This is a genomic window from Cellulomonas sp. ATA003 (assembly GCF_031582905.1).
In the GTDB taxonomy this organism is placed as follows: domain Bacteria; phylum Actinomycetota; class Actinomycetes; order Actinomycetales; family Cellulomonadaceae; genus Pengzhenrongella.
In genome coordinates, this window is record NZ_CP133990.1 from 515,619 (window position 1) to 570,891 (window position 55,273).

The following is a 55,273-nucleotide window of genomic DNA, read 5'->3' on the forward strand; positions in this document are numbered from 1 at the left end:
AGGTGGAGGACTTCATGCGGTCGCGCGACGCCGTCCCGGACGGCCAGCACCCTCACGAGCAGGTCGACCGGAACGGTGACCCCGACGACGTGCCGGCGTCGGCCGGCAGAGCAGAGGCACAGGGATGAGCGCAGTGGACCGGACGTCGCAGACGGGGAGCGCCGGCGGAGAGTTCGACGGGATCCGGGCGGTCGTCACCGGCGGCGCCGCCGGCATCGGTGCCGCCATCGTGACCGCGCTGCTGCGGCGCGGGGCAGCCGTGGTGTCCCTGGACCGGACGACGGACGGGGTGCCCGAGGGAGCCCTCGGCGTCGTCGGCGACCTCCGCGACGACGCCGCCGTGCGAGCAGCCGTCGCCCAGGCGGCCGACCACCTGGGCGGGATCGACGTGCTGGTCAACAACGCCGGCATCGGGGCGCGCGGCACCGTGGAGGAGAGCACGGACGAGGACTGGCTCCGCGTCCTGGACGTCAACGTCCTGGGGATCGCGCGGGCCACGCGTGCCGCCCTGCCGCACCTGCGCGCCTCCGCCCACGCCGCCGTCGTCAACACGTGCTCGATCGCCGCGTGGGCCGGCCTGCCCGACCGCGCCGTCTACGCGACGTCCAAGGGCGCCGTCCAGGCGCTGACGCTGGCCATGGCCGCCGACCACGTCGGGGACGGGATCCGGGTCAACTGCGTCAACCCGGGGACCGTCGACACGCAGATGGCGCGCGGCCACATCGCGTCCGCCGCGGATCCGGCCGCCGAGCTGGCGGCGATGGAGGCGCGGCAGGCGACCGGCCGGATGGTCACCCCCGACGAGGTGGCGCACGCCGTGTGCTACCTCGCCAGCCCGCTGGCGACCTCCACCACCGGCACGGCGCTCGCCGTCGACGGCGGCATGCACGGGCTGCGCCTGCGCGGTGCCGCCGCCTCCCAGCGCGGCTGAGGCCGCGGTACGCGCCACCACCTCGCCGGCCCGCGCCCGGCCACGTCCCAACCACACCTCTCGGAGGAGAACCCGTGCGACTCATGCGACTCGGCGCCGCCGGAGCCGAGGTGCCCGCCGTCCAGGACGGGAGCACCGTGCTCGACCTGCGCCCCGTCACCGCCGACCTCGACCCCGCGTTCTTCGCCGGCGGCGGGATCGCGGCGGTGCGCGCGGCGCTCGACGCCGGCGCGCTGCCCGAGCTCACCGGCGCGCGGTCGCTCCGGCGCGGGGCGCCGGTCGCTCGTCCCGCCGCAGTGATCTGCGTCGGGCAGAACTACGCGGCTCACGCGGCGGAGTCGGGGGCGGAGCCGCCCACCACCCCGATCATCTTCCACAAGCACCCGGGCACCGTCGTCGGGCCGGACGACGACGTGCTGGTGCCGCCGGGCGCCACCACCGTGGACTGGGAGGTCGAGCTCGCCGTCGTGATCGGCGCGCGCGCACGCTACCTGCCGGACCGTGGGTCGGCGGTCGCGCACATCGCCGGCTACACCGTCTCCAACGACGTCAGCGAGCGCACGTACCAGCTCGAGGAGTCGGGCGGGCAGTGGTCGAAGGGCAAGTCGTGCGAGACCTTCAACCCGCTCGGGCCGTCCCTCGTCACCGCCGACGAGGTGGACCCGGCGGGTCTCCGGCTGCGGTCCTGGGTCAACGGCGAGCCGCGCCAGGACTCCTCCACCGCGGACATGATCTTCGACGTCCCGTACCTCGTCTGGCACCTGTCCCAGTACCTCGTGCTCGAGCCGGGGGACGTCGTCAACACCGGCACCCCGCAGGGCGTGGCCCTGTCCGGACGGTTCCCGTACCTCCGGGCGGGCGACGTGATGGAGATCGAGATCGAGGGCCTGGGCCGCCAGCGGCAGACCCTGCGGGACGCCGTGGTTTGACCGAGAGGCCGACGGGCCGACGGGCCCCAAGGCGGCCGGCGCACCGACGCACGACCCCCGACCGACGACGACCACACCCGTGGCACCCGGCAGAGGACACACCGCACATGGCAGACCCCGCCCGCTCCCACGACGCCGCGACCCCTGGCTCGGCGACGACCCTGCGGTACACCTCGCCCCCGGAAGGGTGGGTGGAGGCGCTGCCGATCGGCAACGGACACCTGGGCGCCATGGTGTTCGCCGGGACCGCCCGCGACCGGCTGCAGATCAACGACGACACCTGCTGGTCCGGGTCCCCTCGGCTCGCCCCTGTACGCGGTGCCGACCTGCCGACGGGGAGGGCCCGGAGGTGCTGCGCGCGGCCCGGGCCGCCCTCGCGGACGGCGACGTGCGGGAGGCCGAGCGTCAGGTCATGCGGCTCCAAGGCGGGTACGTCGAGTCCTACCAGCCGCTCGTGGACCTGTGGCTGACCGTGCCCGACGGCGCGGCGGGCTCCGGCCCGGCGACCGACTACCGGCGCTGGCTCGACCTCGGTGAGGGCACCGCCGGGCACACGTGGAGCACCGGCTCGGGGACCGTCGAGCAGGAGGTGTTCGTCAGCCGCCCCGCCGGCGTGCTCGTGCTGCACCGCACCGGTACCGCCCCGATGGACGTCGACGTCGCGGTGACCTCGGTGCACACCCTGACGGGCGTCGAGCAGGACTCCGCGCCGGACGGCGCCGACTGGTCGGCCGCCGTCCGGATGCCGGCGACCGTGCTCCCCGACTACGTCCCCACGACCGGGACCGGCGTGACCCCGAGCCCGGGCCCCGGGGACGGCGTCACGTGCGCCGTCGGCGTGCGGGTCCGCACCGACGGCCGGTCCGCCCCCGTGCCCGGCGGCGTCGAGGTCCGCGGCGCGACCTGGATCACCGTCCTGCTGACCTCCGAGAGCGACTACGCCGACGCGGTCACCCCGCTCCACGGCGACCTCGCCCGGCTGCGTGCCGTCGCGCACGAGCGGCTGACCGCGGCCGCCGACGCCGGCGTGCCCGCGCTGCGCGAGCAGCACGTCGCCGACCACGGTGCGCTGTTCGGCCGCGTGGCGCTGCGACTGGGGCCCGTCGACGGGCCGCCCCAGCGGTCCCTGCCCACGGCCGACCGGCTCGCCCGCAACGCCGAGACCCATGACGACCTGGACCTGGCCGCCCTCGCGTTCCAGTACGGCCGGTACCTGACGATCGCCGGGTCACGCCCGGGGACCCTCCCGCTGAACCTGCAGGGCATCTGGAACGAGTCCCCGCGACCGCCGTGGAGCTCGAACTACACCATCAACATCAACACCGAGATGAACTACTGGCCCACGCTGAGCACGAACCTCGCGGAGTGCCAGGAGCCGCTGACCCGCTGGCTCGAGCAGCTCGCCGCGGCCGGTCGCGCGACCGCCCGCGAGCTCTACGACCAGCCCGGGTGGACCGCGCACCACAACTCCGACGCATGGGCGTTCGCCGAGCCGGTCGGGCAGGGCGGGGACAACCCGGGGTGGTCGTTCTGGCCGTGGGGTGGCGTCTGGCTGACCCGTCACCTGGTCGAGCACCACGACTTCCTGGGCGACGACGCGGCGCTGCTCCGGGCATGGCCGGTCATCGCCGGTGCGGTGGACTTCGTGCTCGGGTGGTTGGTCGAGCTGCCGGACGGGACGCTGGGGACGTGCCCGGCCACGAGCCCGGAGAACTCCTACCTCGCCCCCGACGGCCGCCCGGCCGCGGCGACGACGTCGACGACGTCGGACCTCGCGATGGCGCGGGACCTGCTGGAGAGCGCACGCCGGGTGTCGGCGGTCGTGCTGACCGGGGACCCCGCGGCCGAGCGTCAGCACGCCGAGCTGGTCGCCCGGATCGACGCGGTGCTGGAGCGGCTCCCCACCGAGCGCGTGACGGCGGACGGCCGCATCGCCGAGTGGCACCTCGCCGACCTGGTCGAGGCCGAGCCCGAGCACCGGCACCAGTCGCACCTGTACGGCGTGCACCCGGGCGGCCGGATCGACCCCGACCAGGACCCGGCGCTGGCCGCGGCGGCCCGCGCGAGCCTCGACGCCCGGGGTCCGGAGTCGACCGGGTGGTCGCTCGCCTGGCGGCTGAACCTGCGTGCACGGCTGCGCGACCGCCGGGGCGCCGAGCTCATGGTCGAGAACTTCCTGCGCCCGGTGCCGGCCGAGGCCGACCACGCGGTGTCCGTCCGTGGGGGCGGCGTCTACCGCAGCCTGCTGTGCGCGCACCCGCCGTTCCAGATCGACGGGAACTTCGGGTTCACGGCGGGGGTGGCCGAGCTCCTGGTGCAGAGCCACCGGTTCGCGGAGGGCGCCCCGGGGCGCCGGGAGATCCATCTCCTGCCGTGCCTGCCGCCGTCATGGCGGGACGGCGCCGTCCGCGGGCTGCGCGCCCGGGGCGGGCTCGTCGTGGACGTGGAGTGGTCGGGCGGCGCCCTCGACCGGGCGGTCCTCACGGCGGACCGCGACACGACGGCCGTCGTCCGCCTCGGCGACGCCACGGCGACGATGCGCCTGACCGCCGGCCTGCCCGTCGAGGCCCCGCTGCGTGGGGTGGTGTGACCGTGGCGAGGAGGTCCGTCGCAGCCGACCAGCCACACCGGGAGGACCGTCCGCAGGACGTCGTGGACGCCCACCACCACCTGTGGGTGCGGGCGCGACACCCCCAGACGTGGATGGACCCGACGAGCATGGCGGCGATCGACGACGACTTCACCGAGGCGGACTACGCCGACCTCGCCCGGTCGGCGGGTGTGACGGCGTCCGTCGTCGTGCAGTCGGTGCACGCCCCCAGCGAGACGCCCGAGCTGCTGGCCGTCGCCGGTACGAGCGATGTCGTCCGCGGCGTCGTGGGCTGGGTCGACCTCGAGTCGCCCGACGTGGCGGAGCGGCTCGCGGCGCTGCGGGCGGCGCCGGGCGGTGACCGGCTGGTCGGCATCCGGCACCTGGTCCAGTCCGAGCCGGATCCCGACTTCCTGGCGCGGCCGTCGGTCCGTCGAGGGGTCGCCGCCGTGGGTGACGCCGGGCTCGTCTACGACCTGCTCGTCAGCGACGGCCAGCTCGGGGCGGCGGCCGACCTCGTGGGCGCGCTGCCCGGGACCACCTTCGTCCTCGACCACCTCGCCAAACCGGATCTCGTGCACGGCGACCTGACCCGGTGGGCCGAGGACCTCCACCGTCTCGCCGCGCACCCGAACGTCGCCGCGAAGGTCTCGGGGCTGGTCACCGAGGCGGACTGGTCCCGATGGACCGTCGCCGACCTCCGCCCGGCGGTGGACCGTGCGTTCGACGCGTTCGGGCCCGACCGCGTCATGTTCGGCTCCGACTGGCCGGTCCTCAACCTCGCGGGGGACTACGGGCGATGGCTGGACGCGGCGGCGGCCCTGCTCCCCGCGGCCTGGGGCACCGACGAGCGCGCCGCGTTCTGGGGTGGCAACGCCCGGCGGACCTACCGCCTCGGGGGCCTCAGCGACCGCCCGTGAGGACGCGGTGACGCTGCTGGACCCCGGCGGGACCGTAGGGATAGTCGTCGGCGCGAGGAGCGCTCGCGCTCGACAGCGCCTCGAGCTCGGCCGCGGTCAGCTCGAGGTCGGCCGCCGCGAGGTTGTCGGTCAGCTGCTCGGTGGTGCGGGCACCGAGGATCACCGAGGTGACCCCGGGCTGGGCTCCGAGCCAGGCGAGTGCGACCTGGGGGGCGGAGACCCCGTGCGCGTCCGCCACCGCGCCGACGGCGTCGAGGACCTGCCAGGTGCGCTCGTCGGCGTTGCGCGCGGCCCACGCCTCCATGCCCCGGGTCGGGTTCTCCCCGAGGCGGGTGGCGCCGGTCGGGTCGACGTCGCGCTGGTACTTGCCGCTCAGCCACCCACCGGCCAGCGGTGACCACGGCAGCAGCCCGAGGCCGGCGTCCAGCGCTGCGGGCACGACCTCGTGCTCGATGTCCCGCACGAGCAGGTTGTACTGGGGCTGCAGGGTCACCGGCGCGGTCCAGCCGTGCGCGCGTGCGACGTGCACCGCCTTGGTCAGCTGCCAGCCCAGGTAGTTCGAGAAGCCGTAGTACGAGATCTTGCCGGCGGCGACGGCGTCGTCCAGGAAGCGCAGCGTCTCCTCGACCGGGGTGAGTGCATCCCAGGCGTGCACCTGGTAGAGGTCCACGTGGTCCTCCCCAGCCGGCGCAGCGACGCGTCGAGCGCATCACGCAGGTGCCGGCGGGACAGCCCCAGGTCGTTGGGGCCCTGTCCCATGGGGAACCTGCCCTTGGTGGCGACGACCATCTGCGCCGCGTCGGTCGGGTGCTGGGCCAGCCAGCGGCCGATGATCTCCTCCGACACGCCCGCGCTGTACACGTCCGCGGTGTCCAGGAAGGTGCCGCCGGACTCGACGAAGGTCTCCATGATCCGTCCGGAGGTCTCCTCGTCCGCCTCGGCGCCGAACGTCATGGTGCCCAGGCACTGGGTGGAGACGACGGCGCCGCTGCGCCCGAGAGTGCGGTACTGCACGGTGAGGCCCTTCGACGACGGGTGACCGGGACTCGGGTGTCCCGCGGCCGCGACGTCCCGACGGGCGTCGTACACCCACCTTGACCCGCCGGTCCGGGCGGCGCGAGCCCAGCACCTATCGCGTCGCACCATGACCGTGCGCCCACCTAGACTCCGTGCGCCGCCTCGAGCGGCACAGGTACCGCCTCGAGCGGCACGGCTCACCGTGGGGACCACCGCCGGTGCGCGCCCGGGCGGTCATGGCGCGGCCACGCGCGCGTGCCCCGGGTCGGGCGTTCCATCGACCACGCAGAAGGGCATCATGTGAGCGGCCGCACGGACGCAGACGTCGAACGCGGCGACGGGCGTCGACCTGTCGCCATCCCGCCCGCGCAGGTCGACCGCCCCGCCGTCGACGTCGACCCGTCGGCCCACCGGCTCTCGCGCCAGCACCGCAGCGTCATCCTCGTGCTGATGGTCGCCGCGTTCACCGTGATCCTCAACGAGACCGTGATGAGCGTCGCGCTGCCGGTGCTGCAGGTGGACCTCGGGGTCGCGCTGAGCGTGGCCCAGTGGCTGACGACCGCGTACATGCTGACCATGGCGGTCGTCATCCCGCTCACGGGGTTCCTCATCCAGCGCGTGCCGACCCGATCGCTCTTCATCCTGGCGATGAGCGTGTTCAGCGCGGGGACCCTGGCGGCGGCGCTGGCCCCCGGTTTCGGCATGCTGCTCGCGGCCCGCATCGTCCAGGCGTCCGGCACGGCGATCATGATGCCGCTGCTGATGACGACGGTGATGACCCTCGTCCCGGTGGCGCGACGCGGCCTGATGATGGGCAACATCTCGATCGTCATCTCGGTCGCGCCGGCCCTGGGGCCGACCCTCTCAGGGTTCATCCTCGGCCAGTTCGGCTGGCGCGCGATCTTCCTCGTCGTCCTGCCGATCGCGCTCCTCACGCTCGCGCTGGGTGCGAGGTGGCTCGTCCCCGTCGCGGACACCACGCGTGCTCGGGTGGATCTGATGTCCGTCCCGTTCGCCGCGCTCGGGTTCGGCGGACTCGTCTACGGGATGGCGAGCATCGGTGAGGCAGCGGAGGGCGAGGCGGCGATCCCGGTCGGCGTGCTGTTCACCGTCGGCGGTGCCTTCCTGCTCGCGTTCGTGGCGCGGCAGATCATCCTGCAGCGCAGCGACCGTGCGCTGCTCGACCTGCGCGTCTTCCGCTCGTCGGTCTTCTCGATCTCGATGGTCGCGATGCTGCTCGCGACCGCGACGATGTTCGGCGCCTTCGTCCTCATCCCGCTGTTCGTCCAGCGGGGGCTCGGGCTGGACCCGCTGCAGACGGGGCTCATCACCTTGCCGGGAGGCCTGGCGATGGGGATCGCCAGCCCGCTCGTCGGGCGGATCTACGACGCCCACGGACCGCGCGCGCTGCTCCTCACGGGCGCGCTGCTGATGAGCGGCAGCCTGTGGGTCCTGTCCACCGTGAGCGCGGCCACCTCGACGGCCCTGCTGGTCGGCGCCAACGTCGCGATCATGGTGGCCCTCGCGGCGACCTTCACGCCGCTCATGACGGCCGGCCTCGGATCCCTGCCGCCGCGGCTCTACTCGCACGGCAGCGCCGTGCTCGGCACCCTCCAGCAGGTCGCCGCCGCCTCGGGGACCGCCGTCTTCGTCACCGTGGTCGCCGTCGCCGCGACGGCGGCCGGGAGCGACACCACCGAGGCGACGGGCACGATCGCCGGTGTCCGTGCCGCCTTCCGGGTCGCCGCCGTCGTCTCGCTCGTCCTGATCCCCGCGGTGCTGCTCGTACGCAAGCCGACCTCGGCCGCGCCGTCCGGTGTCCTGGCGCACTGACCTCCCCGGCCGGCCGGGGAGGATGGGCCCATGACCACTCGCCGCGCGGTGTTCCTCGACGTCGACGGCACCTACGCCGACCGCGGGGTGGCGCCGGCAGGGCACGTCGCGGCGGTGCGTGCTGCCCGGGCGAACGGGCACCTGGTGCTCCTGTGCACCGGACGGCCGCGGTGCATGCTGCCCCCACGTCTGCTGGCGGCGGGGTTCGACGGGATCGTCGCGGCCGCCGGTGGGTACGTGGAGGTCGACGGCGTCGTGCTGCTCGACACCCGGTTCCCGCCCGAGCTCGCCGAGCGAGTCGTGCGGGTGCTCGAGGCGCACGACGTCGCGTACGTCTTGGAGGCCCCGGACGTCCTGCTCGGCCCGGCCCGCGCGGAGCGGCGGCTGCGGGACCTCCTCGGTGGGCACCTGGACCCGGACGAGCCCGGGGACCTGGGTACGGCGGAGGGGCCGGAGGACGCGCTCGCGGCGCTGCGGACGGCGGACGTGCTGACCGGGGCGTCGTTCGGGAAGGTCACCGTCGTCGACTCCTCCGTCCCGGTCGAGGATCTGGCCGTCGCGATGGGACCCGGTGTCGGTGCGCTGCCCAGCTCCATCCCCGGCATGGGCGGGTCGTCAGGGAGCTGCACCTGGTCGGGGTGCACAAGGCGGCGGGCATCGACGTCGTCAGCGCCCACCTGGGTCTGGTGGCGCACGACGTGATCGCGTTCGGTGACGGGATGAACGACGTGGAGATGCTCAGGCACGCCGGGGTGGGCGTGGCCATCGAGGGTGCGGATCCGCGGGTGCTCGCCGCAGCCGACCGCACGACGGGCGGCCCGCGCCGGGAGGGCCTGGCGACGGCATTCGCCGAGCTCGGCCTGATCTGACCCCGGAACCCGCCGACCGATCCCCGCCGAATGCCCGCGGCGAGCGAGCCCGAGTCTTGACAGGCGCAGGTGGGCACCCCAGCATTCCGCGTGAGGGTTTACGACGTCGTAAACGAGTAGGTAGCGGCGTGCCCCTCATCGGGGCACGGCGTCGTGCCGGTCCCTGAGCTGGAACTGCGGACGAGAGGCAAGTCGATGACGATGACATCTCAACCGGGGGCGACCGCCCGAACACGGCGACGGAGGCGGGGGCGCAGGACGCTCGCGACCGCCGCGGCGACCGCCCTGGGAGCGGCGGGGCTGCTCGTCGCGCCGCCTGCGACGGCGGACGCGGTGAGCGTCGACCCCTGGGTGGCGGAGGTGCCGAACAACCCGATCTCCGACGTCTACCGCTTCACGGTGCCGGCGGAAGCGGTGACCGAGGCCACCGGGATCGAGGACGGACTCGTCGCCGTCCACGGCAACTTCGGCCCCGGCAAGGCGTGGACCACCCTCAACACGGGCACCAGCGGACCGAACCTGACCGCGACGATCGGCCCGCTGGAGCCGGGCCTGTACCTCTACGAGTACGCCGTGCGTCCGGCCGTGGACCAGGACGCCGTCGCCTTCCGCAACCCCGACGCACCGCAGGAGGTGACCTCGAAGCCGACCCTCAGCACCCTGTTCGTCCGCGGGCCGGGGTCCGAGTGGCTCGACGACGTGGCCGGCGGCGGTGAGCTCCAGACGCTCGGCTACGGCAAGGGAGTCAGGCGCGACCACGAGGCGCTCGTCTGGACGCCCCCGGGTACGACGCCGACCGCACGCAGCCCTACCCGGTCCTGTACCTGCTGCAGGACGAGGGTCAGAGCCCACGCGAGTGGGTCGAGCTCGGCCGGCTCGGCCAGATCTTGGACAACCTCACGCTCGACGGGGACGCCGAGCCGATGGTGGTCGTCATGGGCGACAGCGGGGTCGACGACCGTGCCCGCGTGACGAAGGACCTGGTGCCGGACGCGGAGGACGCGTTCAACATCTCCGACGAGGCGTCCGGTCGCGCGATCGCCGGGATCGGCGACGGCGCCGGCCAGGTGCTGGAGAACCTGGCGCTCAAGCCCCGCGAGTTCGGATCCGTCGGCCTGTTCTCGGGCAGCTACGACCAGGAGATCAACCGGGGCCGGGTCAAGCGCATCAACGACTCGACCGACCTCATCCGCGTGTACGCGGGCAACGTCACCGACCCCGCCTACGACGACACCGTCGCGCTGGTCGACACGCTGACGAGCGCAGGCGTGGACTTCCAGTCCGACGGCTCGGACCCGGTGACCGGCGGGACCTGGGACACGTGGCAGAAGAACCTGCACGACTTCGCGCAGCGCCTCTTCCAGGACGTCGAGGACGAGGGCCCGAGCGAGGGTCACGTGCCGTTCGTGGCGCACGAGCTGCCGCCGGCAGGGACGACGCCGACGCCGTGGATCGACGAGAACGGCGTGGTCACGTTCGAGCTCGGCCCCGAGTTCGCCGGCGCGAACAACATCACGGTCTGGGGCAACTTCGGTCCGGCCGGGAGCTGGCCGCGCACCCCGATGGTCCAGCAGGCCGACGGGTCGTGGCGGCTCTCGCTGGTGCCCGAGGGGGCTCGTACTACTACAAGTTCGTGGTGGACGGCGTCGACCACAAGGACGCCGGCAACCCGACGACCGTGTTCTCCGAGCCGACCTGGAGCACCTTCACCGTCGAGGGCGACACGCTCCGCGGCCAGTACACCGCTGCGGTGCCGGCCGACGCGCGTGGCGAGGTCAGCGTCATGTCCTACCCGAGCACGGCGGGCGAGCAGGAGCGCTCGGCGTACGTGTGGACGCCCCGGACTACGACGCCGATCGCGCCGAGGCGTACCCCGTCTTCTACCTGATGCACGGTGGCGGGCAGACGTGGACCGACTGGCTCGAGGTCGGCCACATCGACCGCATCCTCGACAACCTCCACCTGCGGGGCGAGATCGAGCCGATGGTCGTCGTCATGCCCAACGGCAACGGCGTGGACTTCCCCACGGAGATCACCACGCGCATCGCGCCGGCTGCCGAGGCGCAGTTCAACGTCAGCTCCGAGGGCGACCAGCGTGCGCTCGCCGGCCTGTCGTTCGGCTCGGGCCTCACGCTGAGCACGCTGTGGGCGCACCCCGGTGAGTTCGGCTACATCGGCGCCATGTCGGCGTTCGGGGGCGTGCCGGCCGGCGCGGACGTCGCGGCGATCAACGACGGCACGGAGCTGCTGCGGGTGTACACCGGAGACCTGCAGGACTTCACCTACGGCGCGACGATGTCGCTCCTCGCGTCCATGGAGAACGCCGGGGTGGAGCACGAGTTCGCCCCGGTCATCCCGGGCCCGCACAGCTGGGACGTCTGGCAGAAGGCGGTCATCGACTTCCTGCCGCGGCTGTTCACGCAGGGGGACGGCGCGTAGCTGCGCGACGCGTCACCATGGTGCGGCCGACGCCGGTCACCGGCGTCGGCCGCACCGCTCGGTGGTCAGACCACCTGGGCGGTCTGACCGAGGTACGCCTCGCGGATCTCCGGGTTCGCGAGCAGCTCGGCGGCCGTGCCGGACAGCCGGACGGCGCCGTTGACCAGCACGTACCCGCGGTGCGCGATCGACAGGGCCAGCTCGGCGTTCTGCTCGACCATGAACACCGCGACGCCCAGCTCGCGGTTGATGCGCTCGATCGTGTCCAGCACCTGTTCGACGACGATCGGCGCGAGGCCCATGGTCGGCTCGTCCATGCAGATGAGCTGGGGGCGCGACATGAGCGCCCGCGCGAACGCGAGCATCTGCTGCTCACCGCCGGACAGGGTGCCGGCCTGCTGGGTGCGCCGCTCCGCCAGGCGTGGGAAGAGGTCGTACTGCGTCTGCAGGTCCGCGCGCAGGGCGGCCGCCCCCGCGCGCCGGGTGAACGCCCCGACCAGGAGGTTCTCCTCGATGGTCATCTCGGGGAACACCCGCCGGGCCTCGGGCACCGAGGCGATTCCGCGCCGGACGACGTCGGCCGTGGACTCGTGCGCGGTGCTGCGACCGTCGAACACGATGTCGCCGCCCGACGGCCGGACGAGCCGCAGGATCGTCTTCATCGAGGTGGACTTGCCGGACGCGTTGCCGCCCAGCAGCGAGACGATCTCGCCCGGCTGGATGGAGTAGGACACCGACCGCAGGGCGTGGAACTGCCCGTAGTGGACGTCGACGGACCGGACGTCCAGCAGCGGCGGCACGTCGGTCGCCGGGATGACGCGGCCGGTCGCCGGCGCGGCCACGGCCCCGCCGGTCGGCGGCGTCGCCACGGCCCCGCCGGTCGCCGGCGTCGCCACGGCCCCGGCGGTCGCCGCCGCGGCACCCTGCGCCTCCACCTCCGCGACGTGGGCCCGGTGACGACGGGTGCCCAGGTACGCCTCGACGACGCGGGGGTCGCGCTGGACCTGGGCCGGGGTCCCCTCGGCGATGATGGCGCCGTCGTCCATCACGATCACGCGGTCCGACACCGTCATGACCAGGTCGAGCTTGTGCTCGACGAGCAGCATCGTCTGCCCGTGCGCCTTGAGGTCGAGCAGCTGGTGCATCACCTCGTTGGTCTCGGACGTGTTCATGCCGGCCGTCGGCTCGTCCAGCAGGAGCAGGCGGGGCTGCGACGCCAGCGCGCGCGCGATCTCCGTCCGTCGCCGGTTGGCGTAGGAGAGGGTCGCGGCGACGTGGTGACGGCGCGGGGTCAGCCGGTCGCCGAACCGGGCCAGCTGGGCACCCACGCGCTCGTCGAGGTCGCGCTCCTCGGCGCGCATCGACGGCGTGCGCACCAGCGCCTTGCCGAGCTCGGCGACCAGCGCCACCCAGCGCAGCACGGGGACGCGTCGCAGCCGGCGCAGCGGCACGGCCGCGCGCAGCAGGGTCTGGCCGACGAGCACGTTGGCCTCGACCGTGCTGTTGCCGAACACGCGCCCGTTCTGGAACGTGCGCTTCAGCCCCGCGGCGGCGACCTCGTCCGGGGTCGACCCGGCCAGGTCGCGGCCGTCGACGACGATGCGCCCGGCGTCGGGGCGCAGCTCGCCGCTGATGAGGTTGATCGTCGTCGTCTTGCCCGACCCGTTCGGGCCGATGATGCTCACCACCTCGCCGTCCCCGATCGAGAACGTCGAGTCCGACACGGCGGTGAGCGCGCCGAAGCGGCGGGTGAGGCCCTGGACCTCGAGCAGCGGCCTCATGCCACGGTCTCCTCTGCGTCGTCGGTGGGTGCCGGGGCGGCGCCCCGACGGGCACGCGCCCACCTCAGCGGTGGGCCGCCCCGGGTCCACAGGCCCTGCGGGCGGAACCGGATGAGCAGCAGCAGCACGACCCCGTAGACGATGAGCCGGGTCTCGGCCGCTGCGCGGAGCACCTCCAGCCCGCCGACCATGATGACCGCGCCGACGACCGCCCCGAACGGGCTGAGCATGGAGCCGAGTACCGCGATGATGACGAACTGGAAGGACAGGTTGGGCGAGAAGATCTGCGGGTCGATGTACCCGTACTGCGCCGACCAGTAGGCGCCGCCGATGCCGGCGATGAAGCCACCGACGCCGAACGCGAGCGACTTGTACTGCGGTGTGGCGAGGCCCGCGGCGCGCGCCGCCACCTCGTCGTCCCGGACGGCGCGCCAGGCGCGGCCGACGTGGGAGCCGAGCAGGCGGTGCACGAGGGCCAGGGCGAGCAGCAGCAGGACCAGCCCGAGCGCGTAGAGCAGCGGACCGGTGCCGAGCTCGACCCCGAGGACGCTCGGCAGAGGGATGGCGGCGATCCCGCTGCCCCCACCGGTGAGGGGCGTCCACACCAGCGCCACCGACACGATCGCGGCCCCCGTCGCGAGCGTGGCGATCGCGGGTAGTGCCCGCTCAGCCGCCAGCCGGGAGCTGCCAGGGCCGTCACGACGACGGCGGAGATGACGCCGGCGGCGAGCATGGCCGGTACGAACGACCAGCCCACCTCCTTCGTCAGCAGCGCGGCGGCGTAGGCGCCGACCGCGACCGACCCGGCCTGCCCGAGCGACAGCTGTCCGGCCGCCCCGCCGATCACGACGAGGGACAAGGCCACGAGGGCGAAGGCGATGACCTGCGTGCCGACCTGCACCGCGTAGCCGTCCACCAGCCCGGGGACAACCGGCAGGGCGGCGAGGACGGCCAGGACGACGACCTGCCATCGCGCCATCCGGATGGGCCGGCCCTGCGCGAAGAACGTGCCGGTCAGCGGCTCGCGACGGATGCTCGCGCGGCCCAGCAGCCCGGACGGGCGCACCCACAGCACGAGGAGCAGGACGCCGAAGGTGATCAGCTGGCGCACCGCGTCGCCCCACCGCGCGACGCCGAAGGCCTCCAGCACCCCGAGGAGCAGTCCGCCGACGACCGCCCCCGGCAGCGAGCCGAGCCCGCCCAGGGTGGCCGCGGCGATGCCGGCGAGGCCGATCTGGAAGCCCTGCGTCGGGGCGATCGTCGTGAAGTAGGCCGCCACGAGGACGCCGGCGAGGCCACCGAGCGCGGACGCGATGACGAAGGCCAGGGACTGCACCCGGTCGACGGGCACGCCCATCTGCGCGGCCGCCTCGCGGTCCTGGGACGTGGCGCGGATGGCGCGGCCGGTCGCCGTGCGCCCGAGGAAGAGGGCCAGCACGGTCATGAGCACCACGCCGGTCACCAGGATGATGACGTCGATGAGCCCCACGGTGAGGCCGCCGAGCTGGAACGAGACGTCCGGCAGGCCGGTGTCGAACCGGCGGGTCTGCGGGCCGAAGACCTGCTGCGTCACGTTGTCGAGGATGATCATCACGGCGATCGTGGAGAGCACCGCCGCGATGGGGGCCTTGCCGCTGAACGGCCGGACCGCCACCCGGTTGATGAGCCAGCCGAGCGCTCCGGTGACGAGCACCGCCGCGAGCGCCCCGACCGGCAGGGGCATCCCCAGGTGGCTCGTCACCAGCCAGCCGACCATGGCGCCCACGGCGAACAGCGACCCGTGCGCGAAGTTCACGACGTTCGCGACGCCGATCACGAGGGAGAGGCCGAGCGCGATCAGCGCGTAGGCGTTCCCGTTGATCAGGCCGGCGAGAAGGATGTCGAGCACGGGGCTCCGATCGTGCAGCGGTCGGTCGGTCGGTCGGTCGGTGGGGTGGGTGCGGGGCGGCGCCGCGGGGAGCCTCGCCCGCGTCGGCGCCGCGGTGCCGACGCGGGTGACGCGTCAGCTGCCGGAGGTCAGGGTGTCCGTCTCCACGAAGGCGCCGTCCTGCACCTGGAGCCAGGTGAACGTCGGGTCGTCGATCCGGCGCTCGTCGTTGTAGGAGAACGGCCCGAAGATCACCGACGGGATGTCCGTGCCCTCGCGCAGCGCGTCCCGGACGCCCTCGCGGGTGCCGTCGCTGTTCCCGTAGGCCCACGCGAGCTGCTTCAGGCCGTCGTACGCGAAGGCCGCGAACTGGTTCGGCGCGACGCCGTGCATCTCCTCGAACGCCTCGACGAACCGCTGGACCTCCGGGTCGGCGGCCGCGGGGAAGAACACCGTCGCGACGTAGGTGCCCTCGGCCGCGTCGGCGCCGAGCTCGGTGAACTCCTCGGAGTAGTTGGAGCTCACGGCCACCACCGGGACGTCGGCCAGGCCGGTGCCCTGCGCCTGCTGCACGAGCAGGGCGGTGGTGTTGTAGTACGTGAGGAACGCCAGCGTCTCGGCGCCGGAGTCCCGGGCGCTGAGCAGCTGGGGCCGGAAGTCGGTCGAGGTCTCCTCCACCGGGGTGGAGTAGACGATCTCGGTGCCGTTCGCGGCGGCCTGGTCCTCGAAGACCTCGAACGCGGCGTTGCCCCAGTCGGTGTTGAGGTGGAACACGGCCACGGAGTCACCGAGGGCGGCGACGCCGTCCTCCAGGTAGCGACCCTCGACCTCCTGGGTGATCGACGGGCTGAAGATCCAGTCGCCGGTGCTGGTGAACTCCGGGTGGGAGTTGGTGATGCCCAGCTGCAGCAGACCGCCGCGCTGGAAGATCGGGCTCGCGACCATCGACGTCGCCGAGGAGAAGTCGCCCATGACGGCGAGGACCTCGTCGTCGCTGACGAAGCGCTGAGCGATCGCGGTCGCCTGGCTGGCCTCGCCCTGGCTGTCCTGGAAGTCGATCTCGACCGCACGGTCCAGGTCGCCCGAGGCGTTGATCTCCTCCAGGGCGAGGTCGAACCCGCGCTGCCAGTCCTCGCCGTACTGCGCCTGGTCCCCCGAGAGGGGACCGGAGACGCCGAAGACGACGGGGCCGGCGTCGCCGCTGCCGCCCGCGGCGCCGTCGGTGGCGCACGAGGTGAGGGCGAGGGCGGCGGCGGCCATGACGGCGGCGGGCAGGAACCGGGTGGCTCGTCTCATCGGTCTCTTTCGCAACAGGGTGAGGCGTCGCAGCGCGGCGGGCCCCACCCGAGGTGGTGGCACGGCGGCAGGCGCGACCGAGGGGGCAGCGCGCCGTCGCAGGACGGACGAGGACCGGCATGGGCCGGGCCGCGCGCCGGAGGCCCGGCGGTCCAGTGATCACGACAACGCGGGTGGGGTGATTCATTCCCGCTCGCCCGCATCGGTGCCGGGGCGGCCCGCGGGTGGCTGGGCGCGCGGGTGGCTGGGCGCGGTGGGGCGTGGGTGGGTGGACGGCGCCCGAGCCGCGTACAAAAGGCGCATGACCTCGACCACCGCCGCGCTGTGCCTCGTCGGCGCCGGACCGCGCGGCACCTCCGTCCTCGAGCGGCTGGGCGCCCACGCGCACCGGGTGCCGGCCGGCACCCGGCTCCAGATCCACGTCGTGGACGACGCCGAGCTGGGCAGCGGGCGGGTGTGGCGCACCGACCAGAGCCGGGAGATGTGCATGAACACCCTCGCCGGCGCGGTGACCCTCTTCCTCGACGACAGCGTCGGCGCCGAGGGTCCCCCGGTGCCGGGGCCGACTCTGCTGGAGTGGGCGCTGCTCCTGCGGCACGAGCTGGACCCGACCCCCGACCACGCCGCCGCGGCGGCTGCCGTCCCGCCGGAGCGCGTCGCCACCTTCCGCGAAGGGGCCGTCCGCGAGGAGCTGGGCGCGGACGCGGCCCTGCGCGAGGAGCTCGCCGGCATCCGGCCCGAGTCCCACCCCAGCCGCGCGCTCTACGGCATGTACCTCGTCTGGTGCTGGGACCGGGCGGTGGCGCGCCTGCCCGAGGGGTGGACGCTGGTCACGCACGCCGCCCGCGCGGTCGCCGTGGACCACGTGGGCGGGCGGGAGCACGTGCGGCTGTCCGACGGTCGGACCGTCCCGTGCGACGCCGTCGTCCTGGCGCCCGGCTGGGTGGACCGGGAACCGAGCGAGGCCGACGGTCGCCTGGACGCCGCGGCCGCGGAGCACCCCGACCTGCTGCACGTGCTCCCCGAGAGCCCGATCCGCCAGGACCTGTCCGGCATCCGCCCCGGCGAGCCGGTCATCGCGCGGGGCCTGGGCATGGGGTTCTTCGACACGCTCGCGCTGCTGACCCTGGGGCGGGGCGGGACGTTCGCCGCCCGGGACGACGGCGCCAGGGACGACGGCACCCTGGTGTACCGGCCGAGCGGCCAGGAGCCCGTCGTCCACGTCACGTCCCGCCGCGGCGTGCCTTTCCGGGCCAAGTCGCTGTACGGCGGCCTCCCGCCGGCGGCGCCGCACCGGCACCTGCGGTCCGTGGACTGGGCGGCGGTCCCGCGACCCGTGGACGTCGGCCGTGACATCTGGCCCCTGGTCGTGCGGGACGCGTTCACGGACTACTACGCCACGCTCCGGCGCGTGCGCCCGGAGGCCTTCGTCACCGGTCCGGGCCGGGACGAGGATGCCGCCCTCGCCCAGGTGCTCGCCGCCGTGGACAGGCTCGGGGACGACGTCGTCGCGCTCGACGCCCGCATCGCCGAGGTCGTGCCGGACCCGGCGCAGCGGTTCGACCTGCGGGCCGCGATGCACCCGGCGGACCACCTGTTCGACAGCCCGGAGGCGTACGACGCGTGGGTCCGCCGGTACGTCGCCGACGACCTCCGGGAGGCCGCGCTCGGCGCGGACAGCCCGCTGAAGGCCGCGCTGTGGTCGGTGGGCGCGGCCCGCAAGCCGGTCGCCCGGATCGTCGCCTTCGGTGGAGCGACGGCGGAGTCGTTCGACGGCGCCCTGCGGCGGTTCATGGCCTTCGGCGGGATGGTCGGCAGCGGCCCGCCGGCGTTCCGCAGCCGGCAGCTGCTGGCGCTCGCCGACGCCGGCCTCGTGCACTTCATCGGCCCGGACGCCACGGTCGTGGTGGACGCCGCGGCCGGGTGCTACCGCGCGGCGTCGCCGTTCGTCGCGGGATCGGGGTCGAGGCGCGCGTGCTCGTCGACGCCTGGATGCACCTGCACGACGTGAGCCGGACCCGCGACGTGCTCCTCGGGCACCTCATCGAGGCCGGGCGCCTGCGGCCCGCGCTGCACCCGACCGCGGACGGGGGCTGCCGACCGAGCGCCGCGATCGACGTGGACCCGGCGACGAGCCGGCTCGTGCGCGCCGACGGCACGCTCGACCCGGCGGTCCACCTCATCGGCATCCCGCTCGAGGACCTGCGCGGCGACACGGTCATCAGCCCCATGCCGGGCGCCGACGCCACCATGCTCCGGGAGACCGACGCGGTCAGCCGCAGCGCGCTCGCGGTGCTCGCACGGCGCCGGGGAGCGTGACGACGACCTCACCTCCGGTCGGCGGGTGGCGCCGTCGTCCTCGGCGCCGCAGGATCGACCTCGGACCACGCCGGCACCGGCAGGAGCCCGGCGGAGCGAGCCCCCGACCGACCCTGCTGACCATCCCGCCGAACCCCTGCCGGCCACCGTGCCGGCGGTCCATCCGCCCGCCTCACCCCGCACCTGGAGACCCCGTGCCCACCACCGTCAAGGCCATCGCCGCGACCGCCGCCGACCAGCCGCTCGTCCCCACCACGATCGAGCGCCGCGACGTCGGACCGCACGACGTCCGGATCGACATCCGCTTCGCCGGCATCTGCCACTCCGACATCCACACCGCGCGCGCCGAGTGGGGCCCGGTGCCGTTCCCGCTCGTCGTCGGGCACGAGATCGCCGGTGTGGTCGCCGAGGTCGGCTCCGAGGTGACGGGGTTCGCGGTGGGGGACCGGGTCGGCGTCGGCTGCATGGTGAACTCGTGCCGCGAGTGCGAGCAGTGCACCCAGGGGAACGAGCAGTACTGCCTGCGCGGCAACACCGGGACCTACGCGAGCACCGACCGCGACGGCACCGTGACCCAGGGCGGGTACGCCCAGGAGGTCGTCGTCACCGAGGACTTCGTGCTGCGGATCCCGGACGGCCTCGAGCTGGACGTCGCCGCACCCTGCTGTGCGCGGGGATCACGACGTACTCCCCGCTGCGCCACTGGGGCGTCGGCCCGGGGACCACGGTCGCCGTCGTCGGCATGGGCGGGCTCGGCCACATGGCCGTCAAGATCGCGCACGCCCTGGGCGCCGAGGTCACCGTGCTCTCGCAGTCGCTGAAGAAGCAGGAGGACGGGCTGCGCCTCGGGGCCGACCACTACTACGCGACCAGCGACCCCGAGACCTTCACGGCGCTCGCCGGGTCGTTCGCGCTGGTCCTCAACACCGTCAGTGCCGCGCTCGACCTCGACGCGTACCTGTCGCTCCTCGCGGTCGACGGCACGCTGGTCAACGTGGGCGCCCCGCCCGAGCCCCAGCCGGTCCGGGCGTTCTCGCTCATCGGGGCGCGTCGGTCGTTCGCGGGCTCGACGATCGGCTCGATCGCCGAGACGCAGGAGATGCTCGACTTCTGCGCCGAGCACGGCCTGGGTGCCGAGATCGAGGTCATCGCCGCCGACGCCGTCAACGAGGCATGGGAGCGCGTCGTCGCCTCGGACGTCCGCTACCGCTTCGTCATCGACACCGCGACCCTCGCCTGAGGACGCGGCGCCACCCGCCACCCACCCCGCCAGCCGATGAGCAGCCGATGAGCAGCCGATGAGCAGCCGATGAGCAGCCGATGAGCAGGGCCACCACGCGCCCGGCGCAGTCCCGCGCGGCGTCGGACAGCGCCGGGCTCCTCACCCGGGTGGCGCCGCTCGGCCGCCGCCTGCGCACGGAGGCGGGCGGCGCCGCTCTGCTGCTGGCGGCCACGGTCGCGGCGCTCGGGTGGGCGAACTCCCCGTGGGGCGAGACCTACGACGCCTTCTGGCACACCGACCTCGCGGTGCGGGTCGGGGCGAGCGAGCTCTCGCTGGACCTGCGGCACTGGGTGAACGACGGCCTCATGACGTTCTTCTTCTTCGTCATCGGGCTGGAGGTCAAGCGCGAGCTCGTCCTCGGCGAGCTGGCCGACCGCCGCCGCGCGGCGGTGCCCGCGCTCGCGGCGCTGATCGGCCTGGTCGTGCCGGCGCTGGTGTACGTGACGTTCAACCTCGGCGACGCGGCGGTGTCGGCCTGGGGAGTGGTCATCTCCACGGACACCGCCTTCCTCCTCGGGGTGCTCGCCCTCCTCGGGTCGGCCTGCCCGCCCCAGCTGCGTGTGTTCCTCCTCGCGCTGGCGATCGCCGACGACGTCGGCGCGCTGAGCGTCATCGCGATCTTCTACACCGAGGACCTCGCGCTCGTCCCGCTCGCGGTGGCCGGCGTGGGGTTCGCGGCCATGCTCGGGCTGCGCCGCCTGCGGGTGTGGCGCGGCCCGGCGTACCTCGTCCTCGGTGTCGCCGCGTGGGTGGCGATGTACCTGTCCGGGGTCCACCCGACCCTGCTGGGCGTCGCGGTGGCCCTCGCCACGCCGGCCTACCCGCCGCGACGCGAGGAGGTGGCCGACGCCGCCCGCCGGACCCGGGCGTACCTGCAGTCGCCCAACCCCGAGTTCGCCGACGCCGCGCGGCTGTCCATCGCCCGCTCCGTCCCGGTGGGGGAGCGGCTGCAGCAGCTGTGGCGGCCCTGGACCGGCATGGTCATGGTGCCCCTGTTCGCCCTCGCGAACGCCGGGGTGCCGCTGACCGGTGAGACCCTGCGCGCCGCGGCGACCTCGCCAGTGACCCTCGGCGTCGTCGCCGGGCTCGTGGTCGGCAAGCTCGTGGGCATCCTCATCGGGACCGGGCTGGCGGTCCGGCTGCGTCTGGGTGACCTGGCGCCCGGCCTCGGTGGCCTCCAGCTCGCGGGCGGCGCCGCGCTGTCCGGCATCGGCTTCACCATCTCGCTGTTCATCGTCGACCTCGCGCTCGCGGACGAGCGCCTCGCGGACCAGGCGCGCGTCGGCGTCCTCGCGGCCTCCGTGCTGGCGACCGCCCTGGGCGTCACGCTGCTGCGCCTCGCGGCCCGACGCCGGCCGGACGAGGCCGAGCTCGTGCTCGACCCGCCGGTCGACCCCGAGCGCGACCACGTCCGTGGACCCGTCGACGCGCCGCTGACGCTCGTCGAGTACGGCGACTTCGAGTGCCCGTTCTGCGGGCAGGCCACCGGGGCGGTGGCCGAGCTGCGGGAGCGGTTCGGCGACCGGCTGCGGTACGTGTTCCGGCACGCGCCGCTCGTCGACGTCCACCCGCACGCCCAGCTGGCGGCGGAGGCGGCCGAGGCAGCGGCCGCGCAGGGCCGGTTCTGGGACATGCGCGACCGGCTGTTCGCGGCGCAGGACCGGTTGACGAGCGCGGACCTCGTGGACCACGCCGCGGCGCTGGGGCTGGACGCCGCGCGCTTCGCCCGCGACCTGGGCGCCGGCCGCTACACCCGCCGCGTCGAGCAGGACCGGGAGTCGGGCCAGGTGAGCGGGGTCCGCGGCACGCCCACCTTCTTCGTCGGGGAGCACCGGCACACCGGGCCGTTCGACGCCGACACGCTCGCCGCGGCGCTGCTCGCGGACGCGGGCCTCGGCCAGGGGCCGGCGGCGCCCCGCGCCGTCGACGTGCCCACCGGCGACGTCACGCCCGGGTCCGCGGGTGCCGGGACGGGGCGGCCGCGGATGACGCCCGCCCTGCCGGAGCTGCCCGAGGACCTTCCCGAGACCCCCGCCCGCGGCGGCGACCACCCCCGGCTGACGGACGCCCAGGTCGCGGCACTCGACCCGCACGGCACCCGGGTGCCGGTCGCCCGCGGCGACGTCCTGTACCGGGTGGGCGACGACACCTACGACCTCCACGTCGTGCTGTCGGGTGCGGTGGCGGTCGTCGGGTTCCCCGAGAACGGGGGCGAGCCGCTGGTCAGGGTGCACGGCCCACGCCGCTTCCTCGGCGAGCTCGACCTGTTCGACGACGAGCCGGTCCGGCGGACGGCCGTGGTCGTGCGCCCCGGGGAGGTGCTCCGCATCACGGCTGACCGCCTCCGGTCGCTGCTCGCGGACGACCCCGCGTTGCGCGACCTCGTCACGCGCGCCTTCCTCGTCCGGCGTGCCATCCGCTACGAGCTCGACGCCGACCTGCGCATCCTGGGGCGACGCGACTCGCCGGAGGTCCGGCGCCTCGTCGACCACGCGCTTGCGCACGGGCTGACCACCGACGTGGTGGAGATCAGCGAGACCGGCGATGCGGACGAGCTGCTGGCGCACCTGGGCGCCTCCCCGGCCGACCTCCCGCTCGTCGTGGCCCGGTCCGGCCGCGTGCTGCACGACCCCACCGAGGAGGATCTCGCGCGCGAGCTGTGAGGTGCGCCGGCGCCCGGCGACGGCGGCGGCCGGGACCGACTACCTCGCCAGCTCGCGACGGGCGGCCGCGGTGACCGCGGCGCCGACCCGGTCCAGCGAGGCCGAGCGCAGCTTCCACTGCTGCCAGGACAGCTCCACGTCGACCGCCCCGAGGGGATCGAGGTCCACCAGGTCGCCGGCCCGCTCGCCGGCCCGGCTCTGCAGGTCGGGGAGCATGCCCCACCCCATGCCGAGGCGGATCGCCGTGAGGAAGTCCGCCGTGGCGGGCACGTGGTGCACCGGCGGCTGCGCGCCCTCGGCGACCCGGCCGCGCAGGTACCGGTGCTGCAGGTCGTCCTTGCGGTCGAACACGACCACGGGCGCGCGGCCCAGCGACTCGGGCGTGGGGCCGTCGGGGAACCACCGCTGCACGAACGCCGTCGCCGCCATCGGGCGGTACCGCATCGTGCCCAGGCGGGTGACCGAGCACCCCGCGACCGGGTCCGGGGCGGTGGTGACGGCGGCGACGACGGTCCCCGAGCGCAGCAGCGCTGCGGTGTGGTGCTCGTCGTCCCGGTGCAGGTCGAAGCTCACCGACGCGGCGAGCGGGGCGAGGGCGGGCAGGACCCACGTCCCGAGCGAGTCGGCGTTGACGGCGATCGGCAGGGTCGGCACCACCGGGCCCGTCCCGCCCGTCCCGCCCGTCGGCCCGTCGCCGAGCTCGGCGAGCGTGTCGGCCGCCAGCAGGTCGACCTGGCGAGCCAGGCGGAGCACCGCGCGGCCGGACTCGGTGACCTGCACGGGCTTGCTGCGGATGAGCAGCACCCGCCCGGTGGCCACCTCGAGTGCGCGCAGCCGCTGACTGATCGCCGACGGCGTCACGTGCAGCGCGCGCGCCGCGGCCTCGAAGGTCCCCTCGGAGACGGCGGCGCTCAGCGCGCGGAGCTGGGCGAGGTCGAGGTCCATGGACAGCAACGCTAATGCCGCCGCAGAAAAGTGAACTTCACTGCGCCCGGGCAGGCCGCCTACGGTCGCCGCATGCCCCTCGACCTCGCCGCCGCCCTCTCCGGGCTCGGGCTCGGACTGTCCCTCATCGTGGCGATCGGTTCGCAGAACGCCTTCGTGCTCCGCCAGGGCCTGCGTCGCCACCGGGTCGGCGCGGTCGTGCTCGTGTGCGTGCTGTCCGACGTCGCGCTCATCGCGGCGGGCGTGGCCGGGGCCGGCGCCGTGGTGCAGAGCCGGCCGTGGCTGCTGGACGCCGTCCGCATCGCCGGCGCGGTCTTCCTCACGGGGTACGGGCTGCTGGCCGCGCGCCGCGCGCTGCGCCCGGGGACCCTCGTGCCCGACGACGCCGCGCCGTCGTCCACGGCGTCGCTCGCGGGCGCGGTGACGGCGGCGCTCGCGCTGACGTGGCTCAACCCGCACGTGTACCTGGACACGGTCGTCCTGCTCGGCTCGATCGCGCAGAGCCACGCGGGGCGGCAGTGGTGGTTCGCCGCGGGAGCCGCCCTCGGCAGCACGCTGTGGTTCGTCGCGCTCGGCTACGGCGCCGCGCTGCTGCGCCCGCTGTTCGCCCGGCCGCGCGCGTGGCAGGTGCTCGACGCGGTGATCGCGGTCGTCATGCTCGCGCTGGCGGGGTCGCTGCTCGCCGCCGCCGGGTGATCGCACGGACCGGCGCCTATGCTCCCGAGGTGACGCCCGACGAGAGCCTCCCCGCAGCGCTGCGCGGAGTCCTCGACGCCGTCGAGAACGCACCGCCGGTCGAGGCGGTCGAGGCAGCCACTCGTGGGCTGCAGGCAGCGCTCGGCGCGCTGTCGGCGTCGTTCCTCATCGCGGACCTGTCGGGTCGTGCGCTGGTCCGCCTGTCCACCGCCGACGCTCCCGGCGGCGCGCGGACCGCCGCCGACGCCGTGCGCCGCGACGCGCGCGAGGTGGCGCAGTCCCAGCCGTTCGACGGGGGCGCGGCGGGGCGGGCGCTGCAGACCCAGAGGGTCCAGGTGCTGCCGCCGGGAGACACCGCCCTGGGCGTCGCGTCCCCGGGAGGGTGGACGGTGCTCGCCCCGGTGACGGAGCGGGGCGAGTCGCTGGGGCTGCTCGAGCTCGTCCTGCCGGTCGAGCCGACCCCGGCGGTGGTCGAGGAGATCGCCCGGACCGCGCACCTCCTGGGCTTCGTCGTGGTGGCAGGCAGACGCCACACCGACTTCTACGAGTGGGCGCAGCGCACCACGCCGTACTCGCTGTCGGCGGAGATCCAGCGACGGCTCCTGCCGCCCGGCTACACCTGCGAGGCCGACGCCTTCACGCTGTCGGCCTGGTTGGAGCCGTCGGCGACCGTGGGTGGTGACACGTACGACTACAGCCTCGCGCGCGACGTGCTGCACCTGTCGATGACCGACGCCATGGGGCACGGGGTGGCCAGCGCGCTGACCGCCACGCTGTGCGTCGGCGGTCTGCGCAACGCCCGGCGCCACGGGCGGTCGCTGCTCGAGCAGGCCGCAGCGGCCAACGCGGCGCTGTGCGACCACCACGCGGAGGTGTCCGCGGAGGCCTTCTCCACCGGCTTGCTCGGCCGGCTGGACCTGACCACCGGCGTCATGGAGCTCGTCAACGCGGGCCACGTCCCGCCGTTCCTTCTGCGCGACGGCGAGGTGGTCGAGGTCGCGCTGCCGCCGGGCGTCCCCCTCGGGCTGTTCCCGGACGCCCGGTACGTGGCCACGGCGCTCACGCTGCACGCCGGGGACCGGCTCGTCCTCGTGACGGACGGGCTGCTCGAGCGCAACGCGGAGCACCTCGACCTGCCCGCGCTCATCGGTGCCACGGCGGACCTGCACCCGCGCGAGGCGACCCGGGCGCTGACCGACCGGCTCCTGGAGGCCACCGGTCAGGCGCTCGAGGACGACGCCACGCTCCTCGTCCTCGACTGGCGCGGCCACCACGGCCAGGGCCGCGACACGCGCGCCGGGGCGAACGCGTCATGACGAGGGCGGCGCCGCCGAGGACTCCCGGACGCGCAGCGACGGGCTGATCACGACGCGGTGCGCCGGGCGCCCGGGGTCGGCGAGCCGGGCGGCCAGCAGCTGCACCGCGGCGCGCCCGATCGACAGCCGCGGCGGCCGGACGGCGGTCAGGCGCGGGCTGAACAGGCCCGCGACCTCGTCGTCGTAGGCGACCACGGACAGGTCGCGGGGCACGGAGAGCCCGCGCTGCTCGCACCGCTGCACGAGCGCCATCGCCTCGGTGTCCGCGTGGACGAGCAGCCCGGTGGTGCCCGTGCTCAGGCACCGGTCCAGCACGTCGTCCAGGGCGGCGTCGAACCGCTCGGCGCGCAGGTCGGGCACGACGACGTCCACGGTGGCGGACGGCTCGTGCCCCGCCTCCGCGAGGGTCTCGAGCCAGCCGCGGCGCACGTGCGGGCCGGTCGGGCTGTGCTCGCTCAGGACGAGACCGACGCGCTCGTGACCGAGGGACGCCAGGTGCCGGACGGCCATGGCAGCGCCCAGCGCGTGGTCGGTCACGACCGACTCCATCGCGGCGTGGTGCGGGCCCACCGTCGCGGACCGCTCCACGAGCACCACCGGGACCCCCGTCGACGCCAGCCACGCCATGGTGTCGGCGGCCCGCGGCACGTCCATCCGCGGCGCGATGAGCAGCCCGTCGACGGCGGCCTGCTCGACGAGGCGCGCCAGCTGCGGGCGGTCGTCGTGGGTCTCGTAGGACGACCCGCGCAGGACCAGCCGCATGCCGTGCCCGACCGCCTCGTCCTGCGCGCCGCGCACCACGCCCGGCCAGTAGTAGTCGAGCGAGGGCACGAGCATCCCGACCGGGCGTAGCACCGGCTCCCCGTCCGGCCTCGCCGTGCCCGACGACGAGGCGGTGCCCGACGACGAGGCGGTGCCCGACGACGAGGTGACGGGCGGCGCCGGTGCGCCGGGGGCGTCGTCGGGCACGACGAGCGTGGCGCCGCCGTGCACGCGTCGCACCAGCCCCTCCTTCGCGAGCTGGGCGATGTCGCGCCGGACCGTCACCGGGGTCACCCCGAGGACGTCGGTGAGCTCCGAGACGCGCACGGTGCCCTGGCGGTGCAGGGCATCGAGGAGCTGGGCCCGTCGGGTCACCGGGAGCGGGCCCCGGGCGTCGATCGTGCTCATCGGGCCTCCTCCACGGTCGTCGTCAGGGTGCCGGTCGGCACGGCGTCGAGCCTGAGCACGAGGCGGGTGAGGCGGTCGCCCCACACCTCGGTCAGCAGCGGGTCGTCCAGCTCACGCACCTCGAGCGCGGCGCAGGTCACCGGACCGTCCCACGTCAGCACGACGGTGCCCGCACCCCCCAGAGCGTGCACCACGACCCGGTCGCCCCGCTGGTGCACCTCACCGGCGAGCAGGAGATGCACGGTCGTGGCGCCCGTGTCCGACGCCGTGCCCGTGTCCGTGGCCGTGTCCGACGCCGTGTCCGACGCCGTGTCCGACGCCGTGTGGTCGTCGAGCTCCCAGAGGTCCACGACCTGCACGGCTCCGGACACCCGGTCCAGGGTGGCGGTCCGCCACCAGTGCCGCACGTCGGGCCGCGGGTAGGCACCGGCGAGGTCGAGCCGGAGCGCGCTGCGGTGCTCGCCGGTCTCCGCGCGGGCGGCGCGGGCCGCGTACCGGCGGCCCGCGGACTGCGCGCTGCCGCGCACCGTGGGCACGCTGTGCCACGTGCTCTGCATCGGCCAGAGCCTGTACCGGTCCGCGCCGAAGGTCTGGGCCGTGTAGGTGGGCCGTCCGGCGTCGACGACGACCGGGACACCGCCGAGGGCGACCGCCACGCTGCCGACGTCGTTGTGGTTGTGGTGCTCGTCGTTGTGGCCGCCCTTGGCCGCGAGCGTCAGCCCCCGCGGGCTCCCGCCCGCCGGGCGGGCCAGGAGCACCTGGGTGGACGGCAGCCAGACGTCCCGGGGGAGGGGAGCCGGGCGTGGGGTCCGCGGCGCCCCACACCGGGTCGGTGAGCGCGCGCAGCAACCGGCCGAGCCCCTCGCGCTCGGTCGCCACCGGACCGCCGGGCACGCGGTGCGCGGCCGCGTGCCGCACGGCGTCGTCGTCCCCGGCCGTCCGCGCGGCCCGGTGCAGCGCGTGCCACGGCTGGTCCGTCGGGGGCCGGGCCTGGCCGTCGGCCACATTGAGGTACCAGGGGCCGCCCAGGTGCATGCGGTGCGGGAACGCGACGGTCGCGCGCAGCGCCGGCACCGACGACGCCTCGAGGGCCCCGCCGGTCGCGTGCGCGAGGACGTCGAGCGCCTCCAGGGCGCGGCACGCCCCGTTCCACCAGTACGCGTAGCCCTCGTCGATCGCGCCGTCGTCCGGGAGTGCGGCGACGTAGCGGTCGAGGCCCTCGACCACGAGGGCGACGACGCGCGCGCGCTCGCCCGGGTCGGCGACCAGGGCCAGCGCGGCGACCAGGACGTTGCCGTGGATCCACGGGTTCCAGTTGTGCACGTCGCCGTCGAGCCCCAGCCAGTGCCAGTCCCGGCGTCGCACGAACGGCTCGAGCACCCGGGTGCGGACCTCGTGCCGGACCCGGGCACGCAGCCCGGGGTACCGGTCGTCCAGCGGTGCGCCGAGCAGGTGGTCGACCCACGCCAGCTGGGCGGCCACCTCGCCCGCTCCGAGGTCCACGAACGGATCGGTCACGGTGGCCACCACCGCGCCGTGCCGGCGCCGGGTGTCGTCGTGCGCCGCCCAGCACCAGGTGCTCTGCTCGCACAGCACCGTGATCCCGTCGGCGACCTCGTCGAGCCAGGCCGGGTCGAGCGTGGAGGCCGCGGCCACGGCGGCCCGCGTGAGCCGCGTCTGGCGGGCCGCGACGGCGTCCTCGTACTCGAGGCGGTCGCCGTCGCGGAAGAAGCGGGCGTAGGCGTGCGCGGTCGGCTGCGGCCAGGGCGTGCCGCGCTCGGCGTCGGCGCGGGCGAGGAGGTCCAGGCGGGTCGGGCGGTCCGCGGTGCCGGAGCGCAGGTCCCACGCGGCGCGGTCGGCCGCGCGCGGGACCGGCAGGGCGTGGCCGGCCGGGGTCAGCAGGGCGGCGAGCCGGTCGACGGTGACGTCCGGCCACCGGGCGGCGAGCGGTCCGGTGAAGGCGTGGTCGGTCGTCATGTCTCCTCATCGAGTGGACGCCACGGGCTTGATCGTTTGTGATCGTAACGGCTGACATCACGATCGGGACACGTGCTTGACAGCCCGGCGGGCGGCGGAGTTGACTCACGGTCAGCCAGAAACGATCAACACGGCACCGGCGCCGCCCTCTTGAAGCGATCACAGTCGATCATCGCGGGTGGTCGGTGTCGGCACTACCCCGACGGCAGCAGTACCTCGAACGGCAGGCAGTACCTCGACGGAGCGGTCCGGCCCGGCACGCCGCCGGCCACGCGGACACACCGGTCCGGTCGGGCGGACGGACCGGGGCCCGACGGTGGGCCCGGACATCGACAAGGAGCAGAACATGAAGCGCTCGATCGTGGGTGGCCTGAGCGTCGCCGCACTCGCCGTGACGACCCTGACCGCCTGTGGCGGCGACGACGCCGACGCGGGAGCGGGCGGGGGCGGTGCCGAGGCCGCGGACGGACCCGTCACGCTCTCCCTCGCCGGGTGGAGCCTGGCGACCACCCCGGAGTTCCAGGTGCTGGCGGACGCCTTCCACGCCGAGAACCCCGACGTCACCGTCGAGCTCGCGGAGTACGACGCGACCAACTACGACACCCAGATGATCGCCGACCTCGCCGCCGGCTCCGCGCCGGACCTGTACGTGCTGAAGAACCTGCTCAACTTCCACACGTACCAGGACGGCGGGCAGCTGCTCGACGTCTCGGACGCGGCCGCGTCCCTCGACGAGAGCACCAGTGGGCTCGGGGCCTACGAGGTCGACGGCGCGACCTACGCCGTCCCCTACCGCCAGGACTCCTGGTACGTCTACTACAACAGGGACCTCTTCGACGCCGCCGGCGTCGAGGCGCCCGGCGAGTGCTGGACGTGGGACGAGTACGCCGACACGGCCACGGCGCTGACCACCGCGCTCGCGGCGTCCGGCTCCGACGCCAAGGGTGCCTACCAGCACGTCTGGCAGTCGACCGTCCAGGGCTTCGCGAACGCGCAGAGCGAGGACGTCGACATCCTCGACGGCGACTACGACCACCTCGCGCCCTACTACGAGCGCTCCCTGGAGCTGCAGGCGACCGGCGCGCAGGTCGACTACGGCTCGGCGACGACGAACAGCCTCACCTACCAGTCGCAGTTCGGGACGCAGAAGGCGGCCATGCTGCCCATGGGCAGCTGGTACGTCGCGACGCTCATCGCCCAGCAGGAGAGCGGCGACGCCGACACCTTCGCGTGGGGCCTCGCCCCGGCGCCGCAGCTCGAGTGCACGGGTGACGACCCGGTGACCTTCGGTGACCCGACCGCCATCGGGATCAACCCGGCCATCGACGACGAGAAGGCCGCGGCCGCCCAGGAGTTCCTCACCTTCATCGGCAGCGAGGCGGCGGCCACCGAGCTCGCCGCGATCGGCATCACGCCGGCCTACGCGGGTGACGCCGTGACCGAGGCGTACTTCGCCCTCGAGGGTGTGCCCACCGACGAGCTGTCGCAGTGGACGTTCGCCCACCACGACACCCGCCCGGAGAACCCGGTCTCGGAGTTCACGGCGCCCGTCCAGAGCGCCCTGAGCGACGCGCACTCGGCGATCATGTCGACGAGCTCCAGCGTCGAGGAGGCCCTCGCCGCCGCGGAGGCCCAGGCCGCGGACGCCGTCGGCTGACCCTGCGGTCGCCGACCGACGACGGGTCCGGCGTGCGGCCTCGCGCCGCGCGCCGGACCCACCTCCCAGACTGGAGACACGCATGGCCACGACCCTGGAGCAGCGACGCCCGGGCAGCCGCCTCAAGCGGCGCAACACGCTCATCGGGCTGTCCTTCATCCTGCCGAACTTCCTCGGCTTCGCGACGCTCACGCTGATCCCGGTCGTCGTCCTGTTCTACCTGTCCTTCACGGACTGGAACGCCTTCGGCGTCGCGAACTGGATCGGCGCGGAGAACTTCGCCGACATGGTCGGCGACAGCATGTTCTGGACGGCTCTGACGAACACGCTGTACTACTCGGCGCTGCACATCCCGCTGACCTTCGCCGTGTCGCTCGGGCTGGCCATGCTGCTCAACCGCAAGCTGCGCGGGGTCGCTTTCTTCCGCACCGCGGCGTTCTTCCCGTACATCACGTCGATCGTGGCGATCGCCGTGGTCTGGAACGCGCTGTTCAGCCCGGAGTTCGGACCGATCAACCAGTTCCTCACCGCGATCGGGATCGACGACCCACCGGGATGGACGACGTCGGCGGACTGGTCGATGCCCGCCGTCATCCTGGTGAGCGTCTGGCGGGAGATGGGCTACTACATGATCCTCTTCCTGGCCGGCCTGCAGACCATCCCGCCGGAGCTGTACGAGGCCGCGCGCGTGGACGGCGCCAACGCGGTGCAGCGCTTCTGGAACGTGACCCTGCCGTGCCTGCGACCGACGACGTTCTTCGTCACGGTCATGCTCACCATCGGCAGCTTCAAGGTCTTCGACATCATCCTCGTGATGACCAACGGCGGTCCCGGCACCTCGACCCTCGTGCTGTCCCAGTACATCTACGAGAAGGGGTTCGTGGAGAACGACTTCGGCTACGCCTCGAGCGTCTCGGTGGTCCTGTTCTTCATCTGCATCTCGGTCACCGTGCTCCAGTTCGTCGTGAACAAGAGAAGGGCTCTGTGAGATGACGACCACGGAGGCGAACGCCCAGGCGGTCATGCGGGGCAAGGCGATCGGCGGTGACCCGGGGGCACGCCGTCGCGCCGCCCGCGGCGCGACGCACCGGGGTCGGTGGGGCGGGTCGTGGGCTACGTCGCGATGGTGGTGGCCGCCGCTGCGGTCCTGCTGCCGTTCTTCTGGATGGTGATGTCGTCGCTGAAGACGAACAACGCCGTCTTCACGATCCCGATCCAGTGGATCCCCGAGGACGTGCGCTGGGTGAACTACGTCGACATCTGGCAGAAGTCGGACATGGGGACGTGGATCAAGAACACCCTGCTGCTGTCCGTCGTCATCACGGCGCTGCAGCTGTTCACCGGGAGCTTCGCCGCCTACGGGTTCTCCAAGGTGCGCTTCCCCGGCCGCGACGTGCTGTTCCTGGTCTACATCGGGACGATCGCCGTGCCGTGGCAGGCCTACATGATCCCGCAGTTCATCCTCATGTCGAAGCTCGGCCTGTCCAACACGCTGTGGGCGATCGTCGCCCTGCAGGCGTTCAGCGCCTTCGGCGTGTTCCTCATGAAGCAGTTCTACGAGACCATCCCGGGCGAGCTGAGCGAGGCCGCCCGCGTCGACGGGCTCACCGAGTACGGCATCTACCGCCGCATCATGCTGCCGTTGTCGGTGCCTGCGCTGGCGTCGTTGACACTGCTCACGTTCGTGTTCGTCTGGAACGACTACCTCGGCCCGCTCATCTACCTGCGCAGCCCCGAGCTGTGGACCATCCAGATCGGTCTGAAGAGCTTCATCGGCCAGTACAACGCCGAGTACGCGCTCATCATGACGGGGTCGGTCCTGTCGGTCCTGCCGATCGCGATCATCTTCCTGCTGGGGCAGCGGTACTTCATCCAGGGCATCGCCACCTCGGGGCTGAAGGGATGACCGCTGAAGGGATGACCGCCGCGACGACCGGCGGCGGCGTGCGCCGGAGCGCCGGACGCAGCCAGGAGGCGTTCGACCAGGTCTTCGGGACCGCCTACGTGACCCTCATGACGAACGTGCTGCTGACCGTCGCGTGCCTGCCGGTCGTCGTGCTCGTCTTCGCGACCGACGTGACGACGTCCTGGCCGCTGCTGGCGCTGGTGGCGCCGCTGTGCGCGCCGGCGCTCGTCGGGGCGTTCGCGGTGTTCACGGCCTTCGGCGCGGACGGCTCGACCGCGGTCGTCCGCACGTTCGGCCGTGCATGGCGGCGCAGCCTGCGCCCCGCGCTGACGATCGGGGGCTCGTCGTGGTCGCCGTCGTCGTCCTGGCCGTCGACGCCCGGGCCGTGTGGGGCAGCCGGATCGGCGCCGTCGCCATCCCGTTCTTCGTCACGGTCGGGGTGCTCACGGTCGCGACCGCGACCCTGGCCCTGGTCGGCCTCGCCGAGCGCGGCGACGTGCGTGTGCGGGACCTGCTGCGGGCCGCGCTCTACCTCGCCGTCCGCCGCTGGTACCTCTCGGCCGCATCCCTCGTCGTGGTGGGGCTCGGGCTCGCCATGGTGGCCACCCGGCCCGTGCTCGGCCTGGGTCTCGCCGCGGCGCCCCTGCTGTACGTGGTGTGGGCCAACAGCCGGTACGCGATGCGGCCCGTGCTCCACCTCGACGACGCCGAGCCGGTCCCGGCGGCGTAGACGCGTCCGTCCCGCACTGCACCGGCACGCACGGCACCCGCACGCCCCGCACGCGCACCGGCACCCGCACGCTCCGCACCCGCACGCCCCGCCACGAGAGAGGGCCACCCGTGCCCCACGACGACATCGCGCTGCGCGAGGACTTCGCGCCGTGGTCGTTCACCGAGCTCGCCAGCCCGGCCGCCCGGCTCGACCAGGCGGCGTACCTGGACACGCTCCGCGCCCGGGGGCACGCCGTGGGTGACGGGTGCGTCGTCTCCCGGCTGGCCGCGGTGCACCCGGACACCCTCGTCCTCGGCGACCGCAGCACCGTCGCCGCGCACGCGCACCTCACCGGCGACCTGGAGCTCGGCGCCGACTGCTCGGTCAACGTCGGCACCGCGGTCCGCGGACGCGTCCGGATCGGCGACGGCGTCCGCATCGGCAGCCACTGCAGCCTGCTCGGCTTCGACCACGGGTTCGCGGACACGTCGGTGCCGATCCGGCACCAGCCCCTGACGTCGGCGGGGATCACCGTCGGCGACGACGTCTGGATCGGCAGCCACGCCGTGGTGCTCGACGGCGTCCGCGTCGGCTCGCACGCCGTCGTCGGCGCCGGTGCGGTCGTCACCCGGGACGTCCCCGACTGGGCGGTCGCGGTGGGCAACCCGGCGCGGGTCGTGCGGGACCGGCGCGCGCCACGGGGCGACGCGCTGGGCACGCTCGCCGGTCGGCTCCGTGACCTCGGCGACCGTGCCCGTGAGCAGGCCCCGGACGTCCTCGCCCGCAGCCTGGACGCGCGCACGGGGCGCTGGCTGGACCGGCCCGGCCAGGCCCCGACGGTCCGGGCGCACTGCGACGCCGTGGAGATCGCCGCCCTGCTCCTCGACGCGCCGCCGGACCCGTGGTCGCGGCACGAGCACGTCGCGGCGCTCCAGGCGCTGCAGTCACCGGACGACGGGCTCGTGGCCGAGCTCGGCGCCGACCCCGGGACCGGGCCCTCGGACGGGGAGCGGCCCTCGACCGGGGCGGACCGCCTGGCTCGGCTCGCGGACGGCACGCAGGCGTACCACGTGCTCGCGGTCGGCTACGCGCTCGACCTGCTCGGTGCCCGCGCCGGCGTCCCGCTCGCCGCGGTGGCCGACCTGACCCCGGACGTCGTCGTCGCCACGCTCGACGGCCTCGACCTGGACCACGACGCCTGGGGGCCGGTCACCTCGTCGACGCACTCGGGACCGCGCTGACGTGGGAGCTCCGGGCGGCACGCGGCGTCCCGCCCGGCAGCGTCGAGGCGCTCCTGGGGTGGCTCCTGGTGCACCGCGACCCCGCCACCGGCCTGTGGGGGCGACCCGGCGCGGACGGGCTGCGCCTGCCGGTCAACGGCTTCTACCGCACCGTCCGCGGGACCTTCGCGCAGTGGGGTGTGGGCCTGCCGGACCACCGCGTCGCGATCGACGCCGTCCTGCGCCACGCCGCGGACCCGCGCACGTTCGCGCCCGGGCGGGCGACGGCGTGCGACGTCCTGGACGTGCTGCACCCGCTGTGGTGGCTCACCCAGGGCGACCACGACCACCGCCAGCCCGAGGTCCTCGAGCTCGCCCGGGACCACGCGGCCCGGATCGTCGAGCGGTGGGCACCGTCCGGCGGGTTCGCCTTCGCGGCGCCCGCGCACCCCGGGCCGGACGACCCGGGCGACGTCGGGCTGCAGGGCACGGAGATGTGGCTCGCGACCCTCTGGTACGCGGCCGACCTGCTCGGCCTGGCCGGCTCCCTCGGGTACCGCCCGCGCGGGGTGCACCGTCCTGAGCCGGCCCTGCAGCTCGCGGCCGTGGCGTCGACCCCGGCCGCTGCGGCGGCACCAACGGAGGGAGGCGGTCGCCGTGGGTAGCGCCGGAACCCGGCGGGCCGACGCAGAGAGCGCCGTCGCGGACCGCGGGGCGGACGGTGCCCTCCGTGCCACGCCCGGCCGTCGCCCCACCGCGCTGCTCGTGATGGACGCGGCGACGCACGCGCTCCAGTTCGGCCCCGCGCAGCTCGAGCGGCTCGGGGGCTCGCCCGGCTCGGTGATCCGGTGTGGGTGGAGGAGCTCGACTCACCGGCCGCACGCGCACGCCTCGCGCGCGCCGACGTGCTCGTCACCTCCTGGGGCGCACCGGCGCTCACCACCGAGCGGCTCGACGCCGCGCCGGGACTGCGCGCCGTGCTGCACTGCGCGGGCAGCGTGCGCGGGCTCGTGGCGGACGAGGTCTGGCGGCGCGGGATCGTCGTGAGCAGCGCCGCGGAGGAGAACGCGGTGCCGGTCGCGGAGTACACGCTCGCGGCGATCATCATGGCCGGCAAGAAGGCGCCCTACCTCGCCGCCCGGGCCCGGCACGACCGCGACGGGTGGGCGGCGACCGTCGTCCGGCGCGACCTGTCCAACCGGGGCCGCACGGTCGGCGTCGTCGGGTTCAGCCGCATCGGCCGACGCGTCGTCGAGCTGCTGCGCGTCCTCGACACCGCCGCGGTGCTCGTGTCGGACCCGTACGCCGACCCCGCCGAGGTCGCCGCCGCGGGCGGCCGGCTCGTCCCGCTCGACGACGCCCTGCGTCGCAGCGACATCCTGTCGCTGCACGCGCCGTCCCTGCCCGCGACGCGGCACATGATCGGGGCGCGCGAGCTCGCGCTGCTGCCCGACGGCGCCACGCTCATCAACACCGCGCGCGGCGCCCTGGTGGACCACGACGCGCTGCTCGCCGAGTGCGCGACGGAGCGGCTGCACGCGATCCTCGACGTCACCGAGCCGGAGCCGCTGCCGGCCACCTCACCCTGCGGGACCTGCCCAACGTCATGATCACCCCGCACATCGCCGGGTCGCTCGGCTCGGAGACCCGGCGCATGAGCGACCACGCCCTCGACGAGCTGGAGAACCTGGTGCACGGACGGCCCCTGTCCACCCCGGTCACCCCGGACGCGTTCACGGTGAGCGCATGAGCACCCGGTCCACGGAGCACCGAGGCACCGAGCACCGGACCACCGTGCACCGGGGCACCGGCCCCCGGCCAGGGCGGGCGACCGGCACCCCGCTCTCGCCGCTGACCGGGTGGGAGCGTGCCGACTGGGCGCGGCTCGCCGACGGCATGCTGGCCGCCGTGCGGCCCTTCGCCTCGCCAGGGCACGCCCTGGTCACGCTCCCCGGTCCGCCCGGCGGCTACGGCACCGCGATCGACGGTCTCGAGGGCTTCGCCCGCACGTTCCTGCTGGCCGGCTTCCGGCTCGCCGGCGAGGGCGGTGGCGACCCGGACGGCCTGGCCGAGTGGTACGCCGCCGGGCTCGCCGCAGGGACCGACCCGGCCGCGCCGGACCGCTGGGTGCGCCTGGAGGAGCACGCCCAGGCGAAGGTCGAGGCGGCGTCGATCGCGCTCGTGCTCGACCTCACCCGGCCCTGGCTGTGGGACCGCCTGGACCCGCTCGTCCAGGAGCGCGTCGTCGACTACCTCGCGGCCGCCGTCGGCGACGACACCTACCCGCGGATCAACTGGGTGTGGTTCCGGCTCGTCGTGCAGACGTTCCTGCGGTCGGTCGGCGGGCCGCACTCCCTCGACGAGATGCGCGCCGACCTCGCCACGCACGACACCTTCGTCCGGCCGGGGGGCTGGCTGGCCGACGGGGACGAGCGCTCCTACGACCACTACGTCGGGTGGGCCCTGCACGTGTTCCCGGTGCTGTGGTCGCGCATGGCCGGTGCCGCCGACCTCGCCGCCGAGCGCCACGACCGCGACGTCGCACGGCTCGACCGCTACCTGCAGGACGCCGTCGAGCTCGTCGGGGCGGACGGCTCCCCGCTGCTGCAGGGCCGCAGCCTCGCCTACCGTTTCGCCGCCGCCGCACCGTTCTGGGTCGGGGCGATCGCCGAGGTGCCGTCGGTCCGGCCCGGGCTGCTGCGCCGGGCGGCGTCGGGCGTCGTCGGGCACTTCGTCGACCACGGGGTGCCGGACGACCGCGGGCTGCTGAGCACCGGCTGGCACCACGCGTGGCCGCGCCTGGCGCAGTCGTACTCCGGGACCGGGTCGCCGTACTGGGCCAGCAAGGGGATGCTCGGGCTCGCGCTGCCCGCGGACCACCCGGTGTGGACGGCCGTCGAGGAGCCGCTCCCGGTGGAGACCGGCGACCGGCTGCGGGTCGTCACCGCCCCGGGCTGGATCGTGTCCGCGACGCAGGAGGACGGCGTCGTGCGCGTCGTCAACCACGGCACCGACCACGCGGTGCCCGGGGCGACCACGGGGACTCCCCGCTCTACGCCCGGCTCGGCTACTCGACCGCGACGTCGCCCGTCCTCGGCGACGCCGCCTGGACCGACCCGCTCGACCAGTCCGTCGTGCTCGTCGACGCCGCGGGGCGCCGCACCCACCGCACCGGGATGGAGGTGCTGCGCGTGGAGGCGGTCGGCGACGACGCCGCCGCCGTCGGGGTCGCCGCCTCGCGGGCCCGGGTGCGCTGGCTCGACGCCGACACGAGCGGACGGCGCCACGGGTCCGGTCTGCCCGGGGTCGCCACGGCGGCGGGCACCGTGACCACGGTGTCCGTCGTCCGCGGTGCCTGGGAGGTGCGACTGGTGCGCGTGCGCGACGCGTCCCCGGAGGCCGTCGCGCTCCGGATCGGCGGGTGGCCGCTGGCGGGGTCGACGACGCCCGAGGACGCGGTGGACGCCGCGGGACGCTCGGCCGTCGTGCGGTGCGGGCGGCTGACCTCGGTGGTCAGCGGCTCGCTCGGCCTGACAGCGGCCGGTGTGGAGCGGTCCACGGACGCCTCCCCGCTCGGCGACGTGACCGCCACGCCCTGGCTCCAAGGCCCCGTGCCCGACGACTGGGTCGCCGCCGTCATCGGCCTCTCCGGGCGGCCCGCGGGACCCGGGGCCGTGGAGCCCGCGGTCCGCGTCGATGATGCGGCCGGTGCCTCCGGGCCCCGCGCGACGGTCACCTGGGGCGACGGCGCCGTCACCGACGTGGCGCTGCCGACGGGAGGCGGCGATGCCTGACGCCCTCGTCCTCGTGGGCCGCGGCCGGTACGCCGACCCCTGGCACGACGACGTCGCGACGTCGCACGTGGTCGCCGGCGCCCTGCGCGACCTCGGCGTGGGGGTCCGGGTCCGCGGTACGTCACCCGGCGCGCTCGACGACGCCCGGCCCGACGACGTGTCGCTCGTCGTCGTGGCCGCCGGCCGCGGCCGGGTGGACCCGGACTGGGACGGCGACGACGCCGCCTGGGCGCCGTTCCACGACCGGCTCGCCGGTCTCGTGCACGCCGGGGTGCCCTCCTCGCGCTGCACGCCGCGGCCAACACCTTCGCCGACTCCCCGCACTGGACCGGCCTGCTCGGCGGGCGGTGGGTGGTCGGGACGTCGATGCACCCGCCGATCGGCACCGCGACGTTCCGGGTGGTCGACGGGGAGCACCCGGTCACGGCCGGTCTGGGCGACGTCGAGGCGTGGGACGAGCGGTACTGCCACCTCGACGTCGCTGCGAGCAGCCGGGTGCTGCTCGCGACCGATCACGAGGGGCGTGAGCACCCGGTGGTGTGGGCGTCGGCCGGCGCGGCGCGCGTGGTCTACGACGGGCTCGGCCACGACGCCCGCTCCTACGCGAGCCCGTCGCGCCGGGCGTTGCTGCACGCTGAGCTCGCGTGGCTGCTCGGCGAGCGTGGGGCGACGGGCGCCGCGACGGGTAGTGCGGGCTGATCACCGCCGGCGGACTCGTGAGGCGGATCGCGACATCCGCGCTCTTCCCGAGCGACCCCACTGCCGTGGCCATGCCGCGCGCCTCGGCTGACCACGCATCGGCTTTTCACGTTGGACATTCGGGTATGCACAGGCGACGACGGGGTCGTCCTCTGCACAGTGCCACCAAGGCCTTTCTCGCCGGCGATCCGCGTGAGCACAGGCGACGCCGGAGTCGCCCTCTCGACAGCACGACCTCAGGCTTTCCTGCTGGAACGTCGGGTATGCACAGGCGACGCCCGAGTCGTCCTCTCCACAGCGCCACCTCGGCCCCTCGGGAATGTCAGTGGCGCACCGTAGAACTGCGGTGTCGGGACGAAGTGGCCCACGGTCATCGAAGGAGGTCGGCATTCATGGATGAACCCGACCTGCCCTCGTCGGACAGTGCGGACCGTGACGCCGTGTCGCTCTGCCTGGAGGTCGCTGCCGCGCTTTCCGCGATGGACGCCGCAGTGGCCGTGCTCGCAGGGCTGGACCTGTCGGTGCTCGACGGCCGCCAGGCGGCGGTGATCGCGCGCCGACTCGCGGAAGTGACCAGCCGCGCGGCCGTGGCGAAGGTGCGGCTGCTGCCGGTGATCGACGACGACGGCGTGTGGGCGCTGAGTGGTGCGCGGTCGTTCCCGGTGTGGTTGTCCCATGACCACCGGCTGTCGGTGGCGGCGGCGCGGGCGCAGGTGCGGCTGGGGCGGGCGCTGCGTGACCACCACCGGTCACTGCGGCTGCTGCCGTGGCGGGTGAGGTGACGGTGGAGCAGGCGCAGGTCATCGCGACCCTCGCTCCCACGAGCGAGCAGCGTCGCGAGCTGCTGGCGGACCCTGAGCACGAGTGCAACGAGACCCTCGTGGTGGAGCAGGCGCGGCAGCTGTCGGTCGACGAGACCCGGGTGTTCGTCCGCCACTGGGCCGCCTATGCCGACCCGGACGCCGACGACCGCGGGTACGTGGACTCGTGCGACCGCGAACGCCTGGACATCGCGCGACTCGGGGACGGGTACCGGGTCGAGGGGCAGCTCACCGCGGAACACGGGCAGGCGCTCAAGGCCGCCCTCGCCGCAGTGACGCCGGTGCCGGCGGCGGCGGATGACGACCGCACCTCGTCCCAGCGGCGCGCTCACGCCCTCGGCGACGTGGCCTAGATCGTGCTGGACAACGGGCTCGCCGGGACCGGGCGCGCGGTGCGCCCGGTGGTGACCGTGCTGGTCGACTACCCGACCCTGGCGGCCCTGGTCGCCGCCGCGGACACCCGGCCCCGGCAGGGCAGCCTCCTCGACGACGCCGGCGGCGGGGACGGGTCGAGCAACGAGGGCCCGTCCCGCACCCCACCGATGGTGACCGCGGCGATGCTCACCGGTCAGACGGTCGCCGGTGGACCGCAGTACGAGGACCGCACCCCCGTCCCGCGCAAGGTCCTCGACCGGATCGCGTGCGACAGCCGCCTCAACCGGATCCTGTTCGGCCCTGACTCGGAAGTGCTTGACGTCGGTCGCACGGAACGGACGTTCACCCGGGCGCGGCGGGCGGCGATCATCGCCCGCGACAAACACTGCCGATATCCGACGTGTACCGCACCGCCGATCATCTGCCAGGCGCATCACGTCGAACAATGGGCGCGCGACGGCGGAAAGACGAGCGTGGACAACGGCATCCTGCTGTGCGCATTCCACCACCGGATCATCCACGACCGGAACATCGCGATCCGCCGCCATCGCGGTCGCTGGGAATTCACCGACCGCCACGGCGAGGTCATCGACCCGGAGAGGGATCGGCCCCTCGGATTCCGTCGTCGACGCGCGCCCCGGAACGAATAGTCGACGGTCCTCGATCGGCGGGACCTGTGACGCCTCGAGTCGCGCCGATCTCACTGCACGCCCCGCCCACTGCAGGGTCAGCCCGCCGGTGGCAGGGTGTGGGCCGCGGCCGCCGTCGTTGGCGCGGTCTCGTCCGAGGTCGGTCAGAGGGAGAGCACGCATGAGTGGTCAGCGGGTCCTGTTCATCGGTGGCAGCGGCGTCATCAGCTCCGCGAGCACGCGTCTTGCGGTGGAGCGGGGGCTCGAGGTCACGCTCCTCAACCGCGGCACCGGTCGACGTGCGGTGCCCGACGGGGTCGAGCAGGTCGTCGCCGACGTGCGGGACCCGGCCTCGGTGCGCGACGCGCTCGGGGACCGCGAGTGGGACGCCGTCGTCGACTGGGTGGCGTTCACCCCGGAGCACGTGCGCACCGACCTGGAGCTGTTCGAGGGGCGCACCGGGCAGTACGTGTTCATCAGCTCGGCGTCCGCGTACCAGACGCCGGCGGCGCGGCTGCCGATCGTCGAGTCGACGCCGCTGCGCAACCCGTTCTGGCAGTACAGCCGGGACAAGATCGCCTGCGAGGACCTGCTCGTAGCGGCCTACCGCGACCGGGGGACGCCGGCGACGATCGTGCGCCCGTCGCACACCTACGACCGCACCCTCGTGCCGCTGGACGGTGGCTGGACCGCCATCGACCGGATGCGTCGCGGGAAGGAGGTCGTGGTGCACGGCGACGGGTCCTCGTTGTGGACGCTGACCCACCACGCGGACTTCGCCCGCGGCTTCGTGCCGCTGCTGGCCAACCCGCTGACCCTGGGCGAGGCGTTCCACATCACCTCGCACGAGGCACTGACCTGGGACGCGATCGCGCACACGCTGGCCGGCGCAGCCGGCGTCGAGGCGCGCATCGTCCACGTGCCCTCGGACGCCATCGCCGACGTCGACCCGGCGTGGGGTGCGGCTCTGCTCGGTGACAAGACGCACTCCGCGACCTTCGACACCACGAAGTTGCGCACCGTCGTGCCGGACTTCGTCGCGACGACGCCCTTCGCGCAGGGCGCCCGCGAGATCGTCGCCTGGTACGACGAGGACCCGGCGCGCCGGACCGTCGACGCCCGGATGGACGGGCTCATGGACGATCTGGTCGACCGGTTCCGCGTGGGCGGTCGCTGAGCCGGCCGGTCGGCCCTACCGGGCAGCCTCGTCCGAGCGATCCGAGCGGTCCGAGGCGTCCGGTCGGGCGGACCGCTGCCCTCGGTCGGGGCGCCCCGACCGGTGCGACCTCGGCGCCCCGCCACGCCGCCAGGCGTAGACGATCGTGCCGAGCAGCCCCAGCCCGCTGAGGATGAGCATCGAGGCGGTCAGCAGGTTGACCAGCGGCAGCTGGACGCCGACGACCCCGAGAACGCCGATGGTCAGGAGCCCGACGCCGGCCCCGACGGCCACGACCGTGCGCCAGCGGCTGTGCGCGACCTCGTCCATGCCGACCTGGGCGCGGTCCTTGGCGTACGCGAGGGGACGCGCGGCCCAGGCGAACTGGGTCGCGAGGAGCGCGAGCCCCGCGGCGATCAGGACGAAACCCGGGCCAGGCAGGACGAGCAGGGCGATGCCGGCCAGCGTCGTCGCCCCGCCGAGCACCGCGACCGTGGCCCGCTTGACCGATGCTCCGGCGCCGAGCCGGGCGGTGGCTGCTGCGGGGCAGGAAGCGGGAGCGGGAGCGTCGTCGCCGGCGGGCGTGCGGTCGTCGGCGGGCATGGCGAGGAGCGTACTGACGAGCACCCGGGCCCACGCACCGAGCACATCCCGCAGACACCGGACCGGGCAGCCGGCCTCGGGCGGCGGAAGGCGGGCGCATCGGCCACGCTGGTCGCGCGGACGAGGACGAGGACGAGCGAGCACGAGCAACAGCACGAGCACGACGACGACAGGGGACGGGAGGCGGCGTGGCGAAGCGCACGACGCGGTCGACCGGTGAGCTCGACACCTACCGGTCGATGCGGGACTTCGCGCGGACGCCGGAGCCGGCGGGCGGCGGGGAGTCGTCGTCGGCCGTCGCACCCGTCGTGCGTCGCTTCGTCGTCCAGCGGCACCGCGCGCGCCGCCTCCACTACGACGTGCGGTTCGAGATGGACGGCGTCCTGGTCAGCTGGGCGGTGCCGCGCGGCCCGACGCTCGACCCCGCGGCCCGGCGGATGGCCGTCCACGTCGAGGACCACCCGCTCGAGTACGAGGACTTCGAGGGCGTGATCCCGGCGGGGAGTACGGCGGCGGGGACGTCATCGTGTGGGACCGCGGCACGTGGGAGCCGCACGGCACCGACGACCCGGCCGCCGCCGTCGCGGCCGGTGAGCTGCACGCCGACCTGCACGGGGCGCGGCTGCGCGGACGCTTCGTGCTGGTCCGACGTGGCGAGCCCGCCGACGACGGCAAGGAGCAGTGGATCCTGCTGCACAAGCGCGACGAGCACGCCGTCCCGGGCTGGGACGCCGAGGACCACCCGACGTCGGTGCTCAGCGGTCGCACGAACGACGAGGTGCGCGCGGACCCCGACCGGCTGTGGCGCTCCGACCTCCCGGCGGACCAGGCGTCCGTCGAGCTGCATCCCACACCCATTGCCGCGTCGGTGCCCGGGCCGACCGCGGACGAGCTCGCCGCGCTCGACGACCTGCGGTCCGGCGGCACGTGGGAGGTGTTCGGGCGCCGCCTGCGGGTCACGAACCTCGACAAGCCGCTGTTCCCCGGGCGCGACGGCGAGCCGGCCGTGACCAAGCGCGACCTCGTCCGCTACGCCGCGCAGATCGCCCCGGTCGCGCTGCCGTACCTGCGCGGTCGCGCGCTGAACATGCACCGGTACCCCGAGGGGGCCGACCGCGGCGGCTTCTGGCACAAGGAGCTGCCCGGGCACGCGCCGGACTGGCTGCCGCGCTGGGACAACCCCGACGCGGACGACGGCGAGAGCACGACGTACCTCGTCGTGGACGAGCCCGCTGCGCTGATCTGGGCGGCGAACTTCGGCGCCCTGGAGTGGCACGCGTGGACGTCGCTGACCCGTGCGCCGGACCGTCCGACCTACGCGCTGTTCGACCTCGACCCCGGCCCGACGACGGCGTGGGACGACGTCGTCCTGCTCGCGCGCCTGCACCGCGACGCCTTCGCGCACCTCGGGGTGCGCGCCCAGCCCAAGCTGACCGGCAGGCGGGGCATCCAGGTGTGGGTGCCGATCGCGCCCGGACCGAGCTTCGACGAGACCCGCGCGTGGGTCGAGCGGGTGTCGCGCACGGTCGGCGCCGTCGTCCCCGACCTCGTGAGCTGGCGGTGGGAGGTGCGCGAGCGCGGCGGCCTCGCGCGGCTGGACTACACGCAGAATGCGGTCAACAAGACGCTCGTCGCGCCGTACAGCCCGCGCGCGGCTGCCGGCGCACCGGTGTCCGCGCCGATCACCTGGGACGAGCTCGACGAGCCGTGGCTGCGGCCGGACGCCTTCACCGTCCGGACGGTGCTGGACCGCCTCGCCGAGCGCGGCGACCCGTTCCGCACGGTGCTCGACGCCGGCCAGGTGCTGCCGCCGCTGGGGTAGGGCCGTCCGGGCCGGTCCGCGCTCAGGTGCCCGACGGCGCCGCCAGCGCCCGCACGGTCTCGATCGTGTCCGCCTCGGCGGCGGTCTTGTCGTCGCGGTACCGCAGCACGCGCGCGAAGCGCAGCGCGAGGCCGCCGGGGTAGCGGCTCGAGCGCTGCAGCCCGTCGAACGCGATCTCGACCACCTGCTCCGGGCGCACCCGGACCGTCCAGCCGTCGTCGTCGACGGCGAGCTCGCCGAACCGCTGCGTCTGCCACGCGAGCATCTCGTCCGTCATCCCCTTGAACGTCTTGCCCAACATCACCCAGCCGCCGGCGCCGTCCCGCGCCCCGAGATGGATGTTCGACAGCAGCCCGCTGCGCCGCCCGGACCCGCGCTCCACGGCGAGGACGACGAGGTCGAGCGTGTGCCGCGGCTTGACCTTGACCCACGCACCGCCGCGCCGGCCGGCCTCGTACGGCGCGGCGGCGTCCTTGACGATCACCCCCTCCTGGCCGGCCGCGACCCAGCCCGCGAAGGCGGCCTGCGCGGCGGCGGCGTCGTCGGTCACGACGCGCTCGACCAGGTGACCCGCGGCGACGGTGTCGAGCACCGCGAGCCGCTCGAGGAGCGGAGCGCCGAGCAGGTCGCGGCCGTCGGCGTGCAGCACGTCGAAGAAGAACGGGGTCAGCTCGGTCGCGCCGGCGAGCTCGGCGTCGCGGGTCGCGCTGCGCGAGGCGGTCTCCTGGAACGGCCGCGGCCGCCCGGTCGCGTCGAGGGCGAGCGCCTCGCCGTCGAGCACCACGGTCCGCACCGGCAGGGCCCGGACGACGGCGACCAGCTCAGGGACCCGCGCGGTGATGTCGTCGAGGCTGCGGGTCCAGACGCGGACGTCGTCGCCGTCGCGGTGCACCTGCACCCGGATGCCGTCGAGCTTGGCGTCGACGACGACGGGCCGGCCGCCGAACCCGTCGACGGCGGCCGCGACGTCCGGGGCGGACGCGGCGAGCATGGGTCGGACCGGCCGGCCGACGGTCAGCGTGAAGCCGGCGAGCGCGGCGAGCGCCGCCTCGGGCGACCCCGCACCGAGCGCTGCGACCGCGACGGGCTCGGACGCCCCGGCGAGCATCGCGGCCCGGCGGACCGCGTCCACCGGCACGCCCGCCGCCTCCGCGACCGCGTCGAGGACCAGCGCGTCGAGCGCTCCCTGCCGCAGCTCCCCGGTGACCAGACCACGCAGGAGCCCCTGCTCGTCCGCGGTCGCCGCCGCGAACAGCTCGGCCGCGAGCGCGGTGCGGGCGGTCGCCGAACCGGGGCCCGCGAGACCGGCCATCCGCTCGAAGGTGGCGTCCACCCCGAGCACGTCGAGCGACGGCTCGTCGGCCGGCCCGGGCAGCGCGGACAGCGACCGCCACCCGAGCCCGGTGCGGCGCTGACGCAGCTCACCGGCGAGGTACCGCACGACGACGGGGACCTCGTCCGGTGCGGTGCGGCGCAGCAGGTCGACGAGGAGGGCGCGCTTGGCCAGGCGCGAGCGGGTGGCGGCCAGGGCCGTGGAGGTGGCGGCGACGTCGGCGAGCAGCACGCCGCCATCCTCGCGTCCGAGGGCGGGTGCTGCTCGCCGATGTGAGCTGGCCCGCCGGTGCCCCGACGCGTGACGGGGCTCCGGCGGGCCGGCGGTCACCAGCGGTAGTCGAGGAACTTGCCGTCCAGCGTGATGACGACGCGGTCGCCGTCCGGGTGTGGGCGGCGCGCGATGTCGACCCGGAAGTTGATCGCGCTCATGATCCCGTCACCGAACTCCTCGTGGATGAGCTCCTTGAGCGCCGGACCGTAGACCGACACCGCCTCGACGAGCCGGTAGACCGTCGGGTCCGCGAGCCGGGCGGGGTCGCTGCCGCGCGAGGGCTGCCGGCGCAGGCTCTCCGCGACGGCGTCGTCCAGGCCGAGCAGGTCGCACACGCCCGCGGCCTGCTCGGCGGTCATGGGGTGCTGACCGAGGAGAGCCGCCGTCGTCCACACGACCGGCGCACCGATCGACTCGGCGACCTGGGCCCAGGTCAGGCCGCGGCGGATGCGCGCGGCGACGACGAGCTCGGCGGCGTCCGACTTGGGCAGGATCGGGGTCGTGACGCCGACCCGCGGCGCGACGGCGGTCACCGGGTCACCGCCGCGACCTTCTCGGTGGCGGACGGCGCGGTGGCGGACGGCGCGGTGGCGGACGGCGCGGTGGCGGACGGCTCAGTGGCGGCCGGCACGACGACGTCGGCAGGCCCGACGACGTCCGCGGGGGCCGGCGGCAGACGGCGACCCCGTGTGGGGCCGGTGCGAGCGTGGGTCGCGTACAGCGTCAGCCCGACGAACGTCAGGCCACCGACGAGGTTGCCGATCACGGTCGGGATCTCGTTCCAGACGAGGTAGTCCCCGAGTGAGAAGTCGCCGCCCAGCAGCAGGCCGGTCGGGAACAGGAACATGTTGACCACGGAGTGCTCGAAGCCCATGTAGAAGAACACGAGGATCGGCATCCACATGCCGATGACCTTCCCGGAGACGGACGTCGACATCATCGCGGCGACGACGCCGGTGGAGACCATCCAGTTGCACAGCACCCCGCGCAGGAAGAGCGTCAGCATGCCGGCGGCGCCGTGCTCGGCGTAGCCCAGCGTGCGGGCCTCGCCGATGGTGCCCAGCCGCTGCCCGATCTCGTCCGGCGGCAGCGAGAACCCGTAGGTGACGATCACCGCCATGATCAGCGCGACCGTGATCGCACCGGCGAGGTTGCCGAGGAACACCAGACCCCAGTTGCGGAGCATCCCGCGGGAGGTGACGCCGGGGCGCCGGTCGAGGAGTGCCAGCGGCACGAGGGTGAAGACCCCGGTGAGGAGGTCGAACCCCATGAGGTACAGCAGGCAGAACCCGACCGGGAACAGCAGCGCTCCGATGAGCGGCTCACCGGTCTGCACCGTCACGGTGACGGCGAACGCGGCCGCCAGCGCGAGGATCGCGCCGGCCATGTAGGCACGGATGATCGTGTCGCGGGTCGCCATGAAGACCTTGGCCTCACCGGCGTCGATCATCTTGGTCACGAAGTCCGCGGGACTCACATAGGACATGACGTCGCTCCGTCGCTCTCGCGTGTGGACGGGCGGCGGACTGCCGGCCCGTCCCCAGGCTGGGGCGCGGGTGTTTCGGGGTGATAACGCACCGTTCCTGCGGTGGAAAGGTCCGCTCACAGCCCGGGCGGCGTCGCTGTGAGCCGTTGCCGGTGTGAGCGGGCTACCGCAGGGCGCGGGCGAGCTCGCGGAGCCAGGCCAGCACGTCGACCGGACCGTCGAAGGCCGTGCCGGCGATCGCGGCGACCTCGGGGGCGACGTCGGGCCCGTGCACGACGAGCGGGTGCCCGCCGAGCTCGATGACCGCGGCGAACGCCGGCAGGTCGCCGCGGTCGTCACCCGCGTAGGCGACGACGTCGAGCCGGTGGTCCGCGACGAGGCGACGCAGCGCGGTGCCCTTGTCCTCCTCGACCGGCGGTCGCAGCTCGGCGACCATCTTGCCCGGCTCGCGGTGCAGGCCCGTGTCGGCGCAGACGTCCGCGACCGCGGCCGTCGCGAGCCGCTCAGCCGCCGCGGGGTCGTGCGCGCGGCGCCAGTGAACCGCGACGGCGAGGCCCTTGTCCTCGAGGTGGATGCCGGGCACGTCCCCGAGGGCTTCGGTCAGCCGGTCGCGCGCACCCTGCACGACCGGTCGCCACCGCTCCACCGCGGGAAGCACCTGCACGGCGCCGTCCACCCAGTGCTCGACCCCGTAGGCGCCGAACAGGTGGACGCCGGGGGCCGGGGCGCGGTCGGCGAGGAAGGCCGCGGGGCGCCCGGAGACGAGCGCGACGAGCGTCAGACGCTCGGCCAGCTCGGCGAGGACCTCGACCGCACCGTCGAGCGGGCGGCTCGCACCGGGGTCGTCGACGATGGGCGCCAGGACTCCGTCGAAGTCCATGACGAGCCCGGCCCGTCGCCCGGGCTCGGTCAGCGAACGGATGACCTCGGCTGCAGGTGTCATGGGTCCGAGTCTGTCACCGGGGGCGCGTCGTCCTCGTCCCGACCGAGGCGCGGGACCGGGCGGCGGGGTCCGTGCGGGCGTGCCGAGCCGTTCACCGAGTGTTCGCCGCGAGGACGTCACCGCGCCCGCGGACGGGCCTAGCGTCGGCGTCATGGCCAACGGGACCGTGGTGGACGTGCAGCGCACCGGCGAGGTCGAGGGCAGCGGCGGGCGACGCCCGGACGCGGAGGCGACATGGGGCACCGTGCCCGCGAGCGTGTGCCAGGGCGAGTGCGGCACGCACGGACCGCCGGCGCCGCAGGCCGACCCGCTCGCGCAGCTCGGTGACCGGTTGGACACCGTGATCGCGCTCCTGCGGGACCTCGCCGCCGCGTCGACCACTGCCCAGGACGACGACCCGCGGGACGGTCGACCGTCTGCACGCTGAGGTCCGTCGAGCGGGCGACGAGCCGCAGGCCGTGGGGCGGTCGGTCCGGTCACCGGTCCGGGTCGAGCGCGGAGCCGTCGCCGAGCTTCGAGCCCGTGATGACGCTCAGCGTGCCGTCGCTCTCGAGCACCACGGCGGCCACCTGGTCCAGCCCTCCCACGCCGGAGCTGCGCACCGCCTGCCGCACCTCCGAGGCGGTGATCCGCTGGTCCCGCATCGCCTCGTCCAGCAGGGCCCCGTCGCGCAGGAGCACCGTCGGCTGCGCCGTCACCACGGACCGGCCGTGCGGCAGGCGGGCCGAGGTCCACGACACGACGAGCTGGAGCAGCGCGAGCAGCGCGAACGCGAGCGCGCCCTCGGACCACGAGACGTCGGTGCTCAGCAGGATGGTGGCGAGCGTCGAGCCGAGCGCCACCGTGATGACGAGGTCGAAGGCGTTGAGCTTGGCGAGTGTGCGCTTGCCGGAGAACCGCAGCAGCGCGACGAGCGTGACGTACGCCGCCGTGCCGACCGCGAGCACCCGGCCGAGGTCACCCCAGGAGTCGAACCACATCGCTCCTGACTACCAGGCCTCGGCGTGCCGCGCCGGTCGGGCCGGTCGTCGCCCCGCCCGCGACGGCGCGCGGTCAGTCGGCCGGGGGCGGTGCCTGGGCGCCGGACGGCGTGGTGCCGGACGGCGCGGTGTCGGCGGGCGGGGCGCGCCGCCCAGCGGGCGCTGGAGGAAGTACGCGCCGAGCGCGCCGGCGAGGGTCGCGAAGACGGCGACCGAGTACGTCGCGAGGGTGACCTCGAGGACGCGCGCCGCGGGGTCGGGCGACCCGAACGGCTCGCCGGTCACCGTGGCGAGCGCCGCGGCGTGCAGCGCGTCCGCGTAGGAGTCGAACGCGCCCACGATGTAGAGCAGCTGGCTGGACGCCAGCACCACCACGCCGGTGACCATGGCGAGCCAGGCGACGCGCCCGCTGAGCAGCCGCCCCGCGGAGCGTGAGCCGCGCACCGCGCTGGACAGCACGCCGCCCACACGCGCGACCCGGGCGAACCGCAGCAGGCCGACCGCCCGCACGACCCGCAGGAACGGCAGCGCGAGGAAGATGACCTGCCACCAGTTGCGCCGCCAGAAGCGGCTCTGGTCCCGGGCGACGTAGGCGCGCAGGGCGAGCTCGGCGACGAAGACCGCCCACAGCACCCACCCGGCCACCGACAGCACCCCGGCCAGGCCGGGGCCGGCCAGGTTCTGCCCGAGGACGACGAAGAGGAAGACCAGACCCAGGACACCCATCGGGCGGTCGAGCCGGGCGGCGAGCGCCTGTGCCTGAGCGAGACCGCGACGCTCCGGCTCGTCGTCGGGCGTCGCGGGTGGCATGGGTCCTCCACGGGTCCGGGTGCGTGGGCGGGACGTCCGCCGGGCTGGGCGTGCCCACGCTAGGTGCGGACCGGCGCCCGTCCGGGTGCACGTCCACGCGGCGAGGCAACGTTCGGGTAACAGATCCGGCTCATTTTTGCCTCGTGACGCGCAGGTGTGCTGGTGTGGTGACCGGTCGCGGGGGCCGCGCAGGCCCCGCCCCACCCGTGGACGACCCGGTACGACCGATCTGGGAGCACCCATGAGCAGCACGTTCAACGCCCTCGTCCGCTTCGACATCCAGGCCCGTGACGTCGCGGTGAGCGTCGGCGGCCGGGTCGACGTCGCTGCGGTGGACGAGCTGTGCGAGGTCATCCAGCGGTCCGTCGACATCAGCGGCCGGCACGCGTGCGTCGACCTCAGCAGCGCCGACGTCGAGGACGGCACGCTGCTGCTCATCAGCGACCGCTGCCGCGACATCGCCGACATCACGGCGTCCGTCGTCTGACGCGAGCGGCGCCCGGCACGCGGGCTGCGGCGCTCAGCCTGCGCAGCACCCCGCCGCGCCCGCGGCGTCGTCGTCCCCGGGGCGCTCGAGCAGCGCGACGCGCACCCCGCTGACCGCGGTGCCGTCCACGGCCGGCACCCGGGCGGCGGGTGCCCGGGTGGTGCCGACCCGGTCGGTCGAGCACACGCCCGTCGCCGGCAGGACCAGACGGACCTCGTCGGCCGCGGCGACGTCGCCCGCGATCGCCGCCACGACGCTGCGGACCTGCTCGTTCCCGGTCGTGATGAGGAAGGTGGGCGCGCGGCCGTAGGACTTCATCCCGACGACGTACAGCCCGTCCTCCGGCTGGGCGAGCTCGCGGTGCCCGTGCGGGGGACGGTGCCGCAGCTGTGGAGCTCGGGGTCGATGAGCGGTGCCAGGCGCGCGGGGGCCTCCAGGCCCGGGTCCAGGTCGAGCCGGACCTCCGACAACGTCGACAGGTCGGGCCGGAAGCCGGTGGCGGCGACGACGGTGCTCACCCCCGCGAGGCGACGCTCACCGTCCGCCGTCCGGCCGACCACCGTGACCGCGTCGCCGTCGCCCTCCAGCTCGGTGACGGCGAACCCGGGGACCAGCTCGACCGCCCCGGACGTCACGAGCTCGCGCAGGCCGACACCGAGCCGGCCTCGAGCCGGCAGCGCGTCGGCCGCGCCGCCACCGAAGACCGCGAGAGGCGTGCTCCGGCGGATCGCCCAGAGGACCTGCGTGCCCGGCTCCCGCTCCGCGAGCTGGGCCAGGGCCGTGAGCGTGTTGGCCGCGGAGTGCCCGGCTCCCACCACCAGGGTGCGGCGCCCGGCGAACCGGGCGCGGTCGCGGCCGAGCACGTCCGGCAGCGGGCCGACGACGTGGGCGCCCAGCCGCTCCTCACCGAGGGCGGGCAGGCCCGAGGCCCCCAGCGGGTTCGGCTGCCCCCACGTCCCGGACGCGTCGACGACGGCGCGGGCCCGCAGGTCGACGACGTCGCCGCGGGGATCGCGCACGCGCACGAGGAACGGGTGGTCCGTCCTGCCGTCGCTGCGCACCTTGTCGATCCCGTCCCGGGCCACGCGGAGCACCCGGTGGCCGACGCGCACCGCGTCGCCGAGCACCCTGGCGAGCGGGGTGAGGTACTGGTCGACCAGCTCGTCCCCGGTCGGGGAGCGACGTCGTGGGCATGGACCACCCGGCCGCGGAGAGCAGGCGGGCGGCCGTCGGGTCGACGACGTGCTGCCACGGCGTGAACATCCGCACGTGCCCCCACGCGCGGACCGCGGCGCCCACGACGGGGCCGGACTCGAGCACCATGAACGGCAGCCCGCGTGCGGTGAGGTGCGCCGCCGCTGCTAGGCCGACCGGCCCGGCGCCGATCACGACGACCGGGAGACCCTGCGGGCCGGCAGGATGCGGGTCGGCGGGATGCGGGCCGGCGGGATGCGGGACGGCGGCGTGCGGGGCGCCAGCGCGAGCGGGGGCGAGGGACATGGTCGGTCCTCCTGGTGGGGCGGTGTACGGAGCGTTACCATCGATGAGCGTCGATGTGTTGATCGTGGCGCGTTATATCGATCTCTGTCAATGGTTGAAGGAGTGCATGGTGACGACCGTCCGGGAGCTGCCGGTGTCGATCCAGCGGTCGGTGGAGGCCTGCTGCATGCCGCTGCGCGCGACCGCGCTCGGGGAGGCAGACGCGGCGGTCCTGGCGCGGCGGTTCGCCGCGCTCGCGGACCCCGTCCGGCTGCGCCTGCTCAGCCTCATCGCGACCAGTGAGGACGGTGCCGTGTGCGCGTGCGACCTGGTCGTGCCGGTCGGCAAGAGCCAGCCGACCGTGAGTCACCACCTGAAGGTCCTGCGGGAGGCGGGCCTGGTCACCGGCGAGAAGCGCGGGACCAACGTCTGGTACGCCGCCGTGCCGGCCGCGCTCGAGGACCTGCGCGTCGCGCTCGGCCCGGCCGGCACCTGACCACTCGATCCCGCCCGAACCCGTCCCGTCGCCCCGAGGAGCCCCCGTGACCCGTCCCACCGTCCTGTTCGTGTGCGCCAAGAACGGCGGCAAGTCCCCGATGGCTGCCGGGCTGATGGCGCAGCGAGCCGGGGATGCCGTCGACGTCGACTCCGCCGGCACCCGTCCGGGGTCCGCGGTCAACGCGCTGTCCGCCGAGGCCCTGCTGGAGGTCGGCGTCGACATGCGGGACCACACCCCGCGTGCGCTCACGCCCGAGATGGTCGCCGCGGCCGACGTCGTCGTGGTGCTGGGGCGGGAGGCGCAGGTGGAGCCGGTGCCAGGGACCCGGGTGGAGGTCTGGGACACCGACGAGCCGTCGACCCGGGGCATCGAGGGCATGGAGCGCATGCGCCTGGTCCGCGACGACATCGCGGCCCGGGTCGACCGGCTCGCGGGGAGCTCGCCGGCGACACCGGCGCCGTCGGGTAGCACGGTCGGGGACTTCGGTCCTACCCGCCGCGTCGGCGCGTGACGGACCCTGGTGCCCATCGGTCCAGGGGCCGGGCACGAGCGAAGGGGACGACGATGCGGGTTCTGCTGGCAGTGGCGTCGCGGCACGGCGCGACGCGGGAGATCGCGTGCCGCGTCGCGGCCGAGCTCGGTGAGATGGGGGTGTTCGTCGACGTGCTGGACCCGGTGCGGGTCGAGGGTGTCGAGCCGTACGACGCCGTCGTGCTCGGCTCCGCCGTCTACACCGGCCACTGGCTCCCGGAGGCCCGTGCGTTCGCGCGGCGATTCGAGGACGACCTGGCCCGGCGCCCGCTGTGGCTGTTCTCCTCCGGCCTGGCCACGACACCCGCGGCCGCGGCGAACTCCCCGGCGCAGATGCGTGAGCTCATCAGCCGGACGGGGGCGCGAGGCCACCGTGCCTTCGCCGGGCGGCTGGACCTGACGATGCTGAGCCGCACGGAGCGCGCGGTCATCGCGGCGGCCCGCGCGCGGCAGGGCGACCACCGCGACATGGAGGCCGTCGCCCGGTGGGCCCGGGGCATCGGGGCGGAGCTCACCGCGACCGGTGGGGCGCAACCGCTGACCGGGCCGGCGCTGACCGTCTGAGCCGCCGGGCGCGCCGAGCGCCGCGGCACGCCTGGCGCCGCGCCACTCCGAGCGCTGCGGCACGGGCGGCACGCCGGACGGGCGGCGCACCGGACAGGCGGACGCGGATCAGGCAGACCCAACGCGTGCTCGCCCGGCGGGTGTGGTAGCCAGGGGCCATGACGGTGACCCGGGTCGGTGCGTGCGGGGGACGGGGCGCGGACCCGTGACGTCATCGCGACGACGGGTGCTGACGGGGGCCCTGGTCGCAGCGCTGGCCGCGGTGTCGTCGGCGTGCGGTGCGGGCTTCCCGGCGGACCCGGAGGGGACCCTCGATCGCGTGCGTGGCGGGGTGCTGCGGGTCGGGGTGTCCGCCGACCCGCCGTGGACCGAGCTCCCGGACGGCACCGGCACGGACGCCCCCACCGGCGTCGAGCCGACGCTCCTCGAGGAGTTCGCGCGCTCCGTGGATGCCGAGGTCGCCTGGACGGTCGCCGGTGAGGAGGCGCTGGTGCGCGAGCTCGAGGCCGGACGGCTCGACGTCGTCGTCGGCGGTCTCACCGGGCGCTCCCCGTGGGCGGAGAAGGTCGCGCTGACCCAGCCGTACGTGACGCTGACCAACCCGGAGGGCCGGCCGGAGCACCACGTCATGGCGACCCCGATGGGGGAGAACGGCTTCCTCGTCGCGCTGGAGCGGTTCCTGCTCGAGCAGGACGTCCAGGACGTCGCGCCGTGACGGCGTTCGGGCGGACCGCCCTGCCGCCGCAGCAGGGGGACGACCTGCGCCGTGCCGTCCGGCTGGCGTGGTGGACGATCGGCTTCCTCCTCACGGCGGTCACCGCGATGTACGTCGTGATGGGCAGCTCGCAGGCGATGAAGGCCGCGTGGCTCGAGGACATGCTGTCCTTCATCCCGCCGATCAGCTTCCTCGTCGCGGTCCGGATGACGCGTCGCCCGCCGACCGAGGAGCACCCGTACGGGTACCACCGGTCCATCGGTGTCGGGCACCTCGTCGCCGCCACCGCGCTGCTGACCATGGGCGCGTTCCTGGTGTGGGACTCGGCGTCCGGGCTCCTGGCGCAGGAGCACCCGCCGGTGGGTCTGGTCGAGGTCGCCGGGACGCCGGTGTGGTCGGGGTGGCTCATGATCGCGGCGCTCGCGTACACCGCCGTCCCGCCGGTCCTGCTCGGCCGGGCCAAGATGCCGCTCGCCGAGTCCCTGCACGACCGCGTGCTGCACGCCGACGCGGACATGAACAAGGCGGACTGGATGACCGCCGTCGGTGGCATCGTCGGGATCGTCGGCATCGGTCTTGGGCTCTGGTGGGCCGACGCCGCCGCGGCCCTGTTCATCTCGGGCAGCATCCTGCGCGACGGCGTCGGCAACCTGCGCACCGCGGTGGGCGCGCTGATGGACGCCCAGGCGCGCACCGTCGACGGCTCCGGTCCGCACCCGCTGCGGGCCGAGCTCGACCGGGTCCTGGGCGACCTGCCGTGGGTCGAGCAGGCGCGCTCGCGCGTGCGCGACGAGGGGCACGTCTTCCACGTCGAGTCCTTCGTCGTCCCCGTCGCGGGTCACGCGCCGAGCCTCACCGAGCTGGAGACGGCCCGCGAGCGCGTCGTCGCGCTCGACTGGAAGCTGCAGGACCTCGTCGTCGTCCCCGTCGCCGAGCTGC

At 74.6% G+C, this 55,273-nt stretch carries 59 protein-coding genes and 6 pseudogenes (2 of these 65 only partly in view); 42 read left to right on the forward strand and 23 right to left on the reverse strand.

The features are described 5' to 3' along the window. The 6 genes from REH70_RS02580 to REH70_RS02600 all read left to right on the forward strand — a co-directional run. On the forward strand, positions 1-128 hold the 3' portion of the coding sequence (locus REH70_RS02580; RefSeq protein ID WP_310751895.1) for a FadR/GntR family transcriptional regulator. It extends 682 nt beyond the left edge of the window; 128 of the gene's 810 nt are visible here — the last part of the coding sequence; its start codon lies off the left edge, out of view; its stop codon occupies positions 126-128. Next, the gene (locus REH70_RS02585) at positions 125-931 is read left to right on the forward strand and encodes an SDR family oxidoreductase (RefSeq protein ID WP_310751898.1); all 807 of its coding nucleotides are present in this window, start codon (positions 125-127) and stop codon (positions 929-931) included. Before REH70_RS02580 ends, REH70_RS02585 begins: the two co-directional genes overlap by 4 nt. A 74-nt stretch (positions 932-1,005) precedes the next feature. After that, positions 1,006-1,860, forward strand: a complete 855-nt coding sequence (locus tag REH70_RS02590) for a fumarylacetoacetate hydrolase family protein (RefSeq protein WP_310751901.1) — start codon at positions 1,006-1,008, stop codon at positions 1,858-1,860. A gap of 107 nt (positions 1,861-1,967) precedes the next feature. After that, positions 1,968-2,330 carry a glycoside hydrolase N-terminal domain-containing protein gene (locus REH70_RS20265; RefSeq protein WP_396134649.1) on the forward strand — a complete coding sequence of 121 codons (363 nt, stop codon included), beginning with the start codon at positions 1,968-1,970 and terminating at the stop codon, positions 2,328-2,330. Further along, a complete protein-coding gene (locus REH70_RS02595) occupies positions 2,213-4,450 on the forward strand; it encodes a glycosyl hydrolase family 95 catalytic domain-containing protein (RefSeq protein ID WP_396134714.1) in 2,238 nt (745 codons plus the stop codon). The genes REH70_RS20265 and REH70_RS02595 overlap by 118 nt, the downstream gene beginning before the upstream one ends. A 62-nt stretch (positions 4,451-4,512) precedes the next feature. Continuing rightward, positions 4,513-5,370 (forward strand): amidohydrolase family protein, encoded by an 858-nt coding sequence (locus tag REH70_RS02600; RefSeq protein ID WP_310751907.1) that lies wholly within the window; start codon positions 4,513-4,515, stop codon positions 5,368-5,370. On the opposite strand, the pseudogene REH70_RS02605 reads toward REH70_RS02600, so the two are convergent. Then, a pseudogene (locus REH70_RS02605) lies at positions 5,354-6,384 on the reverse strand (aldo/keto reductase). The gene REH70_RS02600 and the pseudogene REH70_RS02605 overlap by 17 nt on opposite strands. A 303-nt stretch (positions 6,385-6,687) precedes the next feature. On the opposite strand from REH70_RS02605, the gene REH70_RS02610 reads away from it, so the two are divergent. The 4 genes from REH70_RS02610 (at position 6,688) to REH70_RS02625 (ending at position 10,061) form a co-directional block, all read left to right on the forward strand. Next, on the forward strand, positions 6,688-8,220 hold the full coding sequence (locus REH70_RS02610) for an MDR family MFS transporter (RefSeq protein WP_310751910.1): 1,533 nt from the start codon (positions 6,688-6,690) through the stop codon (positions 8,218-8,220). 30 nt (positions 8,221-8,250) lie between these two features. Then, positions 8,251-8,922, forward strand: a complete 672-nt coding sequence (locus REH70_RS02615; protein ID WP_310751913.1) for an HAD hydrolase family protein — start codon at positions 8,251-8,253, stop codon at positions 8,920-8,922. Beyond that, the gene (locus tag REH70_RS02620; RefSeq protein WP_310751915.1) at positions 8,907-9,089 is read left to right on the forward strand and encodes an HAD hydrolase family protein; all 183 of its coding nucleotides are present in this window, start codon (positions 8,907-8,909) and stop codon (positions 9,087-9,089) included. The genes REH70_RS02615 and REH70_RS02620 overlap by 16 nt, the downstream gene beginning before the upstream one ends. 333 nt (positions 9,090-9,422) lie before the next feature. Further along, positions 9,423-10,061, forward strand: a complete 639-nt coding sequence (locus REH70_RS02625; RefSeq protein ID WP_310751919.1) for a hypothetical protein — start codon at positions 9,423-9,425, stop codon at positions 10,059-10,061. Positions 10,062-10,482: 421 nt separating this feature from the next. Here the strand turns inward: REH70_RS02625 and REH70_RS02630 are convergent, their stop codons facing one another. Beyond that, positions 10,483-10,617 (reverse strand): hypothetical protein, encoded by a 135-nt coding sequence (locus REH70_RS02630; protein WP_310751922.1) that lies wholly within the window; start codon positions 10,615-10,617, stop codon positions 10,483-10,485. A 57-nt stretch (positions 10,618-10,674) separates the two neighbouring features. Between REH70_RS02630 and REH70_RS02635 the strand changes: the two genes are divergently transcribed. Both REH70_RS02635 and REH70_RS02640 read left to right on the forward strand, forming a co-directional pair. Next, positions 10,675-10,977: a hypothetical protein gene (locus tag REH70_RS02635; protein ID WP_310751925.1), complete on the forward strand. Its 303-nt coding sequence runs from the start codon at positions 10,675-10,677 to the stop codon at positions 10,975-10,977. After that, on the forward strand, positions 10,920-11,528 hold the full coding sequence (locus REH70_RS02640) for an alpha/beta hydrolase-fold protein (protein WP_310751928.1): 609 nt from the start codon (positions 10,920-10,922) through the stop codon (positions 11,526-11,528). The genes REH70_RS02635 and REH70_RS02640 overlap by 58 nt, the downstream gene beginning before the upstream one ends. A 65-nt stretch (positions 11,529-11,593) precedes the next feature. Here the strand turns inward: REH70_RS02640 and REH70_RS20270 are convergent, their stop codons facing one another. The 5 genes and pseudogenes from REH70_RS20270 to REH70_RS02655 all read right to left on the reverse strand — a co-directional run bounded on the left by REH70_RS20270 (position 11,594) and on the right by REH70_RS02655 (position 16,472). Next, complete coding sequence (locus tag REH70_RS20270; protein WP_396134715.1) at positions 11,594-12,319, reverse strand: ABC transporter ATP-binding protein; 726 nt, start codon at positions 12,317-12,319, stop codon at positions 11,594-11,596. A gap of 177 nt (positions 12,320-12,496) precedes the next feature. Then, positions 12,497-13,309: pseudogene (locus REH70_RS20275) on the reverse strand (ABC transporter ATP-binding protein); the annotation flags it as partial. Continuing rightward, entirely contained in the window at positions 13,306-13,929 is a 624-nt protein-coding gene (locus REH70_RS20280) for a branched-chain amino acid ABC transporter permease (protein WP_396134716.1), read from the reverse strand. The pseudogene REH70_RS20275 and the gene REH70_RS20280, both read right to left, overlap by 4 nt. Before the next feature lie 47 nt (positions 13,930-13,976). Next, positions 13,977-15,197: pseudogene (locus REH70_RS02650) on the reverse strand (hypothetical protein); the annotation flags it as partial. Between the two features lie 114 nt (positions 15,198-15,311). Beyond that, complete coding sequence (locus REH70_RS02655; RefSeq protein WP_310751938.1) at positions 15,312-16,472, reverse strand: ABC transporter substrate-binding protein; 1,161 nt, start codon at positions 16,470-16,472, stop codon at positions 15,312-15,314. A 301-nt stretch (positions 16,473-16,773) separates the two neighbouring features. Between REH70_RS02655 and REH70_RS02660 the strand changes: the two genes are divergently transcribed. From REH70_RS02660 to nhaA, 4 genes and pseudogenes are all read left to right on the forward strand, one after another. Further along, a complete protein-coding gene (locus tag REH70_RS02660; protein ID WP_310751941.1) occupies positions 16,774-18,483 on the forward strand; it encodes an FAD/NAD(P)-binding protein in 1,710 nt (569 codons plus the stop codon). Then, the gene (locus tag REH70_RS02665) at positions 18,447-18,791 is read left to right on the forward strand and encodes a hypothetical protein (protein WP_310751944.1); all 345 of its coding nucleotides are present in this window, start codon (positions 18,447-18,449) and stop codon (positions 18,789-18,791) included. The genes REH70_RS02660 and REH70_RS02665 overlap by 37 nt, the downstream gene beginning before the upstream one ends. 194 nt (positions 18,792-18,985) lie before the next feature. Further along, positions 18,986-20,031, forward strand: a pseudogene (locus REH70_RS02670) (NAD(P)-dependent alcohol dehydrogenase). 80 nt (positions 20,032-20,111) lie between these two features. Beyond that, positions 20,112-22,736: a Na+/H+ antiporter NhaA gene (gene nhaA / locus REH70_RS02675; protein WP_310751947.1), complete on the forward strand. Its 2,625-nt coding sequence runs from the start codon at positions 20,112-20,114 to the stop codon at positions 22,734-22,736. 39 nt (positions 22,737-22,775) lie between these two features. On the opposite strand, the gene REH70_RS02680 is transcribed toward nhaA, so the two are convergent. Beyond that, positions 22,776-23,681 carry a LysR family transcriptional regulator ArgP gene (locus tag REH70_RS02680; protein ID WP_310751950.1) on the reverse strand — a complete coding sequence of 302 codons (906 nt, stop codon included), beginning with the start codon at positions 23,679-23,681 and terminating at the stop codon, positions 22,776-22,778. 72 nt (positions 23,682-23,753) lie between these two features. On the opposite strand from REH70_RS02680, the gene REH70_RS02685 reads away from it, so the two are divergent. Both REH70_RS02685 and REH70_RS02690 read left to right on the forward strand, forming a co-directional pair. After that, entirely contained in the window at positions 23,754-24,377 is a 624-nt protein-coding gene (locus tag REH70_RS02685; RefSeq protein WP_310751953.1) for a LysE/ArgO family amino acid transporter, read from the forward strand. Between the two features lie 29 nt (positions 24,378-24,406). Further along, positions 24,407-25,693: a PP2C family protein-serine/threonine phosphatase gene (locus REH70_RS02690; protein WP_310751956.1), complete on the forward strand. Its 1,287-nt coding sequence runs from the start codon at positions 24,407-24,409 to the stop codon at positions 25,691-25,693. On the opposite strand, the gene REH70_RS02695 is transcribed toward REH70_RS02690, so the two are convergent. From REH70_RS02695 to REH70_RS20285, 3 genes are read right to left on the reverse strand one after another with little or no spacing between them, the layout of a single operon-like run. Next, positions 25,688-26,863, reverse strand: coding sequence for a substrate-binding domain-containing protein (locus tag REH70_RS02695; protein WP_310751960.1), 1,176 nt, complete (start codon positions 26,861-26,863; stop codon positions 25,688-25,690). The genes REH70_RS02690 and REH70_RS02695 overlap by 6 nt on opposite strands. Next, a complete protein-coding gene (locus REH70_RS02700) occupies positions 26,860-27,105 on the reverse strand; it encodes a hypothetical protein (protein WP_310754494.1) in 246 nt (81 codons plus the stop codon). Before REH70_RS02700 ends, REH70_RS02695 begins: the two co-directional genes overlap by 4 nt. After that, complete coding sequence (locus tag REH70_RS20285; protein ID WP_396134655.1) at positions 27,083-28,840, reverse strand: hypothetical protein; 1,758 nt, start codon at positions 28,838-28,840, stop codon at positions 27,083-27,085. The genes REH70_RS02700 and REH70_RS20285 overlap by 23 nt, the downstream gene beginning before the upstream one ends. Positions 28,841-29,186: 346 nt before the next feature. Here REH70_RS20285 and REH70_RS02710 point away from each other — a divergent pair, with 346 nt between their 5' ends. From REH70_RS02710 to REH70_RS02720, 3 genes are all read left to right on the forward strand, one after another. After that, the gene (locus tag REH70_RS02710; protein WP_310751964.1) at positions 29,187-30,497 is read left to right on the forward strand and encodes an extracellular solute-binding protein; all 1,311 of its coding nucleotides are present in this window, start codon (positions 29,187-29,189) and stop codon (positions 30,495-30,497) included. Positions 30,498-30,579: 82 nt separating this feature from the next. Further along, a complete protein-coding gene (locus tag REH70_RS02715) occupies positions 30,580-31,485 on the forward strand; it encodes a sugar ABC transporter permease (protein ID WP_310751968.1) in 906 nt (301 codons plus the stop codon). A gap of 120 nt (positions 31,486-31,605) precedes the next feature. Continuing rightward, positions 31,606-32,403, forward strand: coding sequence for a carbohydrate ABC transporter permease (locus tag REH70_RS02720; RefSeq protein ID WP_396134656.1), 798 nt, complete (start codon positions 31,606-31,608; stop codon positions 32,401-32,403). Between the two features lie 94 nt (positions 32,404-32,497). On the opposite strand, the gene REH70_RS02725 is transcribed toward REH70_RS02720, so the two are convergent. Then, positions 32,498-32,692, reverse strand: a complete 195-nt coding sequence (locus tag REH70_RS02725; protein ID WP_310751971.1) for a hypothetical protein — start codon at positions 32,690-32,692, stop codon at positions 32,498-32,500. A gap of 12 nt (positions 32,693-32,704) precedes the next feature. Between REH70_RS02725 and REH70_RS02730 the strand changes: the two genes are divergently transcribed. The 7 genes from REH70_RS02730 (at position 32,705) to REH70_RS02760 (ending at position 38,129) form a co-directional block, all read left to right on the forward strand. Then, positions 32,705-33,133, forward strand: a complete 429-nt coding sequence (locus REH70_RS02730; protein ID WP_310751974.1) for a hypothetical protein — start codon at positions 32,705-32,707, stop codon at positions 33,131-33,133. A 110-nt stretch (positions 33,134-33,243) separates the two neighbouring features. Beyond that, on the forward strand, positions 33,244-34,356 hold the full coding sequence (locus REH70_RS02735; protein WP_310751978.1) for an acyltransferase: 1,113 nt from the start codon (positions 33,244-33,246) through the stop codon (positions 34,354-34,356). 68 nt (positions 34,357-34,424) lie between these two features. Continuing rightward, on the forward strand, positions 34,425-35,000 hold the full coding sequence (locus REH70_RS02740) for a hypothetical protein (RefSeq protein WP_310751982.1): 576 nt from the start codon (positions 34,425-34,427) through the stop codon (positions 34,998-35,000). Positions 35,001-35,183: 183 nt separating this feature from the next. After that, positions 35,184-35,945, forward strand: coding sequence for a hydroxyacid dehydrogenase (locus tag REH70_RS02745; RefSeq protein ID WP_310751986.1), 762 nt, complete (start codon positions 35,184-35,186; stop codon positions 35,943-35,945). After that, complete coding sequence (locus REH70_RS02750; protein WP_310751988.1) at positions 35,942-36,085, forward strand: hypothetical protein; 144 nt, start codon at positions 35,942-35,944, stop codon at positions 36,083-36,085. Before REH70_RS02745 ends, REH70_RS02750 begins: the two co-directional genes overlap by 4 nt. Further along, the gene (locus REH70_RS02755; protein ID WP_310751992.1) at positions 36,082-37,665 is read left to right on the forward strand and encodes a DUF2264 domain-containing protein; all 1,584 of its coding nucleotides are present in this window, start codon (positions 36,082-36,084) and stop codon (positions 37,663-37,665) included. The genes REH70_RS02750 and REH70_RS02755 overlap by 4 nt, the downstream gene beginning before the upstream one ends. Next, positions 37,662-38,129, forward strand: a complete 468-nt coding sequence (locus REH70_RS02760; protein ID WP_310751995.1) for a hypothetical protein — start codon at positions 37,662-37,664, stop codon at positions 38,127-38,129. Before REH70_RS02755 ends, REH70_RS02760 begins: the two co-directional genes overlap by 4 nt. Positions 38,130-38,250: 121 nt before the next feature. On the opposite strand, the gene REH70_RS02765 is transcribed toward REH70_RS02760, so the two are convergent. Further along, positions 38,251-38,394: a hypothetical protein gene (locus REH70_RS02765; RefSeq protein ID WP_310751998.1), complete on the reverse strand. Its 144-nt coding sequence runs from the start codon at positions 38,392-38,394 to the stop codon at positions 38,251-38,253. A gap of 20 nt (positions 38,395-38,414) precedes the next feature. Here REH70_RS02765 and REH70_RS02770 point away from each other — a divergent pair, with 20 nt between their 5' ends. From REH70_RS02770 to REH70_RS02790, 5 genes are all read left to right on the forward strand, one after another. After that, positions 38,415-38,828: a ThuA domain-containing protein gene (locus REH70_RS02770; protein WP_310754112.1), complete on the forward strand. Its 414-nt coding sequence runs from the start codon at positions 38,415-38,417 to the stop codon at positions 38,826-38,828. Positions 38,829-39,220: 392 nt separating this feature from the next. Then, entirely contained in the window at positions 39,221-39,610 is a 390-nt protein-coding gene (locus tag REH70_RS02775) for a hypothetical protein (protein WP_310752002.1), read from the forward strand. Next, on the forward strand, positions 39,595-40,002 hold the full coding sequence (locus tag REH70_RS02780) for a DUF222 domain-containing protein (RefSeq protein ID WP_310752004.1): 408 nt from the start codon (positions 39,595-39,597) through the stop codon (positions 40,000-40,002). The genes REH70_RS02775 and REH70_RS02780 overlap by 16 nt, the downstream gene beginning before the upstream one ends. Before the next feature lie 3 nt (positions 40,003-40,005). Then, positions 40,006-40,674, forward strand: a complete 669-nt coding sequence (locus REH70_RS02785; RefSeq protein ID WP_310752007.1) for an HNH endonuclease signature motif containing protein — start codon at positions 40,006-40,008, stop codon at positions 40,672-40,674. A 160-nt stretch (positions 40,675-40,834) separates the two neighbouring features. Next, positions 40,835-41,830, forward strand: a complete 996-nt coding sequence (locus REH70_RS02790; RefSeq protein WP_310752010.1) for an SDR family oxidoreductase — start codon at positions 40,835-40,837, stop codon at positions 41,828-41,830. Between the two features lie 15 nt (positions 41,831-41,845). Here the strand turns inward: REH70_RS02790 and REH70_RS02795 are convergent, their stop codons facing one another. Continuing rightward, complete coding sequence (locus REH70_RS02795) at positions 41,846-42,412, reverse strand: PGPGW domain-containing protein (protein ID WP_310752013.1); 567 nt, start codon at positions 42,410-42,412, stop codon at positions 41,846-41,848. A 371-nt stretch (positions 42,413-42,783) separates the two neighbouring features. Between REH70_RS02795 and REH70_RS20290 the strand changes: the two are divergent. Both REH70_RS20290 and REH70_RS20295 read left to right on the forward strand, forming a co-directional pair. Continuing rightward, positions 42,784-43,001: pseudogene (locus REH70_RS20290) on the forward strand (DNA polymerase ligase N-terminal domain-containing protein); the annotation flags it as partial. A 417-nt stretch (positions 43,002-43,418) separates the two neighbouring features. Next, positions 43,419-44,234, forward strand: coding sequence for a DNA polymerase domain-containing protein (locus REH70_RS20295; protein WP_396134717.1), 816 nt, complete (start codon positions 43,419-43,421; stop codon positions 44,232-44,234). Positions 44,235-44,256: 22 nt separating this feature from the next. On the opposite strand, the gene REH70_RS02805 is transcribed toward REH70_RS20295, so the two are convergent. The 4 genes from REH70_RS02805 to otsB form a co-directional block, all read right to left on the reverse strand. Beyond that, positions 44,257-45,798 carry an ATP-dependent DNA ligase gene (locus tag REH70_RS02805; protein WP_310752015.1) on the reverse strand — a complete coding sequence of 514 codons (1,542 nt, stop codon included), beginning with the start codon at positions 45,796-45,798 and terminating at the stop codon, positions 44,257-44,259. A gap of 95 nt (positions 45,799-45,893) precedes the next feature. After that, complete coding sequence (gene cynS, locus REH70_RS02810; protein WP_310752018.1) at positions 45,894-46,373, reverse strand: cyanase; 480 nt, start codon at positions 46,371-46,373, stop codon at positions 45,894-45,896. Next, positions 46,370-47,326, reverse strand: a complete 957-nt coding sequence (locus tag REH70_RS02815) for a formate/nitrite transporter family protein (RefSeq protein ID WP_310752023.1) — start codon at positions 47,324-47,326, stop codon at positions 46,370-46,372. The genes cynS and REH70_RS02815 overlap by 4 nt, the downstream gene beginning before the upstream one ends. 163 nt (positions 47,327-47,489) lie before the next feature. Continuing rightward, positions 47,490-48,269, reverse strand: a complete 780-nt coding sequence (otsB, locus tag REH70_RS02820) for a trehalose-phosphatase (RefSeq protein WP_310752025.1) — start codon at positions 48,267-48,269, stop codon at positions 47,490-47,492. A 151-nt stretch (positions 48,270-48,420) separates the two neighbouring features. On the opposite strand from otsB, the gene REH70_RS02825 reads away from it, so the two are divergent. Continuing rightward, positions 48,421-48,696 (forward strand): hypothetical protein, encoded by a 276-nt coding sequence (locus REH70_RS02825; RefSeq protein ID WP_310752028.1) that lies wholly within the window; start codon positions 48,421-48,423, stop codon positions 48,694-48,696. 49 nt (positions 48,697-48,745) lie between these two features. Here REH70_RS02825 and REH70_RS02830 read toward each other — a convergent pair whose 3' ends face one another. Continuing rightward, entirely contained in the window at positions 48,746-49,249 is a 504-nt protein-coding gene (locus REH70_RS02830; protein WP_310752031.1) for a YetF domain-containing protein, read from the reverse strand. 9 nt (positions 49,250-49,258) lie between these two features. Beyond that, positions 49,259-50,059 carry a hypothetical protein gene (locus REH70_RS02835; RefSeq protein WP_310752034.1) on the reverse strand — a complete coding sequence of 267 codons (801 nt, stop codon included), beginning with the start codon at positions 50,057-50,059 and terminating at the stop codon, positions 49,259-49,261. A 241-nt stretch (positions 50,060-50,300) separates the two neighbouring features. Between REH70_RS02835 and REH70_RS02840 the strand changes: the two genes are divergently transcribed. Continuing rightward, the gene (locus REH70_RS02840) at positions 50,301-50,546 is read left to right on the forward strand and encodes a hypothetical protein (protein ID WP_310752037.1); all 246 of its coding nucleotides are present in this window, start codon (positions 50,301-50,303) and stop codon (positions 50,544-50,546) included. Between the two features lie 33 nt (positions 50,547-50,579). Here the strand turns inward: REH70_RS02840 and REH70_RS02845 are convergent, their stop codons facing one another. The 3 genes and pseudogenes from REH70_RS02845 to REH70_RS02855 form a co-directional block, all read right to left on the reverse strand. Next, entirely contained in the window at positions 50,580-50,864 is a 285-nt protein-coding gene (locus tag REH70_RS02845) for a hypothetical protein (protein ID WP_310752040.1), read from the reverse strand. Further along, positions 50,861-51,673 carry a hypothetical protein gene (locus REH70_RS02850; protein ID WP_310752043.1) on the reverse strand — a complete coding sequence of 271 codons (813 nt, stop codon included), beginning with the start codon at positions 51,671-51,673 and terminating at the stop codon, positions 50,861-50,863. The genes REH70_RS02845 and REH70_RS02850 overlap by 4 nt, the downstream gene beginning before the upstream one ends. 193 nt (positions 51,674-51,866) lie before the next feature. After that, positions 51,867-52,046: pseudogene (locus REH70_RS02855) on the reverse strand (hypothetical protein); the annotation flags it as partial. Positions 52,047-52,089: 43 nt separating this feature from the next. On the opposite strand from REH70_RS02855, the gene REH70_RS02860 reads away from it, so the two are divergent. The 5 genes from REH70_RS02860 to REH70_RS02880 all read left to right on the forward strand — a co-directional run. Beyond that, positions 52,090-52,521 (forward strand): metalloregulator ArsR/SmtB family transcription factor, encoded by a 432-nt coding sequence (locus tag REH70_RS02860; protein ID WP_310752047.1) that lies wholly within the window; start codon positions 52,090-52,092, stop codon positions 52,519-52,521. A gap of 46 nt (positions 52,522-52,567) precedes the next feature. After that, complete coding sequence (locus REH70_RS02865) at positions 52,568-53,035, forward strand: low molecular weight phosphatase family protein (RefSeq protein ID WP_310752050.1); 468 nt, start codon at positions 52,568-52,570, stop codon at positions 53,033-53,035. A gap of 53 nt (positions 53,036-53,088) precedes the next feature. Then, the gene (locus REH70_RS02870; RefSeq protein ID WP_310752052.1) at positions 53,089-53,619 is read left to right on the forward strand and encodes a flavodoxin domain-containing protein; all 531 of its coding nucleotides are present in this window, start codon (positions 53,089-53,091) and stop codon (positions 53,617-53,619) included. Between the two features lie 226 nt (positions 53,620-53,845). Next, positions 53,846-54,334: a transporter substrate-binding domain-containing protein gene (locus REH70_RS02875; protein WP_310752055.1), complete on the forward strand. Its 489-nt coding sequence runs from the start codon at positions 53,846-53,848 to the stop codon at positions 54,332-54,334. After that, positions 54,331-55,273 carry the 5' portion of a cation transporter gene (locus tag REH70_RS02880; RefSeq protein ID WP_310752057.1) on the forward strand. Its footprint extends 119 nt past the window's final position, so the window shows 943 of its 1,062 coding nt (coding positions 1-943); the start codon lies at positions 54,331-54,333; the stop codon falls past the right edge of the window. Before REH70_RS02875 ends, REH70_RS02880 begins: the two co-directional genes overlap by 4 nt.

Coding starts and splice junctions, on each gene's coding strand:
- REH70_RS02585 (WP_310751898.1), top strand. CDS start 125: ATGAGCGCAGTGGACCGGACGTCGCAGACGGGGAGCGCCGGCGGAGAG.
- REH70_RS20265 (WP_396134649.1), top strand. CDS start 1,968: ATGGCAGACCCCGCCCGCTCCCACGACGCCGCGACCCCTGGCTCGGCG.
- REH70_RS02615 (WP_310751913.1), top strand. CDS start 8,251: ATGACCACTCGCCGCGCGGTGTTCCTCGACGTCGACGGCACCTACGCC.
- REH70_RS02655 (WP_310751938.1), bottom strand. CDS start 16,472: ATGAGACGAGCCACCCGGTTCCTGCCCGCCGCCGTCATGGCCGCCGCC.
- REH70_RS02660 (WP_310751941.1), top strand. CDS start 16,774: ATGACCTCGACCACCGCCGCGCTGTGCCTCGTCGGCGCCGGACCGCGC.
- nhaA (WP_310751947.1), top strand. CDS start 20,112: ATGAGCAGGGCCACCACGCGCCCGGCGCAGTCCCGCGCGGCGTCGGAC.
- REH70_RS02680 (WP_310751950.1), bottom strand. CDS start 23,681: ATGGACCTCGACCTCGCCCAGCTCCGCGCGCTGAGCGCCGCCGTCTCC.
- REH70_RS02685 (WP_310751953.1), top strand. CDS start 23,754: ATGCCCCTCGACCTCGCCGCCGCCCTCTCCGGGCTCGGGCTCGGACTG.
- REH70_RS02695 (WP_310751960.1), bottom strand. CDS start 26,863: ATGAGCACGATCGACGCCCGGGGCCCGCTCCCGGTGACCCGACGGGCC.
- REH70_RS20285 (WP_396134655.1), bottom strand. CDS start 28,840: ATGACGACCGACCACGCCTTCACCGGACCGCTCGCCGCCCGGTGGCCG.
- REH70_RS02710 (WP_310751964.1), top strand. CDS start 29,187: ATGAAGCGCTCGATCGTGGGTGGCCTGAGCGTCGCCGCACTCGCCGTG.
- REH70_RS02715 (WP_310751968.1), top strand. CDS start 30,580: ATGGCCACGACCCTGGAGCAGCGACGCCCGGGCAGCCGCCTCAAGCGG.
- REH70_RS02730 (WP_310751974.1), top strand. CDS start 32,705: ATGGCGGCGCAGCCTGCGCCCCGCGCTGACGATCGGGGGCTCGTCGTG.
- REH70_RS02750 (WP_310751988.1), top strand. CDS start 35,942: ATGATCACCCCGCACATCGCCGGGTCGCTCGGCTCGGAGACCCGGCGC.
- REH70_RS02755 (WP_310751992.1), top strand. CDS start 36,082: ATGAGCACCCGGTCCACGGAGCACCGAGGCACCGAGCACCGGACCACC.
- REH70_RS02775 (WP_310752002.1), top strand. CDS start 39,221: ATGGATGAACCCGACCTGCCCTCGTCGGACAGTGCGGACCGTGACGCC.
- REH70_RS02790 (WP_310752010.1), top strand. CDS start 40,835: ATGAGTGGTCAGCGGGTCCTGTTCATCGGTGGCAGCGGCGTCATCAGC.
- REH70_RS02795 (WP_310752013.1), bottom strand. CDS start 42,412: ATGCCCGCCGACGACCGCACGCCCGCCGGCGACGACGCTCCCGCTCCC.
- REH70_RS02815 (WP_310752023.1), bottom strand. CDS start 47,326: ATGTCCTATGTGAGTCCCGCGGACTTCGTGACCAAGATGATCGACGCC.
- otsB (WP_310752025.1), bottom strand. CDS start 48,269: ATGACACCTGCAGCCGAGGTCATCCGTTCGCTGACCGAGCCCGGGCGA.
- REH70_RS02825 (WP_310752028.1), top strand. CDS start 48,421: ATGGCCAACGGGACCGTGGTGGACGTGCAGCGCACCGGCGAGGTCGAG.
- REH70_RS02830 (WP_310752031.1), bottom strand. CDS start 49,249: ATGTGGTTCGACTCCTGGGGTGACCTCGGCCGGGTGCTCGCGGTCGGC.
- REH70_RS02835 (WP_310752034.1), bottom strand. CDS start 50,059: ATGCCACCCGCGACGCCCGACGACGAGCCGGAGCGTCGCGGTCTCGCT.
- REH70_RS02840 (WP_310752037.1), top strand. CDS start 50,301: ATGAGCAGCACGTTCAACGCCCTCGTCCGCTTCGACATCCAGGCCCGT.
- REH70_RS02845 (WP_310752040.1), bottom strand. CDS start 50,864: ATGAAGTCCTACGGCCGCGCGCCCACCTTCCTCATCACGACCGGGAAC.
- REH70_RS02860 (WP_310752047.1), top strand. CDS start 52,090: ATGAGCGTCGATGTGTTGATCGTGGCGCGTTATATCGATCTCTGTCAA.
- REH70_RS02870 (WP_310752052.1), top strand. CDS start 53,089: ATGCGGGTTCTGCTGGCAGTGGCGTCGCGGCACGGCGCGACGCGGGAG.